We start from the raw sequence: 56,762 nt of genomic DNA, 5'->3' as shown, positions 1-56,762 counted from the left end.
CGACGCGCTCATCGAGAGCGGGGCCCGGGACCTCGTCATCGTCAACAACAACGCCGGTAACGGTGACTTCGGGCTCGCGGCCCTCATCCGCGAGGGCCGTGTGCGCAAGGTCGTCTGCTCGTTCCCCCGCCAGAGCGACTCGTGGCACTTCGACGAGAAGTACCGGGCGGGCGAGATCGAGCTCGAGCTCGTCGCCCAGGGCAACCTCGCCGAGCGGATCCGCGCGGCCGGGGCGGGAATCGGCGGGTTCTTCACGCCGACGGGCTACGGCACGCTCCTGGCCGAGGGCAAGGAGGTCCGCGAGATCGACGGACGCCACTACGTGCTCGAGCTGCCGCTGCGCGCCGACGTCGCCCTCGTCAAGGCGCACGTCGCCGACGAGGCCGGCAACCTCACCTACCGCAAGACCGCCCGGAACTTCGGCCCGATCATGGCGGCAGCGGCGACGACGACGGTGGTCCAGGTGGCCGAGGTCGTGCCCGTCGGCGGCCTCGACCCCGAGAACGTCGTCACCCCGGCGATCTACGTCGACCGGGTCGTGCGAGTGACCGGAGAAGGACGGTGACCACCGGCGCAGGAACGGCCGACACGCGGCAGCCGGCACACGGCACCCCGCTCGACAAGGACGGCATCGCCGCGAAGGTGGCCGCGGACATCCCCGACGGCGCGTTCGTCAACCTCGGGATCGGGCTGCCGACCACCGTCTCCAACCACCTCGACCCCGCGGCGGGGATCACCCTCCACACCGAGAACGGGATGCTGGGGATGGGTCCCGAGGCGCAGGGCGACGAGGTCGACCCCGACCTCATCAACGCCGGCAAGATCCCCGTCACCGAGCTGCCGGGGGCGTCCTACTTCCACCACGCCGACTCGTTCGCGATGATGCGCGGCGGCCACCTCGACATCTGCGTGCTCGGCGCCTACCAGGTCTCGGCGACCGGAGACCTCGCGAACTGGCACACGGGACGGCCCGAGGACATCCCCGCCGTCGGGGGCGCCATGGACCTCGCGCTCGGCGCGAAGGAGACGTTCGTCATGATGACGCTCCTCGCTCGCGACGGCACGCCGAAGCTGGTGCCGGAGTGCACCTTCCCGCTCACCGGCGTGGCCTGCGTCTCGCGGGTCTACACCGACCTCGCGACGTTCGTCCTCACCACGGTGGGGGTCGAGGTGCGCGAGCTGTTCGGGATCTCGTTCACCGACCTCCAAGAACTGCTCGACGTCCCCCTGGTCGACGGCAGGCCCGTCCGGGCATGAGTCGACCGCCGCACCGGAGGGGATGCGGCGGCCGGGTTCAGGGGGTCAGCGAAGGATGCTGTCGTTGCCGACGATCCTGCTCCACCAGCGACCGAGGCCGAGCTTGTCACCGGAGAAGGTGTAGGCGAGGACGATGAGTCCCAGCGCCTCGATCCAGTGGCTGTCGAAGATCGGGTTGGTGAAGCCCTCGCCGTCGCGGCCGATGGGGAACTCCGCGAAGTACATGAGGGCCATGAGCAGGGTGCCACCCCAGGCGGCGATCTTCATGCCCGCTCCTGCGAGGAACGCGACGCCGATGCCGAGCAGGCCGAACATGAACAGCCAGTCCCAGACACCGCCGGCGAAGTTGGCGAAGAAGTCACCGAAGGGACCTTCGACGACCGCCGGGTTCTTCGTGAGGAAGCCCGTGGTCGGGGATCCGCCGTCGATCCAGGCGTTCTCGGCCGGCGTGCCGTAGCCGAGGCCGAAGAGCTTGTCGAGGAAGGGCCAGAGGAAGGTGAAGCCCAGTACGTAGCGCAGGGCGACGAGCGCCCAGCGGGCGACCGGGTTGCGGACCACGTCCTCCATGTGGGTGATGCCGTCGGCATCGTGCGAGTGCGTGCGGGTCGTGTCGATGCCCCGGACCGCCTCGGTGTGCTTGGTGGTTGCCATGGTGTCTACCTCCAAATTGGTAGGTGGTCGGGGGGACGTTCCCTCCGGTACCTACGACGTTAGGTGCACTGCGAGAGATGCGGATGGGACCTATGTCCTGACTTGCGAGGGCACCTCGGTGACCTGCATCACCGCCCTCGCGACCGGTCAGGCCACGCGCGAACCGAGCCGCTCGCGGGCGCTGCGACCGCGGCGCTCGAGCGGCACCGTCCCGACGACCCCGCCGAGGCCGATCCCCTCGGCGCCGCCGTAGATCGTCTCCACCTCGCCCGCGCGGACGGCATACGTCTCGTGCCAGATGCCGACGGCTCCGGGACTCTTCCGAACCGCCTGGTTGAAGGCCCGCCAGGCCGGGAGGTGGGCGTGATCGGTTGCGCTGGCGTAGGCGTAGAGCTGCTCGGTCGAGCGCCACCACTGGACGACGAGCGGCCCTCTCGCGCCGGCATACTGACGCGCCCCGAGGAAGCCGAGGTCCTCCGCCTTACCCCGGGCGGCGGCGGCCTTGTTGCGCTCCAGCTCGGCCAGCATCCTCGGCATCGCGGTGAAGACCGGCATCCACAGGTCGGGTCGGTGGAGCCTGCGGAAGGTCATGCCGATGTGGAAGACGACGAGGTCGCCGTCGTAGGTGTGGGTGGTGCGGGTGTACGGCGCGGACATGTCGCTCCTCTGGGATAGTGAAACTATCTGATACTCGACCAGTTTGGGGAGCGCTACTATCCAATGTCAAGGGATTCCCGTGACGAACCGAGATCCAGGAGGTATGCCGTGCGGCTGGCCGAGCTGTCCGACGCCACCGGTGTCGCCGTCGCGACGTTGAAGTACTACCAGCGCGAGGGGCTGCTGCACCCGGGTCGGGCGCTGTCCCGGACGCAGGCGGACTACGACGTGACGCACGTCGACCGGGTGCGCCTCGTCCGGGCGCTCACCGAGGTCGGGGGGATGTCCCTCGCGCGCGTCAAGCGGGTGGTCGACGTCCTCACCTCCCCGGGCGAGGACCGGCTGCACGTGCTCGAGGCCGCGCAGCGGACCCTCGCCGGGGACGGGACCGGGGGCCCTGCGTGCGACGACGTCGTCGTTCCGCGAGGTCGGGTCCACGAGTGGATGGACCGGCGCGGATGGGAGGTCGACCCCGCGGACCCGTTCATCGAGGACCTCGAGCGCGCCTGGGCCGCCTGCGACTCCGTCGGCATCGGGCTGGACGAGGAGCGGTTGGACCGCTACGCCGACCACATGGAGGGAGTGGCGGAGGTCGACGTGCGGTCGGTGCCCAGCGAGCCGGAGGCCGCCGTGCGCCACGTCGTCCTCGGCACCGTCCTCGTCGACCCGGTCCTCGTGGCCCTGCGCCGGCTCGCGCAGCAGCACGTCTCCCGCACGATCGAGCACACCCGCGCCTGACCTTTCCCCGCGCCCGGAGCCTGACCCGTCCCCGCGCCCGGAGCCTGACCCGACCCCCGGTCCGCCAAGCGCCCCACCCCCGACTCATTGCGCACACCGCCCAGCCCAGCCCAGCCCGGCAGCGGGCCGGGCCTGTTCCTCATGCGCAATAAGTCGGGGCAGGGTGAGCCGGTCTCCTCGGTCCGCCAAGCGCCCCAACCCCGACTTATTGCGCACACCGCCCAGGCCCGATTGATCGCGCACCACGGCCAGCCCAGCCCGGCGGCGGGGGATCAGGACCCAGTTCCTCTGCGCAACACGTCGAGAGGAGGGAAGGCCGGATCTGTTCCTGTGGGGCAATCAGTCGGGGGGAGAAGAGACGGTCACTCGTTGTCGCCGCCGGTCTCCGCGACCCGGGTCGCGTTCGGGCCACCCTCGGCGGCCCCGGTCTCGCCCGCGTCGGACCAGACCCAGTCCCGCACCTCCGGGAGGTCCTCACCGTGGGTGATGGCATAGGCCCGCGCCTCGAAGCGCTTGTCCTGCATGCGTTGCCGCAGCCCTGCCGCGCGTGACCCGAGGCTCGGCACGCGGTCGATGACGTCGATGACGAGGTGGTAGCGGTCGAGGTCGTTGAGCATCACCATGTCGAAGGGGGTCGTCGTCGTCCCCTCCTCCTTGTAGCCGCGCACGTGGAGGTTCTCGTGCCCGGTGCGGCGGTAGGTCAGGCGGTGGATGAGCCAGGGGTAGCCGTGGTAGGCGAAGATCACCGGCTTGTCCGGCGTGAAGATGGTGTCGAAGTCGCGGCTGCTCAGCCCGTGCGGGTGCTCGAACTCGTCCTGCAGGCGCATGAGGTCGACGACGTTGACGACACGCACGCGCAGCTCGGGAAGGTTCTCCCGCAACAGGTGCACGGCGGCCATGACCTCGACGGTGGGGACGTCGCCGGCACAGGCGAGGACGACGTCACACTCCGCCGACGCGCCCTCGGTGCCGGCCCACTCCCAGATGCCGAGGCCGCGAGTGCAGTGCATGATCGCCTCGTCCATCGGGAGCCACGTCGGCCCGGGCTGCTTGCCGGCGACGACGACGTTGACGTACTGGTCCGAGCGCAGCAGGTGGTCCCACGTCGACAGCAGGGTGTTGGCGTCCGGCGGCAGGTACACCCGGATGATGTCGGCCTTCTTGTTGACGACGTGGTCGATGAAGCCGGGGTCCTGGTGGCTGAAGCCGTTGTGGTCCTGGCGCCACACGTGCGAGCTGAGGAGGTAGTTGAGCGAAGCGATCGGGCTGCGCCACTCGATGTGGTTGGTGACCTTGAGCCACTTGGCGTGCTGGTTGAACATCGAGTCGACGAGGTGGATGAACGCCTCGTAGCTGCTCATCATCCCGTGCCGCCCGGTGAGCAGGTAGCCCTCGAGCCAGCCCTGGCACTGGTGCTCGCTGAGCATCTCGAGGACCTTGCCCACCCGGGCCATGGGCTCGCCCTCGTCCAACGGCTCGTATGCCGCGTTCCACTGCTTCGGGGTGACGTCGAAGACCCCGCCCAGCCGGTTCGACGCGGTCTCGTCGGGCCCGAAGATGCGGAAGTTGTCGGGGTTGGCGCGCATCACCTCGGCGAGCCAGTTGCCGAGGACGCGGGTGGCCTCGGCCATGGTGCCGCCGGGCACGTCGACCGGCACCGCGAAGTCACGGAAGTCGGGCAGCCGGAGTGGACGCTTGAGGAGTCCGCCGTTGGCATGGCGGTTCGCCCCCATCCGCAGCTCACCCTCGGGAGCCAGCGACGCGATGTCCTCGTCGAGCCGGCCGTCCTCGTCGAAGAGCTCGTGGGCGGCATACGACTGGAGCCAGTCCTCGAGGTTCTGCAGGTGCTCGTCGGTGTCGCGGGCGCTCGCGAGCGGCACCTGGTGGCTGCGCCAGTGCCCCTCGGTCACCTTGCCGTCGATGGTCTTGGGACCGGTCCAGCCCTTGGGGTGCTCGAAGACGATCATCGGCCAGCGGGGCCGCTCGACCTCGTCGGCGCCGACGCGCGCCGCCTCGGCCTTGATCGCGGCGATGTGGTCCATGACCTCGTCGAGCAGCTCGGCGAAGCGGCGGTGGTAGGCCTCGGGCGCCTCGTCGTCGAACCCGGCCTTGAAGAAGTACGGCGTGTGGCCGTAGCCGACCATGAGCGACTCGAGCTCGTCGTGGCTGATCCGGGCGAGGACGGTCGGGTTGGCGATCTTGTAGCCGTTGAGGTGGAGGACCGGCAGCACCACACCGTCGGTGGCGGGGTTGGCGAACTTGTTGGCGTGCCAGCTCGTCGCGAGCGGGCCGGTCTCGGCCTCGCCGTCGCCGACGACGGCGAAGACGAGGAGGCCGGGGTTGTCCAGCGCCGCCCCGTACGCGTGCGAGAGGGCGTAGCCGAGCTCGCCACCCTCGTGGATGGAGCCGGGGGTCTCCGGGGCGACGTGCGAGGGGATGCCGCCGGGGAAGCTGAACTGCTTGAACAGCCGCTTGATGCCGGGCTCGTCCGGCGTGATGTCGTGGTAGGTCTCGCTGTACGTGCCCTCGAGGTAGGTGTTGGCCACCAGCCCCGGGCCGCCGTGGCCCGGCCCGGTGATGTAGATCGTCGGCTGCTTGCGCTCGTCGATGACCCGGTTGAGGTGGGCGTAGAGGAAGTTGAGGCCGGGCGTCGTGCCCCAGTGGCCGAGCAGGCGCGGTTTGACGTGGTCCCGGTGCAGCGGCTCGCGCAGCAGCGGGTTGTCCAGCAGGTAGATCTGGCCCACGGAGAGGTAGTTCGCCGCCCGCCACCAGCGGTGGATGCGGTCGACGGTGGCGGCGTCGAGCTCGCCGGCGCCGCTGTCCTCCCGTGCCCGCCAGAGGGGGGTGGGGTCGGGCCTGGAGCTCATCCTGCGGGTCCTCTCGTGGGGCGGACACACCTGCCGTGCCCACGATAGTGAGGAGCCCTCCTCCCCGGTGTGGCTTCGCCGCGGTCGGGTGGCTGAGAGAGTTGGGCCATGAGGTCCTGGTGCGCGGTCTACGTCGATGTCGGCTACCTCCTCGCGTCAGCGGCGACCAGGGTCACGGGCTCCTCCCTGCGCAGCAGCGTCGAGGTCGACTACCCGGGTCTCGTCGCCGCGCTCGTGTCGCAGGTCGAGGCCGACTCCGGGCTGCCCGTGCTGCGCGTCAACTGGTACGACTCGGGCGCCCGCCCCGGCGGCCAGCCCGACCACCACCAGGACCAGATCGGTCTGCTGCCTCAGGTCAAGCTGCGTCTCGGCAGGTTGTCGTATGCCGGCGAGCAGAAGGGCGTGGACGTGCGCCTCGGCCTCGACCTCGCCCTCCAGGGCCGGTCGCGTGTCGCCGACGTCGTCTACCTCGTCTCCGGCGACGACGACCTCACCGAGGCGGTCGAGGAGGCGCAGGGCGCCGGCGTCCAGGTGAAGCTGCTCTCGGTCCCCGGCGTCAACGGCCTCTCCCACGCGGTGTCCAAGCACCTGCGCCGCGCAGCCGACAGCGAGCTGCTCGTCGACACCGAGACGATCGACACGTGCGTGCGCTCGCGGGCCCTGCCTCCCGGGCTGGTGCCGACGACGGGCGACGGCGAGGAGGACGTCGAGGCGCCGGAGGTCGCGTCGAGCGAGGTCGACCCCGACGTCGACCTCGACCTCGACCTCGACGAGACGGTGGTCGATGTCGTTGCGCGAGAACCGGTTCCGGTGACGGACGCGAGCGAGGCATCGAGCGAGCCGGTCCCGGGGAGCGAGCCGGCCGACTCACCGCCGCAGTCGCCGTCCCCGTCCCTCTTGGGGCAGAGGCGGGCGACGGAGCTCGTGCTCCCGCCACCGCCGGGCTGGTCGGCGAGCGCGGGTGGCGAGGTCGGCGTGGCGCTCTTCGACGCGGTCGCGTATGCCGTCGTGTCGTCCTGGTGCCGCACCGCGACGCCCGCGTCGCTCGCCGACCTGCGGGCCTCGCAGCCGGCCATCCCCGGGGAGCTCGACCGCGCGCTGCTTCTCGACCTGGCGAGCCGGTCCGGCGGCGACGACATCGACGACGCCGGCCGGCACCAGGTGAGGGAGCGCTTCTGGCACCACGTCGGGCGGATCCGCCTGTCGTGAAGGTCAATGTCCTCGCGGCCGGGTCGCGAGGGGACGTGCAGCCGATGGTCGCGCTCGGTGCCGGGCTGGCCCGCGCCGGGCACGCGGTGACGATCTGTGCCGGAGACGACTTCGAGGACCTGGTGACCGATCACGGGCTCGAGTTCGTCCCGGCCGGGCTGCGGATCGAGGAGCTCATCGGCTCCGAGCTCGGCGTCGCGTGGCTGGGGCACTCGAGCAGCAACCCGTTCCTCGAGCTGCGTGCGCTCAAGCGGTTCGTGCGCCTCAGCGTCGAGGAGTATGCCGGCGCCTTCCTCCCGCTCGCCGGCTCGGCCGACCTCTGGCTCAGCGGGCTGCTGACGCTCCACGCCGCGGACGCCCTCGCCTCGGTCGGGGGTGGGCGCCACGTCGTGGCCGAGTTCGCCCCGATGCGGCCGACCCGCCTCGGCGCGTCGGGACTGCAGCCGGTGCTGCCCGGGCGGTCCTCGTGGCTCAACCACGTCGCCGGACGGTCGCTGCTCGAGGTGGTGGGTTCGGTGTTCTCACCACCGGGTGACGAGGTGCGGGCCGAGCTGGGGCTGGCGCCGACCGGCCGCCGCGGCGTCCTCGACGCGATCCGGCGGACGCCGGGGCTGCTCGCCGCCTCGCCGCTCGTCGTTCCTCCGGCGCCGGACTGGCGCGGCAACCCCGAGGTGACCGGCTACTGGTTCCTCGACGACGAGGTGACGGCGGTCGCGGACCCGGAGCTGACGGCATACGTCGAGGGAGGTTCGCGTCCCGCGTACGTCGGGTTCGGGTCGATGTCGACGCGCGACGCGGACCGGATCAGCCGACTGGTCGCGGACGCCGCACGCGCCGCCCGGGTCCGGGTCGTCCTCCACCGCGGGTCCGCGGGGCTGGAGTCGCTCGACGACGAGTGGGTGCGCGACGTCGGGCACGTGCCGCACGGGTGGCTGCTCCCGCGGATGGCGGGCGTCGTCCACCACGGCGGGGCGGGCACGACCGGTGCGGCGGTGCGGGCGGGCGTGCCGCAGGCGGTGGTGGCGCACATCGGCGACCAGCCGTACTGGGGGCGACGGGTGTGGGAGCTCGGGGTGGCCGCCCGGCCGATCCGGCGGCACGAGCTGTCGCTCGGGTGGCTGACGGAGGTGCTGCGTGGCTTCGCGCGGGGTGAGTGCGCGCCGCGGGCGGCGGCGGTCGGTGCGCAGGTGCGCAGCGAGGACGGTGTCGGGCGGGCGGTCTCCCTCCTCACGGCGGGGGTTCGGTAGTCGACCGGCGGGGAGGGGCGCGGTTTGGAGGCGGGTGGGTGCGTGCGGCACACTGGTCCAGTTCCCAGCGCAAGTGGCGGAACGGCAGACGCGCTGCGTTCAGGTCGCAGTGTCCGAAAGGGCGTGGGGGTTCAAATCCCCCCTTGCGCACAACATCCCGATGTCCCCGGACATCAGCACCACCCCGAACCCATCACGGGTTCGGGGTGGTCTGCGTTGTGGGCCAGGCGCGCGTTCAGCAGCCCGACGATCCGTCGACCGTGGCGAACAGGCTCGTCATGGCCGACATCGCGTCGGGGCTGGGCCGGTAGTACACCCAGACCCCGCGCTTCTCCCGGTCGAGCAGGCCCGACTCGTGCAGGACCTTGAGGTGGTGGCTGATCGTCGGTTGCGACAGGTCGAACGCCGGCGTGAGGTCGCAGACGCAGGCCTCGCCCTCCGGGTGGGACAGCACCATCGACATCAGGCGCAGGCGGACCGGGTCGACGAGAGCCTTGAGCAGCCCGGACACCTGCTCGGCCTGATCCGTGGTCAACGCCTCCCGCGCGAGGGGGGCGTAGCACGCCAGGGCCTGTCGGAGGGGCGGGTCGTCGGCGCGGTCACAGAAATAGACACCCATCTATATTGACAGATGCCGATGTCTGGGGCCAAAGTGAAGAGACATAGACACACCTCGATCTCTCCAGGAGGAACCACCATGTCTCGTGTGCAACTGGCTCTTCGGGTCGCCGACCTCGACGCCTCGATCGAGTTCTACTCCCGGCTGTTCGACACCACCCCCGCCAAGCGGCGCCCCGGCTACGCCAACTTCGCGATCGCCGAGCCGCCGCTCAAGCTCGTCCTGCTCGAGGGCCAGCCCGGGGAGGACACCCGGATGGACCACCTCGGTGTCGAGGTCGAGTCCACCGACCGCGTCACCTCGGCGACCACCCGGCTGGCCGATGCCGGGCTCGCCACCCGCGTCGAGGACAACACCACCTGCTGCTACGCCGTCCAGGACAAGGTCTGGGTGACCGGGCCCGGCAGCGAGCCCTGGGAGGTCTACACCGTCACCGGTGACGCCCGTCCCGACCTCGAGGGGAAGACCAGCCTCGACCTGTCCGACGTGGCCGGCGACGGGACGTGCTGCGCCACCGACTCCACGACCGACACCACCACCGACACCACCCCCGTTGACGACGTCGCGGTCGCCGAGAAGCAGACCGCTGCCGCCTGCTGCTGAAGGAGACGACACCATGCACCCCTACGTGACCGGCCTGATGGCCCAGGCCCACCGCGACGACCTGCTCGCGGATGCCGCCCGCCACTCCCTTCTCGCTCAGGTGCTGGCGGCCCGGCCCCAGCGCGCTGGCCTCCTCGCGCGGTTGGGCGAGACCGTGGGACGGCTCACCCGGCCCGTTCCCGCGCCGGAACCAAGCGCCGCCTGCTGCCCGGCCTGACCCGCTCTCACGTGCGGGAGCCGAGGAGCGCGGTGATCTCGTCGACGGCCTCCCGGGCCGTGCGACCGACCCCGATGAGGGTGGCGGAGCCGGGGCCGGTCCAGTCGCCGTAGCCGACGAGGTGCAACCGCGGTTCGACGAGGGACCTCGTCCCGGCGGTCGGGATGCGACCGTCCGGGCCGCGCAGCCCGAGTGGGGCGAGGTGACCGAGGTCCGGGCGGAAGCCGGTGCACCACACGATGGCGTCCGCGGGCTGGTGCGTGCCGTCGGCCCAGGCCACCCCCTCCGGCGTCAGCCGGTCGAACATCGGTGAGGCGTGGAGGACGCCCCGGTCGCGCGCCTCGCGGACCGACGGGACCATGACGACGTCGCCGAGGCCCCGCACGCCACCGGGGTCCGCGAGGCCGGTGTCCAGCGCCTTGCGCCGTGCGGTGGCCACGGCGAAGAGGGCGCGACCGTCGACGTCGTCCGGCAGGAACACCGGAGGCCGCTGCGTGACCCAGGTCGTCTCGGCCACCGACGAGACCTCGGCGAGGAGCTGGGCCCCGGTGTTGCCGCCGCCGACGATGACGACGCGCAGCCCAGCGAACCGGCCCGGGTCGGCGTAGCCCGCGCTGTGGAGCTGGAGCCCCCTGAAGCTCTCCATGCCCGGGTAGTGCGGGACGAACGGGCGACCCCAGGTGCCGGTGGCGCTGACCACGGCCCGGGCCTCGTACACACCCTCGCTGCTCTCCACGGCCAGCCGGTCGGCGCCAGGCCCGGTTCCGCGCACGGCCGTCACCCGGACGGGACGGTGCACCGGAAGGTCGTACCGCTGCTCGTACCGAGTCAGGTAGTCGACGACGTGCGCGGCGGGAGGCATCCCGGACTGTCCGGTCATCGGCATCCGCCAGCCGGGCAGCGACGAGAACTCCGCAGGCGAGAAGAGGGTGAGGGAGGGCCACGTGTGGCGCCAGGCGCCTCCGGGTGCTGCGCCGGCGTCGAGGACCACGAAGCCGGTCTCGGGTTCGAGCCCGGCCCGCCGCAGGTAGTAGCCCGTCGCCAGGGCGGACTGTCCGCCGCCGACGACGACCACGTCGACCCGGCGCGCCGACGACGTCGTGGACGTGGGCACCGTCGGCTCCACAGCGCCGCTCCTGGACGTCGACATCTCAGCGGTGGCGGCGCCGCTGGGACCGGACGGCCCACCCGGCGGCTCCCCCGACACCGATGAGGAGAGATCCGATCCCGACGGCCCACCAGGTCTGCGGGTCATGCCGCCGCTGGCTCCAGTACTCGACGTCCCGTTGAGCGACGACGTGCTCCACGGCGCCGGTCGCGTCGTTCGTGACGAGGATCTGCAGCGGCCTCGCGTAGCCGGTCGCGTCGGTCGACGCCTGCCACCCCACGGGCCAGTCGCGGTCCTCGGGCAGCGCGTCCGCGTCCGCGAGCGCGTCCAGCTCGCGCCACTGGTCCATCTCGGACGTCAGCACGCGCACCCGGTCGACCACGGACGAGCCGGCACCCGTGCCCGACACGTGCACCTCCACGGCCAGCGCGTCGACCGTACCCCCGCGGTTCGCCACGTCGCCGGCGATGTCCGGGCCGAGGGTGTCTCCGGGCACGAACCAGAAGCCCAGGATCGACAGCGCGGTCCAGAAGACCAGCCAAGCGGCTGCCCCCGCGCCCGCGCCGCGGACCCACGACCCGGTTCGAGCCGCACGAGACTGGACCGACGTGGTGGTCATGGGGCCATGGTGGCAGGAGTACCCGGATCGCACGCCCACCACGGTCACCTAGGGTGGCTGGCATGGCGGCATCGGCGGCAGAGGCGACCTCGACCCCGGTCGAGCGACGTCATGCGCCGTCCCACGTGCCCTCCGGTGCAGCGCTGCTCGCGCTGGTCGCGAGTGAAGAGGCCCGTGGCATCACCGGCCTCGACGTCCTGCGCCGCAGCGTCGACCGCGCCCCGCCCGCGCACGCCTGACCCCTTCGGCTGACGGCCCCGCACCGGCGCACTGGTGCCCCGGCGCGCCCCCGGCGGCCCAGCCCGGTCGCCCCGCCCGCCCGGACCCAGGTCCGTCGAGCGAGCCCCTGGCGTCATGCGCCGCACCCCTCTTCTCTCTCCTCTCTCTCCTCGCAAAGGTTCCTCTCATGTCACAGCGCGTCGCCGTGGTCGGTGCCGGGATGGTGGGTCTGTCCACTGCCTGGTTCCTCCAACAGCTCGGCCTCCACGTCACCGTCTACGACCGCGAGCACGTCGCGGCCGGCTCCTCGTGGGGGAACGCCGGCTGGCTCACGCCCGCCCTCACGGCGCCCCTGCCCGAACCGTCGGTGCTCGGCTACGGGATGAAGGCCGTGCTCAGCCCGTCCTCGCCGGTCTACGTCCCGTTCCCTCCGTCTCCGCGACTGGTGCAGTTCCTCGCCCGGTTCGCCCGGAACAGCACCCACGGTCGGTGGGTGAAGGGGATGCGGGCCTACGCGCCGATGAACCACCTCGCGCTCGGCGCGTTCGACGAGCTCACCCACGGAGGTGTGGACACCCAGACCCACCTCGCCGACCCGTTCCTCGCCTGCTTCCGCACTCCCGAGGAGAGGGCCGCGCTGCTCGCGGAGCTCGAGCAGCTCATGGCCGCCGGCCAGGACGTCAAGTACGACCTCCTCACCGGGCAGGAGGTGCGCAGCGAGGAGCCGTCGCTCTCTCCCGAGATCGGTGCGGCCGTCCGGCTGCACGGCCAGCGCTACCTCAACCCGCCGGCATTCCTCGAGGCGCTATCTGCCGCCGTGCGTGACCGCGGTGGGGACATCGTCCAGGCCACCACCGTGACCGAGGTCGAGGAGCTCGGCGACGGGGTTCGGGTCCGGACGCGGACCGACACCACCACCGGGGCCGTGAAGGCCACGGACCGATTCGACGACGTGGTCCTGGCGCACGGCGCGTGGCTGGGTGGGCTGGCCCGGCCCTTCGGGGTCCGGCAGGCGGTGCAGGCCGGACGCGGGTACTCCTTCAGCGTCGAGTGCGACAGCGTCCCGGCGGGTCCGGTCTACTTCCCCGCCCAGCGCGTGGCGTGCACCCCCCTCGACACGCCGGCCGGGCCCCGGCTGCGGGTCGCCGGGATGATGGAGTTCCGTTCTCCCGACGCCGCCCTGGACCGCCGCCGCATCGACGCGATCGTCGACGCCACTCGTCCCCTGCTCGTCGGTGCCGACCTGGACCGTCGCGAGGACGAGTGGGTCGGTTCGCGACCCTGCACGGCGGACGGGCTGCCCCTCATCGGCGCCACGAAGGCTCCTCACGTCTTCGTCGCCGGCGGCCACGGGATGTGGGGCATCGCCCTGGGCCCGCTCACGGGGAAGCTGCTCGCAGACCGCATCGCCACCGGCATCACGCCTGCCGAGCTGCTGCCCTTCGACCCGCTGCGCTGACGGGCGTGAGGACGACGTCGGGCGGCCTCGGGCGACGGGCTTGACGCAGGGCAGTAGCGTGACGCGCAGGATTCCCCTCCACGACGGGACGCATCATGGACATCGCACTGTGGGTCGTCGCAGGACTTCTGACCCTCGTGTTCCTCGGGGCGGGTGTCGCCAAGATCATGCTGCCGAAGGACGCGCTGTACGAGAAGCAGATGACGTACGTCGAGGACTTCTCCGGCGGCCAGATGAAGGGCATCGGCGTGCTCGAGCTGCTGGGGGCGCTCGGTCTGGTCCTCCCGGCGTTCGTCGACGGCTCGGAGTGGCTCGTCCCGACCGCCGCGACCGGGCTGTTCCTCCTCATGGTGGGTGCGGTGCTGACGCACGTCCGTCGCAAGGAGACGTTCGTGCCGCCGCTCGTGCTGGCCGTGCTCGCGGCGTTGGTCGCCATCGGTCGCTTTTGGGTGTCCCCGCTGTGACGCCACGTGGATGACCTGACGCCGGTGAGGCTGCGTGACGGCACCGAGGCGTTCGTGGTGCCGCTGCTCCCGGCCAACCGGGAAGCCCTCCGGGAGGAGTACGAGCACCTCTCCGCGGAGACCCGGTACGACCGGTTCCTGTCCGCAGTCCCGACCCTGACCGACACCATGCTCGACCACCTGGTCCGTGACGTGGACGGCGTCGACCACGTCGCCCTGGTGCTGCTCGTCATCACGCCGGACGGGACAGAGCGGCCCGTCGGGCTGGCGCGGATCATCCGCTACCGCAACGACCCGAGCGTGGCGGACGTCGCGGTCACGGTGGTGGACGACTGGCACGGCCGGGGCGTGGCCACGGCCCTGCTGGAGGTCCTCATGCGTCACCGACCGCCCGGTGTCGAGCGGATCGTCACGCTCGTCAATGCCAGCAACCGTGCCTCGCTCGCCATGCTGCGTCGGCTCGGTGACGCCGCGGTCAGCCAGCCGGAGGCGGGGGTGCAGGTCGTCACGGTCACGCTCCACGGTGCGGCCGACCGTGCGTCGCCCGGTCGTGTCGATGCGAGCACGCTTGCGCTCGAGGACAGTCCCCTGCGGCGACACGACCCACCCGGCCCTCCTCCGTCGCCGCTCGCGGGTGACCTCGACAGGCCGGGAGCCTCACAGCGCTGAGGTGGGTGGGTCGACATCTGGGCCTCTCCTCATGGCGTCCCGCAGCCCATCCGGCCCTTAGGCTCGATCAGTGAGCTCAGGAGGGAGATCGTCGGTGAGCGATCCGGAGGCCCTTCTCGCGGGGCGGTACCGCCTCGTCAAGGTGATCGCGACCGGGGGAATGGGAGTGGTCTGGGAGGCGTGGGACGAGCGTCTCGAGCGGGCCGTGGCCATCAAGCAGCTGCACGCCCTTCCGGGTGTCCCTGAGGCCGAGGCGGAGCTGGCGAAGGACCGCGCCATGCGCGAGGCGCGCATCACCGCCCGGCTGCACCATCCCCATGCCGTGCCGGTGTTCGACGCGGTCGAGCACGACGGGCAGCCGTGCCTGGTCATGCAGCTGGTCCCCTCGACCCCGCTCTCCGCGGTGCTCCGTGACAGCGGACCCCTGCCGCTGGGCCGGGTGGCCAGGATCGGCGGCGAGGTCGCCTCCGCGCTGACTGCGGCCCACCAGCTCGGGATCGTCCACCGTGACGTCAAGCCGGGCAACATCCTCATCACCGCCGACGGCAAGGCCCACATCAGCGACTTCGGCATCTCCCACGCCATGGGCGACGCCACCCTCACTCGTACCGGGATGATCCACGGCACGCCCGCCTACCTGGCACCGGAGGTGGCCCGAGGCGAGGACGCCTCGTTCCCCGCCGACGTCTTCTCGCTGGGCTCGACGTTGTATGCCGCCCTCGAGGGCTCGCCGCCCTTCGGCTCGGAGGGCAACTCCATCGCGCTGCTCCACAAGGTGGCTGCGGCCCAGGTGTCCCCACCGTCCCGAGCCGGTGAGCTGACCCTCTTCCTGCTCGACATGCTGTCCTCGGAGCCCGAGGCGCGCCCTACCATGGAGGAGGTGACCCTCCGGCTCGCCGACCTCGACGCCGATGCTGTCGCTCCGGTGGTCGTTCCGGAGGATCAGCTGTCGTCCACCGCAGTCCTGCCGGCGGCGGTGGTTCCGGCGCAGGCCGAGTCGGAGCTGGACCGTCTGTGGGACCCGCAGGACGACGAGGAGCGCGCCCACCCCGATCAGCCCGCGCCCGACGTTGGTCCGTCGACGGAACGCCGCCGACGTCGCTCACCGTGGCTCCTGCTCGGGGGCGCGGCGATCGTGGCCGCGCTCGTGTGGGTGATGGTGAGCGCCCTCATCGACGACGCGGGCCGTGACACCGTCGAGGCGGACAGCACCAGCACGGGCCAGAGCACTCCCACTGACCAGCCGACCACCTCCGAGCCGGTGTCCCCGACCACGGCTGCTCCCACGACCGCCGCGCCGACGACGGCTGCGCCCACCCCCACACCGGCCCCGACGACGCAGTCCCCCGCAGCCCCAGCCTCCCCGGCCACGACGTCACGACTCTCGTCGGCGATCACCGACTACTACGCCCTGCTCCCCGGTGACACGGCGGGCGCGTGGCCGTTGTTGACGGCCGCCTACCAGACCCGGACCGCCGGCGGCCGGAGGTCCTACGAGGCCTTCTGGAGCGAGATCAGGGACGTGACCGTCAGCGGAGTCGAGGCCACGGCTCCGGACCGGGTCGTTGCCACCCTGACCTACACGCGCGACAACGGCCGCGTCGACGTGGAACGCACGAGCTTCCGACTGGTCGACGAAGGCGGGCGCCTGAAGATCGCGTCGTCAGAGGTGCTGAGCAGCCGACGACGCTGACCGTCGTCGCTTCAGCGGTGATGGCCCGTGCCATCCGGGTGCCCGATCCCGGTCCTCGCAAACGCGCGACATGGCACGCGTTTGCGAGGACCGGAACGGACCGGGCTCGGCTGAAGCAGTGGGCTCAGGCCTCGGGGAGGGCGGCGAAGGCCCTCTTGGCGTCGTTGTACCAGCCCAGCGACTTCTTGGGGTGCCGCCAGCGGCTCTTCATCGCGTCGCGAGCCTCCTGGTGGGTGGCGTCCCCGGCAGCCTCCGCCTCCTTGAGGTGCTGGTCCTGGGCGTTGATGACGTCGTCGGCGCTGTCTCCGTGGTGCTCAAGGTCGCAGGGCCCTCCGAGGTCACGGCAGGTCATGGTCTTCATGGGTGTCTCCTTCTCGATGGTCTTGATGGCCTTCTGGGGTGTTGACGATCGGCTCGGGGGATGTGTGACCGGATCGGGCGGCGGAGCGCCCACCAGTGGCGGGCTCCCCGCCGGCACGGCGGACGACACGGGAGAGCACGTCAGGCGCGGCGCGGAAGGTGATGGCGCGCACGAGGCCGTCCACGACGGTGAAGTCGAAGATGACCCTGGCCGCGCCACGCTGGAACCAGGCGGTGCCGGGCCGGTCGCCGAGGAAGACCGGGAGCGCGGCCTGGGCGCTGCCGTTGAAGAACGTCGCCACCTCGTGCGCGCCGTCGATCTGCCGCGGTGTGCCCATGAGGACCGCGGCGTCGTCCGCGGTCACCTCGGCATCGGGCGCGAGCAGGCGCAGCAACCGGTCGAAGTCGCCGTTCTTCGCCGCGGCCATGAACGCGTCGACCACCTCCCAGTCGGCCAGGTGGTCCTCGGGTCGCGGCTGCGCGACCTTGGCGCGCGCCCGCGAGGCCAGCTTGCGCGCGGCCGCCGGGGTCGTGTCGAGGACCGCCGCGATGGTCGAGAACTCGAAGCCGAAGCTGTCGTGGAGGACGAATGCGACCCGCTCTCGCGGACCGAGCCGGTCGAGCACGACCTGCAGGGCAAGGCCGACCGTGTCGGCGAGGGCGACGTCGTCGGCCGGGTCGGTGACCGTCTCGCTCAGCTCGACGTCGGCCACGGGCACGGGGGTGCGCGAGCGCAGCCGGTCGAGGCAGAGTCGGGTGGTGACGGTCGTCAGCCACGCCGGCAGGCTCTCGATCTCGGTGTCCGTCCGGTGCAGCCGCAGCCACGCCTGCTGCACGACGTCCTCCGCCTCGGCGTGGTCGTCGAGGACGCGGCTCGCGATCGCCACGAGCCGTGGTCGTTCGAGCAGGAACGCTTCCGTCTGGTCCACGGCGTCCACCCTTCCACGGTGATCGGTCACCCCACTGACGCGCGAACGGGACCAGGTGTGACGGCGAACCGCGAAACGCTCACGCACCCTGGGCCGGGGGCTCCACACTTGGCGGGTGATCGGCGGGGAGTTCGCCACCGTGCTGGCCCGTGCCCGCGAGGGTGACGAGGCCGCCTTCGCGATGTTGTGGCGTGACCTCAACCCCGCACTCGTCCGCTACCTGGTCGTGACCCGTGAGCCCGCCGACGACGTGGCGACCGAGACGTGGCTGTCAGTGGTCAAGGGCCTGCATGCGTTCCGGAGAGACGAGATCTGTTGGCGCGCCTGGGTCTTCACGACCGCTCGACGTCGGGCCGTGGACCAGGGTCGACGTCGCGCCCGTCTCGCGGTCCTGGTCGCCACCCGGCCTTGCCGAGCCGCTCGCGCTGTTCCGTGCCACCGCCGCGTCCGTCCTGGTGACGACGCCCAGCCCCCTGACGAGGAGAATCCCTGTGCTCAGCCCACTCATGAGTGCCCGGGCCGGGGCGGCCGTCGCCGGCATCGCCATCGGACTGGGCGGCACCGCCGTGGTCGCCTGGTCGGCCACCCGCCCGCCGGCCGCGCCGTCGACGATCACTCCGGCCACGCCCTCCACCAGCCCGAGTCCGACTCCCAAACCGTCGGACCGCGGCGTCGGCCCTGACGCCAACGGTCCGGCCAAGTTCGGACTGTGCCGGGCCTGGTCCAACCACCACAAGCACGACGACGGCGTCGAACGGGCGAAGGGCTCCGTGGCCATGCGCAACCTCGCGGCCGCCGCCGGCGGCGAGGACAAGGTCGAGGCCTTCTGCGCCGCGGTGCCCCACCCGGGCAACGGACCCAAACCCGGCAAGTCCGACGACGCCACCGAGGACGGCAAGGCCGGCTCGTCGGGCAAGGACAAGCCCCCGCAGGCCGGCCCCAAGGACAAAACCGCGCCGCCGCGCGGTCCCAAGCCCAAGACCAAGCCCTCGGCGTCGGCCACGCCCCGCCCGACCCCGTCCGCCTCGCCCAGCAGCACGCCCATGCTGTCCCCGACCCCTCTGACCCCGACCCTGACCCCGAGCCCCAGCCCCACCTGACGAGCCCAGGAAGCCGATCGTCCGGAACCCGTCCTACGGTGCTTCCATGAGTGGACCACCGACACCCGGCTTCCCGGAGCCACCGCCCGTGGGTGACGAGGTCGTCACCCTGCTGGGGTCGCTCGAGCGGCAGCGCGCCACCTTCCACTGGAAGTGCGCCGACCTCACCGCCGAGCAGCTGAGGCAGCGGCTCCCCTCGTCCGAGCTCTCCCTGGCCAGGCTTCTCAAGCACCTCGCCTGGATGGAGGACCTGAACTTCACCCGGGACCTGGCTCACCACGAGGTGCCGGCGCCGTGGGCGGACATCGACGCCGAGACGCGCTCGGAGTGGGCGTTCGAGTCCGCCGACCTCGACCCGGCCGACACGCTCTATGCGCTGTGGGACTCGGCCACGGACAGGTCGCGGCGCGCGGTCCGCGCCGCGCTCGGCCCGAGCGGCCTCGCAGCCACCTACCCTGACGGCGACGGCCACGAGGTCACGCTGCGGCGACTGCTCGTCGACATGATCGAGGAGTACGGCCGGCACACCGGCCACGCCGACCTCCTCCGTGAAGCGATCGACGGTCGCGTCGGTGAGGACCCACCCGGCCGGCCGATGGCCTTCACCCTGGACTGACCGGCATACCTCCTCGGCCGGGGAGAGAGCGTGACCGCCGGCCGACGAGCGGTCAGGCGGGGTCGGGCTCGTACTCCTCGTCGGGGTCGCCCACCACGTCCTGCGCCTGGTCGAAGCGGTCGGCCTCGTCCGCGTCCCGGCTCTCGGGGGCCGGCCACTCCTCGTCGACGATGACCCTCGGGTCGGCCGGCTGCTCCTGCTCGACGCGGTCGACCTCCGGGACGACGCGGTCGAGTGGGGTGTCGTCAGTTCGAGCCATGCGTGGGCCTCCCTCTCTTGCGCAGCCGAGCGTTCTCCGCCTCCAGGTACAGGACCATGGCGATGCCCGCGAGGTTGAGCCCTGCCCCGAGCAGGTCCCCGATGCGGCGCAGCCGGTCGAGGTCGTTCGCGCTGTAGCGGCGGGTGCCGCCGTTGCTTCGTTGGGGCGTGAGCAGGCCTCTGGCCTCGTAGAGCCGGAGGTTCTGCACCCCCATGCCGACGAGGTCGGCGGCCACGGAGATGCCGTAGACGCCGCGGTCGCCGTCAGGAGCGCGGGTGGTCATCGTGCGCCGATCCTTCCGAGATGACTTTCGCTCTGCCACTTGCACCACTATGCCGGTGGTGCTAGAAAAAATCTATAGCGGTTGCCACAGGTTCAAGGCCGGTGGCACCCGCTCGTCCACAGGAAGAAAACGCCACGGAGGTGACCACGATGCTCATGCGAACCGACCCGTTCCGTGAACTGGACCGACTGACCCAGCAGCTCCTCGCTCCGCAGGGCAGGCTCGCCCAGCTCGCGGCGATGCCGATGGACGCGTGGCGCGACGGCGACAGCTTCCACGTCGAGTTCGACCTGCCCGGAGTGGACCTGGACTCGATCGACATCGATGCCGAGAGCAATGTCGTCACCATCAGGGCCGAGCGTCCGAACCGGGCTAGCGACGCGGAGCTTCTCGCGGCCGAGCGTCCGCGTGGGGTCTTCAGCCGCCAGCTCGTCCTCGGGGAGAGCCTCGACACCGAGCGCATCGAGGCGGCCTACGACAACGGTGTCCTCACGCTGACCATCCCGATTGTCGAGCAGGCCAAGCCGCGCAAGATCGAGATCAGCAGCAGCAATGAGGGTCAGAAGTCCATCAGCTCGTGACCCGCACCGCCCCTCGCCGGGCGGACACCCGAGACCCCTCGTCTGGGTCGCGTTCGTGCCACGCGCCCGACGCCGCCTGCGCGGCGCCCGCGCCTTGACGGCGTACCCGTTCGCGGCCCAGGCGAGGCCTCCCTCGGGTCCGGTGTGGCCATCGGGGGCGGACCGCGGCAGGAAGGAACGTCCGGCGCATCGTGACCAGCGATGAAGGCGACCTCTACCGCGCTCTGGGTCTGACGCCTCAGGCGACCCCGGCGCAGGTCCGGCGTGCCTACCGCTCCCTCATGCGCCAGAACCACCCCGACACCCGGGCGCCGGGGGACGCGGCCTCCGACGCGACGCTCCAACGCGCCATCGCCGCATACGCGATCCTCGGGGACCCGGACCTCCGATCCGGCTACGACGAGCGCATCACCCGCCGGAAGCCCGTCAGTCCCGCCCACGTCCGCCGTGAGCGAGGGTTCACGCCGAGTGATCCGCAGACGTCCCCGATCCGAGCCGGCCCGGTGCGCTGGCACCGGAGGGGGTGAGGACGTCGCGAGTCGGCACCTCCCCTCCCTGTCGCAGCCGGGAGAACCGACGTGCGGCGACCCCGCCGACGACGGCGATCATCGCCACGAGCAGACCTTGGTATGCCGTGTGCGCGCCGGTTCTCGCGGGGTCGGCGTAGCCGCCGTCGAAGAACCCCGACGCGATGCAGACCGGCGCGACGATCGTGAGCAGCGCGCTCGCGGCGAGGGCGGGCCGGCGACGTCGCCCGGACGCGACAGCGGCGGCAACGAGCTGGGCGAGCATCATCGGGAGGGGGATCGACAGACGGCCGGTGGGTCCCATGGCGTCGAGGACCGTGTCGGCGAGGCCGCCGGCGACGGAGACGAACGCTCCACCCAGCGACACCGCGGCGAGCACCGCGACGGCGAGGAGGACGCGGCGGTCCGGGGCGGTCGGCGTGGGGGCGAGGGTCATGGCGGTCCTTTCGAGTGCTGAGGCGAGTGCGCGGGTCCGGGTCTGCCCGGGGCGATGTCGCCTCGGCCAGAATGCTCGCGGCTGCTTGGGCCCGGCTTGCGTGCGTCGTGAGCGACCTCGGGCGGGCCGGCGCCGGCCCCGACCATCTGGGGAATCCCCGACCCCCGGTCGTCGCGGTCAGTAACGTGACGGCCGTGTCGGTGCAGGTCAGCGTCCTCGGGACGACCGCGCTCGACGGGCTCGACGGACCCGTCGCCATCGCGGCGCGCAAGCGTCGTGCGCTCCTCGCGGCCCTGGCGCTGGACCTCGGCACGGTCGTCTCCGCGGACCGCCTCGTCGACCTCATGTGGGGCGACGAGGCGCCGCCCGGAGCGTTCGGCACCCTGCACTCGTACGTCTCGGGCCTGCGACGGCTGCTCGAGCCCGGGTTGGAGCCGCGCGCCAGGCCGACGATCCTGCTCACCTCGGATGCCGGCTACCGGCTCGCCCTCCCCCGGGGCGCCGTGGACGCGACCGTGTTCGTCGACGGGGTCCGCGCCCGGCACCGCGTCCTCGACCCGCTCGCCTCGCAGCTCACGACGGGGCCGGACGACCGCTGGCCCGGGCGTGACGAGGTCGAGGAGCAGGTCGACGGGCTCGAACAGGCGCTGCGCGCGTGGCGGGGCACCCCGTACGTCGACCTCACCGACCACCCCGACGTCCTCGCCGAGCGGACGGCCCTCGAAGGGTTGCGCACGACCGCCAGCGACGACCTCGCCCTCGGGCTCCTCGCGCTCGGGGAGCACGCCACGGTCCTGGCCCTGACCGAGCAGGCCACCACCCGGGACCCGCTCCGCGAGCGTGGCTGGTCGCTGCACGCCCTCGCGCTGGCTCGGGCGGGGCGCCAGGCCGAGGCGCTCGCCGCGATCCGACGGCTGCGGGGACTCCTCGACGACGAGCTCGGGCTGGACCCCGGCCAGGAGGTCCGGGAGCTCGAGTCCGCCGTTCTCCGGCAGGACGAGGCCGTGCTCACCGGCTGGCTGCCGCCGTCGCGTCCCGTGGTGGAGGAGGCGCCGCCGGTCCCGTCGCTGCCCACGCCGACGTCGGCGCAGCCCTTGGTGTCACGTGCCGGCTCGACGGAGCCCGACGAGTGGCCACTCGTCGGTCGACAGCGGGAGCGCGACGCCATCAGCCACCTGCTCACCGCTGCCTCCCGAGGTCGGCCTGGTGCCCTCCGGGTCGTCGGAGAGGCCGGAGCAGGGAAGTCGCGACTCCTCGACTGGGCGGTCGCCGAGGCGACGAGCCGGGGCATGACCGCAGCGGCCGGCACCTGCTCGGCGGACGACGGGGCCCCGCCCCTGTGGCCCTGGCGACAGCTCCTCGCCTGGCTCGACGTCCCCACGCCGCCAGAGCTCTCCCACGAGGACGGCGCCGACGGAGCCGCCGCCGAGCGGGCCTTCGCCACCCACGACGCCATCGCCCGCGCCCTGCGGGAGGCCGCCGAGGACGGCGGGCTGCTCGTCGTCCTCGACGACCTCCACTGGGCCGACACCCCGACCCTGCGCTGCCTGGCGCACGTCGTCGCCGGCCTGCAGCCCGGGGACCACGTGGCCGTCGTCGCGACCCGCCGGCCGGTCGCCCCGGCCGGCGCTGACCTCGCCGAGCTCGACGCGGTCCTGGCGCGGCACGGAGCGCGCACGCTCGAGCTGGAGGGCCTGGCGGCCAGCGAGGCCCACGACCTCGTCACGTCGGTCCTCGGTGAGGAGATCGACGCCTCCGCGGTGGAGGAGTGGCGCGACCGGACCGACGGCAACCCCTTCTTCCTCGTCGAGCTCGCCCGGCTCGCGGGGCACGACGGACGGGTCAACGGTGAGGTCCCGGCCAGCGTCCAGGCCGTCGTGCGGCACCGCCTCGGTGACCTGTCCGAAGCAGTGCGCGAGCTGCTGCTCCTCGCCGCGGCGCTGGGTCGTCGCCACCCTCCGCTGCTGCTCGCCCGCGTCGCGGACCTCGATCCCGACGCCCTGCTCGACCGGCTCGAGCCCGCGCAGGAGGCCGGGATCATCCACAGCCGCAACGGGATCCTCGCCTTCGACCACGCCCTGACCCGGGACGCGGTCCTCGCGATGACCACTCCGAACCGCGTCGCGAGGGCGCACGCGCGCATCGCCCGCACGCTGGCGGCGTCGCCTCCCGCAGCCAGCCCCGCCGAACGGGCCTTCGACCTCGCTCACCACTGGCTCGCCGCCGGCCCTCTGTATGCCGCGAGCGCCTGGCCCGCTGCCGCCGCGGCGGCCGCTCTGGCCGCCGACGACTTCGCGAACGTCGAGGCGGCCGACCTCGTCCAGGCTGCGCTCGACGCCCACGCGCTCGACCCGTCCGGGACGGCCGTCGAGCGCTACGACCTCCTCCTGCAGTTCAACGAGGCAGCTGCGCGTGCCGGGATGTGGCGTGAAGCCGTGACCGCCGTCAGCGCCGCCGTGGCCGTCGCCCGCTCGCTCGACGACCCCGGGCGGGTGGCCACAGCAGTCGCGGCCCTCACGCGCTACTCCGTCTGGACCCCGATGGAGTACGGCGTCGTCGACCAGGAGCTCATCGAGGACCTCCGGGCCACGCTCGCCCGGCTCAACCCCCACGACTCCGCCGAGCGCTGCACGGTGATGCTGGCGCTCGCCGCCCAGCTCTACTACGTGCCCGGGTCCGACGCCGAGGTCGAGGCCCTCGTCGACGAGGGCATGGCCCTCGCCCGAAGGCTCGCGGAGCCGAGCGTGCTCGCCTGGGCCGCGCGGACGGCATACATCGCACTGTGGCGGTCGCGGTCGCTCGACCGGAGGCGCGCCCTCTCGGTCGAGGAGGTCGAGGCCGCCCGCGCCAGTGGTGACCCGGCTGCCGAGGCGGTGGCGCTCACGGGGATGGCCGGCGCTGCCCTCGAGGCCGGTGACCGGTTGACCTGGGAGAGTGCGAGCCGCGGGGCGCTCGACATCGCCCGGAGGCGGCGGCTGTCATACGTCGAGTTCGCCCTCAGGTTCGTCGAGCTCGGCCTCGCCATCCTGAGGGGAGGCGACGGATCGGCGGAGGCGGCAGCGCTCCTCACGATGACGGGGGTGCGGATGTCCATCCCCGCCACCGACTACATCGAGCTCGGCATCGCCTACGCCCTGTCCGGGTGGGACCCCGTCGCCGCTCGGCCCCTGGTCGACGGGGTCCTCGCCGTCGACCCCGACGCGGAGGACGTCATCACGCGCACGCCGATCCTCCAGCTGCTCGCCGTCGTGGGGGACCGCCGGCAGCTGGAGCGGCTGTTGCCGAACGCGCCGCTGCCCGCGGAGGACTGGAGCCAGTCGCTCGACCTCGCCATCCTCGCCTTCGCGACGGCCACGGCAGGTGACGCCGACCTGTCGCGCCGGCTGGCCGACGCCTTGGCACCGCTCGCCGGCCGCATGGCCGTCGCCGGCATCGCGAGCGTCCAGGGGCCGATCGACTGCTTCCTCGCGATGGCCCTCGCCCTTGCCGGGGACCGAGCGGCGGCGGTCGCCGCGGCCGACCGAGGTGAGGCGATGGCCCACGAGTGGGGCTTCACGGCATACCTCGAGCGATTTGCAGGACACCGCCGTCAGTTCGGCTTCTAGCGTCGCCGGCGTCCTACGCCAGGGGGGCGAAGCCGAGGTCGACGAGGACCCGCGCGATCTCGTCGTTCCCCTTCTGGGACGGGTGGGTGTAGTCGCCGGCGAGCAGGTCGCCACTGGGCTTCTCACCGGTCGGGCCGTTGAACGCGTGGTAGATGTCGGCGCAGCTGAACTGGTTGGCCTTGGCCGAGTCGCAGATCATCGCGCTCCACGCGTCGTGGATCAGGACTGTGCGCTTCGCCTGGTCGGGGGTGAGGCCGAGGGTGCTCGAGCCGACCCAGTCGTTGTACTTGTTGAGGGCGATGAGGATCGTGGGCTTGCCGGCGCGCTGCGCCGCGACCTTGGCGAACAGCTCGTCGTAGCGGGGGCGCGAGGCAGCGGCCGACGTCGTGGCGCACGCCTGGTCGACCTTCGACCAGTCGCTCAGGGCGCCGGTGGCCGGGTCGATCGAGGAGCCACAGGGCGTGTCCGCGCCGAGCTCGATGCTGTTGTGGGCGATCCCCACGATGATCGCGTCGGCCGCGGCCAGGTCCGTGGAGAGGGAGTCAAGGTTGTCCAGGAGCCGCGGAAGCGTGAGCCCGGTGTGGTCGGAGAGGTTGTTCGGCTGGACCGTGCGCCCGGTCGCCTTGGCCAGCGCGTCGCCGTACTGGTAGACGAACGCCGTGCAGTTGGGGCAGTCGTCCTTGCTGTTGAAGGGGATCGAGTCGCCGATGGCCACGAGGGACAGCGGAGGCGCTGAAGGGCTCGTCGTCGCGCTCGACGCCGGCGGCGACGGGGACGGGCTCGTGGCAGCATCCCCGTCCGCACCGCAGCCACCCAGGAGTGCCGCCACGCCGACCGCCACGATGCAGGCAGTCCGTCTCATCGCCGTGCCCTCCCTCTCGAGCTCGCCCGGCTCCGGCCCGACCGAGCGTGGACCGTCCGGTCATGTGGATTCCGCCTCCGACCGCGGGTCGGCGTCCCTACTATCGAGGTGTCGGGACGCCCTCGCCTAGGACGAATGCGACGTGTCTGCCGACGCACTGACGGGTGAGGAGGGTCGATGGGCACCCTCCAGTCCGCCGTGCCGTGCCGAGCACTCCGCGATCTCGTCCGTGCCTACGCCCAGCGCACCACCGGCACGGCCGAGGCCCCGGTGGTGCAGCGGGTGCCGGCCTCGCTCGAGGTGGTCCTCGGGTTCGAGTTCGGTTCGCTGTTCACCGTCGACTACCGCGACGGGAGCAGCGAGCCCGCCCACCGCATCGCCCTCGTGGGGTCGCACTGCTCCCCGAACGCGACTCTGACCCTGGGCGCCGGTGTCGAGTCCTTCGCGATCTTCCTCCAGCCCACGGCGCTCCAGCGGCTGCTCGGCATCCCCACGCACCACGTGGCCGACCGTTCCTACTCGGCGGCGGACGTGCTGGGCCCCACGGTCGACGACCTCTGGTCCGTCCTCGCCGACGCCACGAGCTTCGAGCAGCGCGTCCGGCTGTGCGAGACCTACTTTTTGCGCATGCTCCACGCAGCCGAACCCTCGACGATCGCCCACGTCGCGATGGACACGTTCCGTGGTCACGGTCGCCTGCCCGTGGCGGAGATGGCGGGGCTGGCCTCGCTCAGCGTCCGTCAGTTCGAGCGGCAGTTCGAGCGGGAGCTCGGTATGCCGCCCAAGCGCTTCGCGCGCATCGCCCGGTTCCAGTTCGCCCTCGACGCCAAGCTCGTCAACCCGGGCCGGTCGTGGCTCGACGTCGCCCACGGCGCCGGCTACTACGACCAGATGCACCTGGTGCGCGACTTCCACAGCCTCAGCGGGGCGAGCCCCACCCAGCTCGTCACCGAGCTGGGAGATACCCGCCCGCCGGCGCTCGCCGGGTCGGAGGCCTTTGACTGATGGCTGTCACACCGGGTGTCGCTGTGCCCCGGCCAGTCCGGCGTGACGGAAGGCCCGCTGCTCGCGACGCGCGTACGAGCGGCGCGCCACGGCATACAGGAGCTTGAAGGGCGGACCGCTGAAGGCGAAGAAGCGCTCGAGAGCCTCGGGCGGCAAGCCGTCGACGACCCAGCCAATGATGAAGGGCGTGTCGCGCAGGCGGTAGCCCTTCTGGATCTCGCGTTCGACGCCGGCGAACTCGTCCTCGGTCATGACGCGCTGGACCAGCGGGAGGACGACGGTCTCCTCGTGCTCGAGGTGGGCGCCGAGCACCTCCCGCAGGCCGGCGAGCCGGATCTCGATCGCGTGCCGGTGGTCGTCGCACGGGTGGTCCGCCATGGCGCTCCAGGCGCTGGCGAGAGTGGTGAGCGCCGGGTCGATCTCGGCGTGCTCGTCACTCATCGCCGCGACCTCCGCGCGGTCGGCGTCGGTCCCGCGAGCGGTGGCGGCGGCGTCGAGGACGGGCCAGTAGACCGTGTCCTCGGCGTGGTGGTGCTCGTGGAGGACGTGGCAGAACCGGCCCCAGCGGGTGGCGAGCGCGGCCCAGGTGTCCGGATCGCCGAGCGGTGTCGTGGTCGCGGCTGCGGCGAACCGCGCGAGGTCGCGGCGGAAGGCGTGGTGCATGACGTACATGCCGGTGTGGTCGTGCGGGCCCTCGGCGACGTGCGTCTGGCCGGGGAGGTCGAGCTGCCTCATCGCAGTGCCCCTTCCGGCTGCGAAGCGGCCGGTATGCCGTCCGCTCCCGTTGCGCCCTGCGGCCGCGGCGCGAGTCCGTGCTCGTCGACGACGCGGCGGACGAACTCGGTGAAGTCGGTCGGCGGGCGGCCGAGCAGTCGCGTCGTGGCGTCGAGCTCGGACTTCTTGGTCTTGACGGCGAAGCCACGCAGGGCCCTGAACGACGACTTCCAGTCCTCGAGGCGGTAGCCGGTGAGGTGGGCGGTGAGGGCGGCGTCGATCGCATCGTCGTCGTCGCCGGCGTAGGTGACGGGGACGCCGAGGGCCTGCGACCAGGTGCGGGCGCACTCGGCTCCGGTGACCGATCGCGGTCCGCAGACGGGATAGGCGCCGGCGGGGATGCTCGGGTCGAGCAGGACGTTGGCGACGATGTCACCGAGGTCCTTGAGGTCGACGCGGTTCAGGCCCTTCGGGTGGGTCGGGAGGACGAACTGGCCTCCGCGGATGACGTCGAGGAGGGCCTCGTCGCACTGCATGAAGTTGCCGACGCCGAGGACGACCGGGCGCGTGTTGGAGGTCTCGACCATGTGGCCGATCGAGATCTTGCCGCGGTAGCGCGGGAGCAGCCGGCCGTAGACGGTGCGCATCGCCCACTTGGCGAGCCGGTTGGAGGCGTCGATGTGGATGCCGGAGAAGACGAGTCGGGCGCCTTCGGCCTCGACGGCGTCGAGCACGGTGCGGGTCAGCTCGACCTCATCGGCCTCGTGCGGGGAGATGTGGAAGACGGTGTCGACGCCCCGCATCGCTTTGCGCAGGGAAGCCGGGTCGCGAAGGTCGCCTCGGTGGACCTCGACGTGGTCCGTCAGGCGGAGACGGCCCGGGTCACGGACGAGGACTCGCGGGGTGACGCCGCGCTCGTTGAGCGAGCGCACGACCTCCCGACCCGTGAGGCCGGTCGAGCCGAGGACAAGGATGGTCGGGACGGACATGGCGTGCCTTTCGTGGACGGGAGTGTTGCTGCCCACGAGGCTGGCGGGACGGTCTTGAGCGCCGCTTGCTCCTCACTGGACTCACCCGCACGCGATCGCCACCGTGCCTGGGCAATGGACGCACCTGGAGTGCCGCTTAGTCTGGCGGGGTGCCTGACGGCGCTCTCTTTCCTGACCTCCAACCTGCTCACGCCCCCCCGCCCACAGCCAGGCCGGAGGGCTTGCCGGACTGGCAACTGAAGTCACTGCGCAAGCTGCTCGACGATCTGGGGCTCGTCACCATGAGCGAGCGGCAGTCCGTCGTCGAGGAGTTGGCGGGTCGGTCGGTGTCCTCACTTCGCGACTTGACGTTCGCCGAAGCAAATCAGGTCTTGGATGCACTGGTGGCGCGGAAGAAGTCGGGAGAGGTAGCCGCCAGCGCGTGGGACCGTCGGGACGGCGACACCTGGATCGATCGACTGTAGAAGAGCCCCAGCGGAGATGCCCTGAAACCTGCTGGAGGGTGGTTTCCCGTCAGAACCTGATCTGAACCGACTTGTATCGAGAGAAACGAAGCTCGTAACCGAACTCCGACCCCTCGGGCGTGAGGGCACTGCCTCCAGAGGTGGCGATGTCCCACACCCAAGGCATGACGTAGCGCGTCGAGTCGTCCGCGGGCAGCGTCCCGATGGCTGCGCGTGCCGCCTCTCGCAGCGACACGAGCTGCTCCGGACTACCTGCGCCGATGCCACGCTGTCGTCCGTCTTGAGCAGTGGCGCGCGCCAGTTCGAGGAGCGGCTCATCGGTGGCAGTCACAGCGTCGACGTGATCGGGCGCGGAAGTGACGTCGTCGACACCCACCGTGTGAAGGAAGGCATCCCGTTGCTCCATGGGGCGCAACCCGGAAAGGTTGCCGACGACCTCCTGCACGGCGTCGGCGTATGCGCGCACTTCCGGCCGACTGTCCTCGCCCCACACGGTCTTGACCAGAGGCAGCACGTCGCCCCACTGCACGTGGCTGTACCGCTGACCGTCGGCGACTTCGGGGGCAGGCTTGGTCAGCGGCCCGGTGATATAGGTGAGGTCCACGCTTCGGTCTGGGTGCGCGGCCGCCGCGAGGCGCAGGTAGTACGGCAGCTGGGTTGAACGGTGACTGCCGGGCTCGGTCTTGAGCTCGATGATCCAGATTCGGTCGGCCCACAGCACGCCCCAGTCGGGCCAGCCGTTCTCCGCGGACTCCTCCAGTTTGGGCAGGAGGTACTCGTCCACGAAGGCGTCCGGCGTGGGCGCAGATTCTTCCAGCGGCTCATGACCGTGCGCCAGACCGTCGAGCAGCCGGAGGAAGCGCATGCCCTGATCGCTGGGGCGGGTCTGGGTGTTCCACCGCGGTGCGTCACCGTCAACGATGAGCGTGGTCATGAGGCGCTGGAGGAACTCCTCACGGCCGAGCTTGAGCCGCCGCCACAGGTCCTCTGGTCGCTCCCACATGGCTCTCAGGCTAGGGCGGACCACCGACGTCCACCGGCGAACGGTCGTGGAGCGAAGTCAAGCCCGCGTCGGCACATCGGCACCGGGGCGACGAGTGACGCTCACGACGTTGCGTCGTCGGATGATCCGGACCGCCGCCAACGTGCCTTGTCGGCCAGGCCACCGGTGACCTTGCCGCCGACGGAGCGAGCCCGACCCAACGACTCGGAACCGAGTCGCTTGGCGACGCCCACGCCACCGGCGCCGGTCTCGAGAGCCTTGTCACGCACCTCGCTCGCGGCAGCCGCCCAGCGACGTGCTTCGTGTGACGGCTTCTCGCCGGTGATGCCGAGCGTGGCGTTGAGTTCGACGACCGAGCTCAGGACGTGGTTGCTGGACGTGATGACGGCCGGCGACTGAAAAGGGTTGAAGAGGACGCGAGTATTCGCTCTCGTGGCGGCGTCCTGCATCCGGCCGACGAGCCGTTCGGTCGTGCTCGCGATGACGGCAAGTCGCTGGACGCGAGCGGCCTCCAGTCCGGCGCGGTGCCCCTCTAGCTCTGCCGGTGAGGCATCGAGGACCCTGTCGAGCTCGAGCACCGCGACGGCGTCCTGCAGCTGGAAGGTGCGGGCGATCACGGCGAGCCACTCGCGCGTCTTCGCGTCGACCTCCGCCGCCGCCTTCATCACGTCGGCGATGCTGCCCTGCTGCTCCATCTTCTCGGCAAGGTGGTCGAGCTGTCGGAGCGCGTATGCCTGGGTCTCCGCGATCGTCGTCGGTGCCGTCTGGATCTTCGACCAGGTGACTTCGTCCACGCGTCCGCGGTTGTCCCGCAGCGTCATCGACTCGTCGATGACGAGCCCGACTCCGATCATGCGAGACAGCACTTGGTCGGTCTGGGCACGCAGGACGTCGTCGACCTTGGCCTCGATGCGCTCCAGGTAGTCGGTCACCTCCTCCATCGCCTGCTGCATGGCCACCTGAGCCATGATTCCCGCGACTCCCGCGAGGGCGGCGGGGTTACGGCCGACCGAGCCCTTGGAGAACTCGAGGATGCCCTTGACCTTCCCCTTCTCTGTGAGGACAGCCCGCACGGAGTCGGTGCTGCTGCCCCTCATCAACTGGCTGTGCCTGAGCTTCTTGGCGGAGTCCTCGGTGAGCTTGACCCACCGGCCCGAGTTGGCGGCCATCTCCGAGCTGGCCTGGGCGACGCCTGCACTGGCTGCCAAGACCTTATGGATCCGCGGCAGTCCGAGTTCACGCGCCTCGAGTCCCTGTTCTTGCAGAAACAGGTCCACGGCGCCCTGCTCGCCGATGATGGCCACCCCATGGCTGTCCGCAACAAGCTCGATCTCGTTCTCCACAACAGACTCCTCGTGATAGCCCACCCCGACGCGGCGACGCTACATGCCGTATGCCGTCACGGAACCCAGTGTGCTGAATCGCCTCAGGCGTGGCGCGGACTCACGACTACGTTTCGACGTCTGCGGTCTGGGTCAGAGAGGCAGGTGCACGACGTATGGGACGTCGCCTCGACTCAACGCGTCCAGGAGGCGTGGATCGACGTCGGTCTCGTTGCTCAGGAACAGATGCCATTCGACGGTGTATCCGTCCCGTGCCAGTTGTGTGTCGCGGTCTATCTGGCTCTGGATTGTGGCGGAGAAGTGCTGCGGACCGTAGCGGGCGAGTCGAAGCTCCGAGTGGCCCGCGAGGGGACGCGGGAAGCAGTTCGAACAGGCATCGACCAGACGTCCGGGACTGCCAACCGGTCCGGTTCGGACGTACACCGGGTAGTCCGCCACGGCAGCCGACCCGGCCCGCTCGCGCACCTGCGTCCTGAGGACAGCCCCGGCCTCGGCCGCTGAGGCCGGGTCGGTGGAGGGCTTGCGACTGTCTGAAGCCTTCGCTCGCACGACGCCTGCCGCTCTGTTGAGCGCGCGGGCGAGCTTCGCCAGGTTCGCGCCCTTCTTGGCAAGCGCCACGATGTCCGCGTCGCTCAGCTCGTAGACGTGAAGCTGTGCCACGGTTCCGGTGCCCAAGCCGAAAGCGATGAGTCGCGCACGAACTGTCATGGGGATCTTGTCCCACTGGGCGATGGCGGTGAGCGCGGTGCGGACGTGGCCCGGATATCGCTTCGCGAACGTGCTGACGTAGCCCGCGGCCTTGGCGGTGTCGCCGACATAGGGCAGGAGCCCCGAGCTGGTCGCCAAGGCAGACGCCCACTCGCGCTGCCGGAGATCGATGGCGATGTCCCGGAGGTCGGCGGCCGCACCGGCGACCCATCCCACGACAGGCAGGCCCGAGGCAGCGCTCACGCTCATCGCACCCAGGAGTTGAGCGACACTGTCGATGCCTCTGTTGTCACCCCACGTCACGCCTTCTTGGAACTCGCGGATCCACGACTCACGGTCGACCCGTTCCTTGACCACGACAGGGCTGTCCCCACCGGAGACGTCGTCACCATCCCGGCGCCCATCGCCGTCGGTGTCGGCGACATTGGCGTCGGAGCCCCAATCGCGCTCCCCTTGATCTGACAGCCCGTCGTCATCGGAGTCGACGTCGAAGGCACTGCTCCCGTCGCTCAGTTCCACGGCGTCATCCAGTCCGTCGTCGTCACTGTCGATGCGGTCCGGGAGAGAGAGTGCTCTGTAGGTAGGTCCGTCGCAAGACCACACGGCCTTGATCGCGCCCATGAACCCCGAAGGTCTGGAGGACTCGACGACTTCGTCGCCGTCGTGGATCCCGTCACCGTCGGTGTCTGCCGTGTGTGCGCTCGTCCGCCAGATCTCGCCGTTGGTCGAGCGCAGGCTGGCGCGCTCCGCACAGTCAGACAGTCCGTCGCCGTCACTGTCCCCGCCGGTACCCGCGAACAGGCCCACCCCACTGAGGAGGCCGGCGACCACCACAGCCGCGGCGATGCGGCGCGTGTCTCGCCGACCACGACCGGTCACGGCTACCCCCGAGTCCCCGCCCGCGAGAGCGGAATGCATTGCGACGTCAACCGCGCGCCTCGATCAGGATACGACGGATCGAAGAGGTGCCAAGGGCGATCCCTTGGAAGCATCTGCGGTCGACCGCTCGACGGAGTGGTCCTACACGGAGTAGCGGTACGCGATCGGAGTCAGTCGATCTACGAGGAGATCGAAAGGCTGGATGACACGCAGTGAGCCACCCGACGCCGTTGCTGGTGACGCGCTGCGATCGAGAACCACGCCCGTCACTATGGCCAGCATGTTGTTGGGATGGACCGACCGATGCAGATCGACCTCGTTCTTCGTCAGGAGGATCTCCTCCCCGCCGCCGGTGGTGCCCTTGACCTCGACGTAGAGGCGCTCGTCCGTGCCTCGGCGTGCGTCGAGGTCATAGGACTGCGTCGCCCCGACGTCAGTCACGCTCCACGTCCCACCGTCGCGACTCTCCAAGTAGGCCGTGGCCACATCCACGGCACGTCGCTCCACAGCTCGCCTCTCGTCCGCAGACAGTCCGTAGCCCTGCCCACCACGGCGGCGTCCGGCGACCTTCTCCACCGCTTCGACGACTGCCTGGACCTCCGGAGATGACGACTCGCCGTTCAGCACATCGGCGACTGGCCGAGCGTCAGGTTCGGGCTTGGTATCAATGACGGTGAATCCCAATTCATGAAGCTTCGCGACGGCGCCATCGACCCCGCCGCTGAATCTTCCACGCGGCAGAGGTGCAGAAACTCCGGGTTGGTGAGCGAGTGCAGCTCCGACGATGGCCTTTGAGTCGTACTCACGACCTGAGTGCACCAAGACGTAACGAACGGCCTCCCCGAAGCCGTACTTCTCGAGGAACGCCTTGCGCCCCATGTCGTTGTGCTCCCGCATAGCGTCGATGACCGCTTGGCGATCGGTCAGAGCACTAAGGCCGCGGGGCTTTGGAGAAAGGTCCTCAAGTCTCAACGCCATGGGCTCTGGAAAATGCGTGTCAATACGACCCTGCGAGGTCGGCGTGGCTGGCGAAGCCGACGTCACTCCCAGTCGCTGTTCAAGCCACGGCACTCCTCTGTCAGGGATCCGGGTCACCGGATTGAGGCGTCCTGGCGCACCCGTGGCGTTCCGCACCTCTCCCCAGTCCAGACGAACGTCGGGAAGGTCCTCGAAGTCTGTGAGATGGATCCGGAAGTGGTAGTCCCCTCGACGTGTGTCGTTCTCCGACCATGCGTGGGGAGTGTTTGACGGCAGAGGCACCTTGTTGCTCGTGAGTCGCGCTCGACCCACCACCCGGCCGGGTGTTCCGGTGACCCAGAAATACGCAGTGTCGCCGACTCCTATGCCTTGCCAGTTCTTCTGCAGGTCCCAGAAACCGTTGCGCTTGGCGAAGCCCCAATGTTGAGGAACATTGCGGTCGATCAGAATGATGAATGTGGACATGCTCGGCCTCTTGGATGAGGCGGGGAGGCATGTCCTACGTGGAAGCCCGTCGATCCGCGGTGATGGGTATGCGGTCAATCAACCCCTGACTCAGGTCAGGGAAGCGATATGTCGCAGGGTTTCGTCGTCTGGTGAGTAGATGCCGACGCCTTGCATCCCTCGCGTGAGCAGCACCTTGTAGACGTTGCGCACGAGCCGGTCGAAGTCTGCATCGGGCACTTGGGTCAGGCTGCGCAGCGAAGGATCCTTGTTGGCGCCGCGGATGATGCGCCAAGCGCTGGAGCGCCACACGAGGTCCGGTCCGATGATCACGCCGGCGAAGTCGTACTCGAAGCCCTGTGCCGTGTAGATGCAGCCGACCTGACCGAAGCCAGCCGGGTCCGTCGCCCAGAGGGGCGCCGGCGGTGCCCCTCCGAGCGATCGGTCACCCTTGAGGTTCCACGGTCGCGCCCAGTCACCGATCTGGACGTCCTGCACCAAGGAGCCATCGACCCGAGGGTCACTCCATGGCCAGCAGTATCCCGCCGAGAGTCGTGCCCCAAAACCGCCGTCCCGCTTGGATGCCAGCCAGGACTCGAGCTCATCAGGACTCTCCATCACCTCGACCTGGAACCGGTCGTCGCCAGCCCACCGGTGTGCCTCAGAGCCCCCCAGCCCCAACAGCCCTTGCACCCAGTTGACGTACTCGAGGGACCCTCCACATCGGAACTGGTCGTCGAGATCGACCTGCATGACATCGATTCCATGCGTGGCCGCCGCGGCGCGGATGTCCGCCACTGTGCCCATCTCCCCCGGGCGCACCACTTGGTACTGGTCGAGCAAGAACACCGGAGTCCGCGCGACGGACAGGAGCTCGTCGATCTGCGCACGCCCGGTCCGCATGTCTGCGCGCGTGTATCGGTTGACGGACGTCTCTCGGATGCGGTGCGCCTCGTCGAGGATGACGCAGTCCAAGGAGTTCGGCTCCATGGACATGAACGAGTTGAAGTACAGGAAGGCCTTGCGCACTCGCGGGTTCCGCGCCGCCGCCACCTTGCGAAGCGTCTGGGTGAACGACTGGGACCCGGTTGCATGGATCACCGTGCGTCCTTGTCGGCTCAGCTCTCCCATGAGCGAGAGCGCGATGACGCTCTTGCCGCTGCCCGGGCCACCCGAGATCACAACGGCCGTCTTCGTGTTGGACTGCGACGCGCGGCGAACAGAGTGAAGGACGTAGTTGTAGGCGTCCTTCTGCTCGTCGAGAAGTGTGAACATCTCCCGGCGCTGCACCTCGTCAGCGGCCACGGCCATGAGCTGCCGTGACGGCCGAATGGCGCTTCCCAACAGTTCGTCGGCGGCCGCGGAGCCACTCTCCGGTGCAAAGACCTCCCGGAGGTACTCCTTCAGCTCCGCACGCCTCTGTCCGGTGAACATGCGTCCTGCCCTCGACCCCGAGGTGGCGAGGAGGTCGGCCACCCCGTGATCGGTCGCATTGTGCAGGTAGGCGATCCCGCGCACGGCGCGTTCGGCCTCGGCGATCGATGCGGTGAAGTCCCCGAGGTACTCCACGTATCCGCTGACCTGAGCCGCGGGGTGCGTGACCGGACGACTCCCGTATCCGCCCACGCGAACCAAGTCGTCGTTGTCCTCAAAGCGTTCAGCATCCGTCCACTGCTTGAGTTCGACGACCACGTATGCCGGCTCGCCAGTCCTGCGGTCAACTCCAGCCAGGACGACGTCAGCACGCTTGCTCGTGAGCGGCAGCTGGAACTCGATGAGCATCTCGACTCCGCCGAGACCCGCGTCCTGGAGGTCAGCGGCGAGCACGGGCAGGCTGCGGCTCCACGAACGCCGCTCCCCCGGCGACGGGTCTCGTCCTGTCGAGTGCTTCATCTGCTCGGCCAGCCGCTCCTCGAGGTGGAGTTCGAGAGCCGAGAAGCCGCCCGCTGAACAGCGCAGCAGCGACGACACAACAGACTCCCAGGCAGCACGACATAAGCGTGCGGGGGAGCATGTCCACAGTGAGAAGCTCGTCGATCCGCGTTGACGGCAGCGACTCTAACCGCCCGCCCGAGAGCACGCTCGGGCAATGGCAACGGTCGGCGCGTTGCTGCAGGATTCGACGCATGCCTACTGAGCCATATGCCGTGGAGGACCTCAAAGCAGACCTTCGCAATTTTCGAGACGAGCGCGACTGGTCCAAGTTCCATGACCCCAAGTCCCTGATCCTGGCTTTGGTCGGTGAGGTGGGTGAGCTGGCGGAGCTGTTCCAGTGGATCCCATCCGACGAGGCGAGCAGGGAGTTCTCCTCAGGCAGGCGACAGGAGCGCGCAGCTGAGGAGATGGCGGACATTCTCATCTACCTCGTTCACCTTGCGGACGTTCTTGAGATCGATCTCTTGGCAGCAGCGAGAACCAAGCTCTCTGCCGCGGAGGACCGCTTTCCCGCAAACGCCCACTACGGCGCTGCACCGCGCAAGTCCTGACCACCGCAACGGTGCGGACGCGCAGGGTGCGGAGGGGGTCGCCTGAATGCGCTGCAACTTTGGATTTCCGTGAACCGCTCCCCTCGCCCGAGCTCGACAAATAGTCTCGGCGACGGTGTGCAGGTTCGCTCGGCGAGTCTGCGGAACTGATCAAAGGGGATCTGGACATGTCGACACTTGCGTGGCTCGACACCGACGAGTCCCAGCAAAGACTGATGAACGAGCTTCTTGAGGCCTTCAAGGACCAGTCGTCCGTCGACGAGCTGGGGATCGGCGTCATCCGCGACGCGATCGCGAACGCCCTGTTCCCCGGCACCTCCGTTCTGCAGACACGTGTCCGATACATGCTGTTCGTCGGTTGGCTGTTGCGAGACGTCGCACGACGCGGACTGCCGGCAGATCGTGCGGCGAGCAGGTTGCGGGCCTCAGAGGTGAACCTGATCGAGAGCCTGATCACAGGGGGTGAGACGACGGGCGTGATCGGCCGCGAGGCACGTGCACGGTTGAAGCGGATGCCCAGCGCGGCCTACTGGGCGGGCTTGGGCACGTGGGGGCTGCGGACCTGGAACGTCACCCTGAGTGGTCACTTGCGCGCTGTCAGCGGACACCGGGACGTGACCGGCGATCACGCGGAGGAGGACGCCGCGAGAAGCGAGAGCCGGGGGCTCGACCCCGCCCTGCCCCCGATGCCGGAGGATCTTCTGACATCGGCGACCTTCGATCTGACCGAGGGTGAGGCCAACTATCTCCGTGATCGCATCGCGGCGTCTTGCCCCGGCACACTGTTGGCTTGGCTGGCGCTTGAGGGCCGGCCTGCCGACGCCGGCAGGAACGTCTGGCACCACCCTCAGTTTGCCGAGTTCCCCGACCAGCATCGGAACCTCGTCGAGCACGGCAGGAGCTTCGCCCACGTCATTCAGGGCGCGCCGCTGCTGTACAACCTCATGCTTGCCCAGAAGCTCGAGGACGATGACTCCGTAGAGACGTACGAATCCATACTCAACGCGTGGCGGGACGGCCTCGCGACGGAGGGCACCCTCAGGACCTGGAACACCACAGAGTTCTGGATCCGAATCCGCACCCTCAACCCGCGCCTGCCCATGGCGACTCAGGCCTTCATCATGGAATGGCTCGCTGTAGCAGGGAGCCGCGGTCTCGCATCCAACGGCCAAGCCAGACGACTGATCGCCACCCGGGAGCGGCGACTCAAGGGGTCTCGTGCGCGTTTGGACAATCCCAAGGCGCTCGACGCGTGGACCGGAGCCTCAGGACTGGTGGAGCTTGACTACCGATGGTTCGTGGCCGGTCGCCACCTCAACGACATCTATGCCGGAGCGGGGGTGCACTGATGCTGGGCCCTGACGTGCGTCATCTGCTGACGGACGCCCTGAAGCCGCCTGCAGGCACGGCCCTGGACGTGGCCGTCGCGACGACCTACTCGCTGGATCTCAACAGCCTCCTTCTCGCCCCTCTGATGCTGGCGGCGCACGATGCGGCGAACGTCGACGGCACACACACCCCGGACCCGATCGCACTGCTCGAGTCGGTGAAGCGGTACGCAGACCGAACGACGGTGTTCTGTCAGGCGGGAGCGATCCACGTTCCCTCGTCGTACCAGCGTTTGGTGGCCTTTGCGGAGGGGATGGCGGTCGAGGTCACGGCTCCTGCTCCTGGGCGCCTGTTCCATCCCAAGATCTGGATCCTGCGATTCATGGACGAGTCGGGCACATTCCGGCACCGCTTCCTGTGCCTGAGCCGCAACCTCACCACCGATCGCTCATGGGACACGGTGTTGCGGCTCGACGAGATGACGACTGCATCGGGTGCGTCACCCGATGCAGCGCCGCTCGCAGATTTCTTGAAGGACCTTCCTCGGCTGACCACGAGGCCCCTCGCGAAAGCGCGGCGAGATGATGTCGCGTCGCTGGCGAGATCGGTCCGCAAGGCTGATTTCGCTCTACCCTCCGGATTCGGCGCCGCCGAGTTCTGGCCATTGGGGACCGCATCCGGAAGGGGTTGGCCGTTCCCTGACAAGGCCAGCAGGTTCGCCGCAATCACGCCGTTCCTGGACGCGGGGTTCCTGGCGTCGATGCCAGCCTCGCGGCAAACAGGCCGCATCGTGTCCAGGCCCGAGACCTTCGGACGAGTGGGTAGTGCTGCCATCCCCACAACGTTCACCACGTGGACCCTCCAGCGGGCGGCCGAGACGACCGAGCCTGAAGGGGCAGCTGACCCGGCGGACCGGGCGCCACGGGAAGCTTCCGGAACCGCCGAGTCCCAGACTCGCTCGGCGTTTGACGTGACGACGGGTCTGCACGCCAAGACATTTGTGTGGGAGAGGGCGGAAGGGGCATCGGTGTTGACCGGCTCCGCCAACGGCACCATGGCGGCGTTTCAGGGCAACGTCGAGTTCGATGTTCTGCTGACCGGACCTACCTCGAAGTGCGGCTGGGGCGCGTTGTTCGGCGACGACTCCTCCGAGGGCGTCGGTTTCTCACAGGTGATCGAGCCCTATGAGATCCCTGTTGAGGAGGGGATCGAAGACGCATCCTTCGCGGCTGAACTCGCTCTCGAGACCTTCCACGCGGAGTTGGCAGCCTCGGGCATCCAGCTGTCAGCACTCGAGGAGAAGGGGCGTGGGTGGACCCTGAGCGCCTCGGTCCCGACCCTTCAGGCGCCGACGGACAGCTCGACGACAATCCGGCCGCTGGGGCGAGTGGGCGGAGCGCTCCCGCTGAGCGCCGCTCTCGTGTGGCGCGGCATGGCAGAGCAGAACATCTCCCCGTTCATGGTTCTCGACTCGCTGATGTCAACGCAGGATGGGAAGGTTCGCAAGACGTGCGTCGTCAAGGCGGAGCTGGTCGGCGATCCTGTGGGCCGACTGAAGCTCATCCTGAGAGATCTCCTTGCCAGCGAGAGGGAAATCCTGCGGTACCTCGCGCTCCTGCTGGGTGATCCAGCGTTCGACGCCATGGTGGCTGGCTTTGGGCAGGATGAGGGCGGCGACCGCGAGAAGAAGAATCAGGCGGGCCATCCAGCAGTCGATACCTCCGAAGATCTCGTTGTCTTCGAACCGCTGGCTCGCGCGGTGGCCCGGCGTGATGACTCGCTCAGCAGGGTCGATTCACTCCTGCGTGAGCTCGAGGATGTCGATGGGAAGGTGCCCCACCTCTCTGCAGAGTTCATGAAACTGTGGGCGACCGCGTGGACGGCGGCAGAGGAGCTGAGACCATGAGCAACCCTCGTCCCGACATGGAAGTGGAGCTCCGCAACCTCAAGGACTTCCAGCGACGGACCGTCGACTACGTCCATGACCGCCTGTACGGGGAGGACGCGGTCGAGCGCTTCCTCGTCGCAGATGAGGTCGGCCTCGGCAAGACCTTGGTGGCGCGCGGCGTGATCGCCAAGACCATCGACCACCTGTGGGACACGATCGATCGCATCGATGTCGTCTACATCTGCTCCAACAACGCCATCGCGGCCCAGAACCTCAACAAGCTTCGCATCGGCTCGCACGAACAGGTCGAGCATGCTGACCGCTTGACGATGTTGCCGCGCGCTCTGGCGTCCCTGGAGTCGCGCAAGGTCAACTTCATCTCCTTCACCCCCGGAACGTCCTTCAATCTCAAGGGGGCCGGCGGAGGCCGGCTGCATGAACGAGTCCTTCTCTACGCCATGCTCAAGCAAGGTCTCAACGATCCAGCCTTGCGCTCGAGGCGTTGGCTCCGCTTCTTTCGCGGTGGAGCCAAGCTCGACAACTTCGCCCGGGCACTCAAGGAGTTCGAGAGGGACGAGCTACGGGGCATACCCCATGAGATGGTCGCCTCGCTTGCTCGTGACGTTCGCGCCACCAGGCTGAAGAGCGGGGAGTTGCTGCTCGATGCGCTCTATGAATGCGCTGAGGGTTTCAATCGGCTGAGGAGCGGGCAGCGACCCCCGGAGCACGTGAGTCGTCGGAGGTATCAGCTGATCGGTCAGCTCCGGCATCTCCTGGCAGCAGCCGCCGTCGAGAAGCTCGAGCCGGACCTGGTGATTCTCGATGAGTTCCAGCGCTTTAAGTCGCTCATGGACGAGGAGAACGAGGCCGCGGAGCTGGCTCATGCGCTCTTCAACCGTCCGGGAACGAAGGTGCTGCTCCTGTCGGCCACCCCGTTCAAGATGTACACACTGCCTGACGAGGTCGAGGGCGACGATCACTACCAAGACTTCTCGGACACCGTGCGGTTCTTGGCCGGACCTGACCGAGCCGCGGCGGTTGCCGTGGCGTCCCAACGACTGCGCGTCTCTCTGTATGCCGGCGACCTGCCTTCCGCCCGGGAGGCGCGGGACCTGGCTCAGGGCGAGCTGCGCCGGGTCATGGCCCGAACGGAAAGGCTGGCCTCAACGCCTGACCGTGACGGCATGATCCGCGTGGTGGAACTTCCGGGAGTTGAGGTCCTGCCGCAGGACTTCAAGAGATACGCATCGGACAACGCCGTGGCAAAACTTCTGAAGGCATCCGATGTTCTTGAGTACTGGCGCAGTGCACCTCACCTGTTCGAGTTCATGGACGACTACAAGATCAAGAAGAACCTCGAGCTGGAGGCAGAGGGTCCGAACCGTGAACTGGCCAGAGCCTTGGAGGTGGCGGGCGGGCGGCTGAGCTGGAGTGACCTCGTCAGCTACGCGCCGCTCGACCCAGGAAACGCGAAGATGCGCGGCTTGGTCTGTGACGTGTTGGATCGCGGCGCTTGGAAACTGGCATGGATCCCACCATCTCTCCCCTACTACGAGCTCTCTGGCGCCTACGCAGAACCCGAGCTGCGCTCGTTCACCAAACGGCTGGTGTTCTCCTCATGGACCGTGGTCCCGAAGGCCATCGCGTCAACGGTGAGCTATGAAGCCGAGCGGGGGACTGCTGAAGGTTTGGTTGACACCTGATCTGTGGGGACGAGAGATCCCCGATGGAAGGATGTCGACATGCCAGCTGCTCACCCGAAAGAGTTTCGTGATGACGTCGTCGCGGTCGCGCGCCGAGGCGATGCGTCGATCGCGCAAGTGGCCAAGGACTTCGGAATCTCCGAGTCCTGCCTTCGGAATTGGCTCCACCGCGCGGACGTCGAGGACGGCCACCGTCCCGGCGTGACCCGAGCCGAGTCCGAGGAAGTCAGGGACCTGCGTCGGCGCAACCGGCTGCTGGAGCAGGAGAACGAGGTCCTGCGTCGGGCCGCGGCGTACCTCTCCCAGGCGAACCTGAGGCTGGGTCAGTCCCCAAAATGACGTTCCCGCTGGTCCTGGACCTTGCCGCCGACGGTGTCCCCGTCGCGGTGACCTGCGGGCTGCTCGGGTTCTCCCGGCAGGCCTTCTACGCGTGGAAGGCACACCCGGTCAGTGAGCGGGACCTGGTCGACGCGTACGCCACCCATGCCGCGCTCGAGGTCCACGCCGACGACCCGGGGTTCGGGTACCGGTTCATCGCCGACGAGCTCACCGACGCCGGCCACACCGTATCCGAGCGGCGGGTGTGGCGCCTGTGCTCGCAGGCGGGGATCGTGTCCGCGCACTCCCGCAAGCGGGGCCGGGCCAAGAAACCCGGGCCGCCGGTGCACGACGACCTCGTCGAACGCGACTTCACCGCACCCGCACCGAACCGGTTGTGGCTGACCGACATCACCGAGCACCCCACCGCCGAAGGGAAGCTGTACCTGTGCGCGGTCAAGGACGTCTGGTCCCGCCGCATCGTCGGGTACTCGATCGACTCGCGGATGACTTCGCACCTGGCTGTCGACGCCCTCGAGATGGCGATCGCTCGACGCGGCCCGGACCAGGTCACCGGATGCGTGGTCCACGCGGACCGAGGCAGCCAGTTCCGCTCACGACCCTACGTCGCCGCGTTGCACCGCCACGGCCTGCTCGGGTCGATGGGACGCGTCGCCTCCTCGGCCGACAACGCCGCGATGGAGTCCTTCTTCGCCCTGCTCCAGAAGAACGTCCTCAACGCCCGCCGCTGGGACACCCGCGACCAGCTCCGGCTGGCCATCGTCAGCTGGACCGAACGGACCTACCACCGCCGGCGGCGGCAACGCGCCCTCGGCAAACTCACCCCGATCGAGTTTGAGACCATCAACCGTGCCGCGCACGCGGCCTGAAACACCACACCGGAAGTGACAACCAGATCGTCAGCAGTCCCCGGAGACTTGTTGGCAGCTCGACTGGATCGGCCTATGGCGAGCGAGCGTATGACGCCACCCGACAGACAGCACTTCTGACGTTCCAGCGCAGTGCCGGACGACTCACGGGTATGCCGGTTCTTGGGATGCTCTATCCATCCTTGGCTCTCGCGGAGGTTGGGGATCCGATTCGCATCGCTCGCGAGTCGCGTTTGACATATCCCATGGCTGCGGACGAGCTACGGCGCCACGTCGAGCGTGACGTCAAGGCGCGGCTTGCCAGTCTGCCGCCGGGGGGCGATGAGGGGCGGGTGGACGACCGCTGGTACTGGGCGGCACCGATCCTTCTCGACCGGCTGACGGAACCTGAGCTGAGCCTGTTGGACTTCTGGTTCGGATACGCCGGCGGTCCGGACGATGACGGGTCGAACAGCCGCTTCGTCGACCATGTCGAGGTCGCTGACGCATTGCAGCCGGAGGACCTGGGTCGGCGACCTGACGACCTTGTCGACGTGCTCACGCTGATGGCGGTCGGTGGTCCGGGGGTGGTGGCGCTGAGGACTCTCGGCAGAACCCTCGGCGCCGACTGGCGGGTGCCGAAGATATGGCAGGAGGGCGCAGCGACCATCGCCTGGTCGCTCAGGACGTTGTTCAACCGGCCTGAGGTCATGGCGCTTGTCCGCCGCGAGTCCACGGAGGAGGAGCCCTACTGGCGCGCCGTCCTTCGGCACGCGGTCGGTGGGGGGCTCCAGTCGGTGCTCGATGAGTTCGCGCACGTGCTGCTGGAGTCCTTGGGTGTGCTCGAGCGTCCGCTCCAGGATCAGATCGACGAGATCTGCTATCGAATGGACGAGGCGCTCTCCCTGCGGTCCGTCAACAGTGGACTGCACCTCTTCAGCACGACGCGGACGCACGTGAAGATCGACCGCACGCACAACCTGAGGAACCACTTCGCCGTCCGATTCGGTCGCGGAACGACCGAGGATCAGAAGAGCGTGATGCGAGAGCAGCAGGTGCAGGCGGCGTACAACTCGCCGTTCTGGCCGTTCGTTCTTGCCTCCACCTCGGTGGGTCAAGAAGGTCTGGATTTCCACCAATACAGCCACGCCGTTGTTCACTGGAACCTGCCTGGGAACCCGGTTGACCTCGAGCAGCGCGAGGGACGGGTCCACCGCTACAAGGGGCATGCAGTCCGAAAGAACGTCGCGACCAAGTACGGAGGACACCACGACGTGGCCGCGTCAGACAATCCTTGGGCGACGGTGTTCGACCTCGCGGCCGCTGACCGACCGGAGGGAGAGTCGATGATCTATCCCTACTGGGTCTGTCCGGGGGACAGCGCAATCGAGCGGTATGTCCCGGCGATGCCGTTGAGCAAGGAGACCCATGCCCTACGCCGTCTGATGCGGACTGTTGGCGCGTATCGCATGGTGATCGGTCAGCCCCGGCAGGAAGATCTCCTCAAGCACCTCGGCCACCTCGACGTCGATCCATCGCAGCTTCTGATCGACCTCTCACCGGCAAAGAATTCCCATGCCTGATCAGGTCGTTCTTATGGTCGTCGCCATCGTGGTCCTCGTCGCGGTGCTCGCAATGTTTGCGAAGCTGCTGTTGAGACGCCACGGAACTCCTCCGTCGGCACAAGTGGTGGGTCAGCGAGCGGAGCAGCAGACTCCACCAATGGGAGACCACGCCCCCACGGAGGTGGGATTCGTGGAGACCGACCGACCCGGCGAGTTTGTCCTCTTTGGTTCCGACAAGGCGCTTGGACCGGTGGGGCATCCAGTGGCCAAGCAACTGGTTCGACACGTCACAGGGGCGTCCAAGATCCTCCAGGGCGCCAAGACTGCAGCCGAGCTCTCGGGACGAGTGGTTGTGGTCGATCCGAAGACGGCCGAGGCCATCCGCCAGGGCACCGTCATGATCGACAAGGCGGGCAAAATGGTTGCCGCCGGCATGAAGGGCAACAAGATCGCCCATCTTGCACGCATTCAGCCTCTGGGCAAGGTGACGACTACGGCACTGGTTTCGGGTCCCGCAGCACTCACCGCGATCGCAATGCAGGCGCAGATGGCGTCCATTGAGCGACAGCTGCACGACATCGCCGAGGGAGTGACCGAGTTGCTCGCGCGGGAAGACCGAAAGTCTCAGGCGACGTTGGAAGCCAATGTCAGGGCAGTGTTCGAGGCCTGGTCCTTGGCCCATGCGACAGGCGAGCTTACGGACGGTATCTGGGAGCCCATGAGTGGTCGAGATCCTGAGTTCGGTGCAGCCCTGATAGAGGCCAAGTTGGCTCTCACTGCGGAGGCGAAAAAACTCAAGGACCTGTCGCGGAAATCGGCCATCAAGACCCGGGAGACAGAACTCGGGGTGCGGGCACATGAAATCCATGTTGCGATTCGTAAGTACGAGGTAGCACTCATGACGGTCGTGCGGTATCACGAGCTTCGGGCCTGGCGCTTAGCGATGACCAACGACAACGGGGCCCTGGCGTTCCGGGCCCAGGCTGAGCGGTTCCTCGATGAGGAACGACAGTTCGCTGGTCTGCACGACCAGATTCTTGAGGCGCTTGATCGGATGGCTGACGCGGGCTTCTTCCAGAGCAACCTCCACTGGCGTAGCCACCCGCGTTTGGTTGATCACGTGACTTGGCTGAGGACGGTGAATGCAGACAACAGATGGGGGTTGGCTCGCCTAGCGAGCGCTACGACCCACGAGGCCGTGCCTCATGCAGCCCTACCGCCGGGCGAGGAACTCACTCCGGGATGAGCTCAGACAGCCCCGGGATGATGTCGTTGAGATCGATGATCTCTACGTCCCCGGCGTGATGCCGACGAAACTCGCTGATCGGGATCTCGAGACTTCCGTATCGTTCCTCGAACTTCTGGCTCAGTGCCGCGGAACCTCGGGTGAGCCCCCACCGTGCAGGACTCACTGTCTTGTCGAGGAAGGCTCCCGGCGCGGCGCCGACGACGTAGAGCTGCTTGCGACGGCCGCTCTCGTCGAGCGCGAGGTGCACGAGGTCGGCGAAAGCACCACGCTTGCGCATGGCGTCAGCACCGCGCCAGACAGACACCTTGTACTCCGCAACTCGATGGCTCGTCTCGAGGTCGAAGGGCCTCGTGGGGTCGTTGCCCGCAGCCAGAGAAGGACGGTTGGTGATCGTTTCCCCCGGACCGAGGATGTGCGGCAGGGACAGCGTGATGACGGCCGCGTGGATGACGTCGTTGAGGCGACCAAGGCTTGACCGAACAGCGAGCGCAGACGCCAGCAGCTCGGTCTTGACGTCTGCATCGTCGGCAATCTGGATGACGTCGTCCACGCTCTTGGAGACGAGATCGGCCTCAAGAGTGGCGATCCGAGCCGTGAGCGGCTTGCCATCCATGAAGTCCGCCAGCCCTTCGACGGCTGCATGAAGGCGCTCGCGGAGCTCGGCCGCATCCGAGGACTCCGACTCGACCTCGACAGACGCGTCAATAGCTCGTCCATCCGAAACGCGAGGCGCACGCCTCGGCGCGTTCCTCCATTCGCTCGTGTCGAAGCCCAGACGCCGGAGCACTCTCAACGCCTGGTGGGCCGTGTAGGACGCCCTCTGCAGGCCACTGATGACTTCGAGAGCCTGCTTGGGCGGCCACCGTCGTCCGTCCAGCTCCACCCAGTGCACGTGAAGGTCTTCAGCCGGGTGCCCGGACAGCCGCGAGCGGGCCACGTCGGGCTCGATGTCCAGGTGATGTCCCGAGACGACGAAGTGCATGGTGACTTTCCTCCAGTGTCGGCCCCGGCTGCGGCGACACATTGCCTGACCAGCGCACAAACCGTTTGCGGGGGCTATAGATTGACCTCTACGGCGACCGTATCCGGGTATGCCGTCCGCGTCAGATGGTTCGGAGGGGTCCAGCAGTGTCGGGAGGGTCGGACGACCGCTGGGTGGAGGTGACGCCCTCCCAGTTCACGCACGAGTCCGAGGGTCTCGCGCTCATCCGCGCGATCATGCCCGACGAGTCTCCCTACCGCGCCTGGTCGAACTTCGAGTTCCGCGACAACCACGGCAAGTGGCACGAAGTCGACCTTCTGCTGCTGGGCCGGGGCCAGTTCCACCTCATCGAGCTCAAGTACTACTCGGGCATCCTCCGCGGCGACGACCACCGCTGGCTGCGTGCTGGCCGTCGCGCCGAGGACTCACCGCTCAAGCTGGCCCGGCGCAAGGCGCAGTACTTCGCCACCAAGCTCAAGGACGAGCTCCGGGCCTGGGCTGCAGAGACCGGAGCCCAGATCCCCGACGAGCGGGACGTCATCCCGTTCGTGCAGGAGTCCGTGTTCTTGTACCACGACCGGTTCCGCTGCGATCTGAGCGAGGCCAGCGCGCGAGGCCTCTACGGTCTCGATGGTCACGAGGACAGCAGCAACCTTCCGCCCATCTCTGAGCTCGTCCTTCAGCCCCCGCATCGCCGCGCCATCGGGACCAACCAAGAGCTCATCCTCGCCAAGCTTCTCAAGCGCATCGGCCTGGTCCAGCGACGTGAGCGGACCGCTGGCTCTTGGGTGATCCAGGACCAAGCGCTCGCCGAGGGAAACGGCTGGCAGGACTGGCTGGCCTCCCACCAGGTCGCCCATCAGGAGCGGGCGCGCATCCGCTTTCAGGTCACCCCCACGGGCGCACCGGACAGCGAGCGCGAGCGGATCCGCAAGGTCGCCGAGCACGAGTACCGGATCATGTCGCGCCTCCAGCACGACGGACTGCTCGCGCCGCGAGACTTCGTGGAGTCCGACCTCGGCGTCGGCCTCGTCTACGACTACGACGACTCATGGCAGCCGCTTGACCTCTGGGTCGCCGCCCAGACGAACGGCGTCCCCCTCGACACCCAGCTGTCGATCCTGCGTCAGGTCGGCGAGGCGGTGCAGTACGCCCACCGCAACAAGGTCGTCCACCGCGAGCTGAGGCCGCGCGCCATCTGGGTTCGTGACCTTCCCGGCACGGACGGCGACGTCAAGGTCAAGGTCGGCGACTGGCAGGGCTCTGGCGTCATCGACGCGGCCAACCTCACCCGCAACGTGGGCACGGGTGTGACGTCGCTGATGCGCGCGCGGGCCGGCGACCCCCGCGGCGTCGCCGCTGCCAGCGCCGAGGGCGACCGCTGGCTGAACGAGGCCTTCATCGCACCGGAGGGGGCGTGGAACGCGGCGGCTGACCGCGTGCGCCTCGATGTCTTCGGCCTCGGTGCCCTGACGTTCTACCTCGTGGCGGGCAAGCCGGCGGCTGACACCACACAGGCGCTGGGGACTCGGCTGCGCGAGCAGTCCGGGCTCGACCTCAGCGTCGACGTCCCCCAGGTCACCCCTGCACTCCGCACCCTCGTGCTCAAGGCCACCAACCCGGCGCCGGCGCAGCGCACCGGCGACGTCGGCGCGTTCCTCCACGGCCTGGGCGACGTCGAGCGCCAGACCGCCGATGCCGATGTCAGCGATGAGGACCCTCTCGACGCCACACCAGGAGCGCTCCTCGGCGGCAGGTTCCGGCTCGAGCGACGTCTGGGCCAGGGGTCGACCGCCGTGGGTTTGCTCGTCACCGACCTGCAGGCCGGCACCACCGCCGCTCCGGCGCAGGCCGAGCGCGTCCTCAAGGTGGCGCTGCATGACGACGCCGCCTCTCGTCTCGCCGACGAGGCGGAGGTCCTTCGCAGCCTCGACCACCCTCGTCTCGTTCGGCTCGTCGACGGCCCCGTCACCGTGGGCGGCCGCGCCGCCCTACTCCTCGAGAGTGCTGGCACCGAGACGCTCGCCGAGGCGTTGCGAGGCCGAGACCGGCTCTCCATCGACCTGCTCCAGCGCTACGGCACGGACCTCCTCGACGCCCTCGTCGCCCTCGACAAGGGCGGCATCGACCACCGCGACATCAAGCCGTCGAACCTCGGCGTCAGGGAGAACCGCGGCGACCGCACGAAGCACCTCGTCCTCTTCGACTTCTCCCTCACCAAGGCGGCAGCATCCGCGACGAGCGCAGGCACGCCTCCCTATCTCGACCCCTTCCTAACCGGCCGCCGCGACCGGTGGGACTCCGCTGCTGAGCGGTATGCCGCAGCCGTCGTCCTCTACGAGATGGCCTCGGGCCGCACGCCGGTCTACGGCGAAGATCCCGACGCGAACCCGGCGGCGGTCTCCGACGAGGCGCTCATCCCGGCCGATGCCTTCGACCCGAACCTCTCTGCCCATCTGGTCGAGTTCTTCGCGACGGCGCTCGCTCGAGACTCGGCTGCGAGGCATCACACGGCCGAGGAGATGCGCACCGCCTGGCTGTCGATCTTCGCGACGGACGCGACGACCGAGCCGGACGAGTCCGCGGACCGGCTGGCGGCTGCGGCGACCCTCGCGACGCCACTGCGGGAATCCGGACTCACGGCCCGTGCGCTGTCGGCGCTGGAGCCGTATGCCGTCGCCACCGTGCAAGACCTCCTCACCGTCGACCCCGTTCGGCTCTCACGACTGCAGGGTGTCGCCAACTCGACCCGGCTGCAGATCAGCGCTCGCATCAAGCAGTGGCGCGCCCGACTGGGTGACGTCGCGGCACCCAAGCAACGCAGCGATCAGGATCGGCTCACGGTGGAGGACGCGGCAGAGATGCTGCTGCGTGTGGCCAGCGAGCGTGGCCGGTCCAAGAACCGCGCCGGCGTCGTCCGTCTCATCCTCGGTGTGGGGACGGACCTCGACGCCTTTGCCACCCAGGCGCAGCTCGCGGCCAACCTTCCGGACCGTGTCACCGCAGCCCGTGTGAGCACTCTCGTCGGGACGCTGCAAGAGGCGTGGGCAGCAGAACCCGAGTCGCGGGACCTGCTCGAACAGCTCGCGCAGTCGGTGAACCAGCGCCTCGTCGACCTCGGCGGGGTGGCCACCGTGACAGAGCTGACCGACGCCATCCACCAGACGTTGGCACCTGCGGCGCGCGACGGCCGTGACGAGCGGCTGCTCCAAGGTCTTCTGCGTCTCGCCGTCGACCGGTTGCGAGCGCTCGACCGGGCCGAGGCTGCGACCCAAGGCATCGCGTGGCGCCGCCGGGGCTCGACGGTTGTCGCGCTGGCACACGATCCCGCGCTGCTCGATGTCGCGGAGTCGCTGGGGCGCGACGCGGACCAGCTGGTCTCCCGGGTGGGCACGACTGACGCGATCGTGCCGCCGACGCGCGCCGGCCAGCAGCTGAGCCAGACGCTCACCGGCTCCGCGGATGTCGTCCCGGCGAACCTGCGCGACGCCGCGCGTCTCGTTCGGCTCGCGGCTGGAATGAGCACGTCGGCCGCGGCGTCCGGAGCCAACGAGCTCTACCACCAGGACCTCGGCCAGGGGTCGGCTCTCACTCATGCCTTCGAGGGTTACGGAGGTCAGCAGGCACTCACGCCCAAGGAGCTGCGCGAGCGGGTCGAGGCACGGTTCCCCACCCTTGCACGCCTCCCCGAGCGGCCCCGTCTCGACGAGCTGGTGGCGCAGGCGCAGCTGGGCCTCGTCTTCGACGACAGTCAGGGCGTCTATCGCAGTCAGCAGGGCCGCGGGGACACGACCGGACTGCAGTCGCGGATGCCCACGACGATGGCTCGTGGCACACGACCCGTAGAACCCACCGGTGTTGTCGGGCATCGTCTCGACCAGTCGGTCCAGAGCCGGTCCTTCCTCGCGTTGGGCGTACCAGCCATCCGCACCTCCCGTCTGGTCGCGGCGTTGGAGAGCCGGTATGCCGCACAGGTCGTCGATCTGACCGGTGTGCTCATCGACGGGCTGCGGACCAACGCGGAGCAGGCGGGCATCTCGTGGGAGCTCGTTCGTGCGGCCGACGCCGAGCCGACGGGCAGCAGCGCCGGGCGTGGTCTGCGGGAATTGGTCCGCCGATCGTGGGACCAGGTCGCGGTCGCCGTCGACGAGGCCTTGACCACCGGGGGCGACAGCCCGGTCGTCATTGTCGAGGCATCGCCTCTGGCGCGCTACGACAACATGCAGCTCCTGGCTCGGTGGACCGACCTGGGAAGCTCGCGCTCTCGACCCGTGTGGCTCGTGGTGCCGCAGTTGGCCGCGAACCACGGAGCAACGCTCGACGGGCGGCCGGTGCCACTCGCGAGCCCGGGGCAGTACGTGGCGCTGGACGCCGAAGATGTGGACGAGCTCGGTCCGGTGTACGCCGTGGCCGCTGCACAGGAGGAGAACTAAGTGGCGGTGGCGTCCGGTCTGACCGGTGACCTGAAGAAGGTTGTGCTCGAGCTCGAGGATGATCTGCGCGAGCGTGTCCAAGGTGACCCCGACGTGCTCGGGCGGTGGCAGCAGGAGCACCACCAGGCGGTGTCACGCGAGCGCACCGCCATGTCGTGGCAGGCCTGGCGCGACGACCGGGTGACCCAGGCCGCGGTGGCTTGGGTCCTGACCACCGTCTTCATCCGGTTCTGTGAGGACAACCGGCTGCTGCGACCTGTGTGGATCGCCGGCCCGGCCGAGCGTCGACAGGAGGCGCTCGACGCCGAGCTCGAGTACTTCCGGGCACATCCCGAGCACACGGATCGCGAGTGGCTGCTTCAGGGCATCGAACACCTCGGCTCGGTCAGGGCGACGAGGGAGCTTGTTGAGTCGCACTCGCCGCTGTGGTCGGTGTCGCCCTCAGGACCGGCGGCCAAGAAGCTCGTGTCGTTGTGGCGCGCCAAGGCCGAGGACGGCGGGCTTGTCCACGACTTCAGCGAGCCCGAGCTGTCGACGCGATTCCTTGGTGACCTCTACCAAGACCTCTCCGACTACGCGAAGAAGACCTTCGCACTGCTGCAGACGCCGGAGTTCGTCGAGGAGTTCATCCTCGACCAGACGATGGAGCCCGCACTCGCAGAGCGCCCGCTCGAAGGGTTCCGGCTGATTGATCCGACGTGTGGGTCAGGGCACTTCCTTCTCGGAGCGTTCGCGCGCCTCAACGACCGGTGGGCGGTCCAAGCGCCGGGGCTCGATGTGCAGGCACGCGTGCAGAAATCACTCGACGGAATCCACGGTGTCGACCTCAACCCGTTCGCGGTCGCCATCGCCAAGTTCCGGCTCATCGTGGCGGCCCTCGGGGCCTGTGGCCTCACGAGCCTCGAGGACGCACCTGGCTTCACCCTTCACCTCGCGGCCGGTGACTCGCTCCTCCACGGCGGGCACCAGCTCTCGATGCCGTTCGACAGCTTCGACGCCGATTCGGAGATCAGCGGGTTCGCCTACGGCAGCGAGGACTTAGCACGCCTGCGCAACATCCTTGAGCCGGGCCGCTACGACGTCGTCGTGGGCAACCCGCCCTACATCAGCGTCCAGGACCCGACGCTCAAAGCGTCGTACAAGTCGCTCTACTCCACCTGTCATGGGAAATGGACGCTCTCGGTGCCGTTCATAGAGCGGTTCTTCCAGTTGGCCAAGCGTTATTCGGGAGATCGCCCGGCAGGTTGGATGGGCCAGATCAACTCGAACGGTTTCATGAAGCGGGAGTTCGGAACCAAGCTCGTAGAGCAGTTTCTCCCTCGCCAGGATTTGCAGTTGATTGTTGACACGTCCGGCGCATACATCCCCGGTCACGGCACACCCACCGCCATCATTGTCGGACGCAACCAGGCCCCGGTAGGGACCGCGGTGAAAGCCGTTCTGGGTGTCAGGGGCGAGCCTGGCCAGCCTTCGGATCCAGCCAAGGGGCTCGTGTGGTCTTCCATTGCTGAACACGTACTGAAGGCCAACTTCGAAAATCAGTTCATCACCATCACGGCTCTACCGCGTACGGCACTCCAGGCCCACCCCTGGTCCTTGACTGGAGGTGGAGCGCCTGAGCTTCTTGCGGCCATAGACGAAGGACGCGACAAGCCGCTGTCAGCCCTGATCACCGACGCTGGGATCATGTCCGTGACCGGCCAGGACGACTTCTATATGTCTGCGCCCATCGGTGGCCGCGTTCATGAGTGGCCTACACGCTTGTTGGTGGAGGGCGACGCGATCCGTGAGTGGCAAGTCACGGGATCCACGAACGCAGGGTGGCCTTACGACGAGGATCTCAGCGTTCTACCCGTCGAGGGCCTAGGAACCTTCGGTCGGGCCCTGCGCACCTACAAGTGCTCTCTGGACCGACGTAAACGATTCGGCACCCCCATGGTCCAACGCGGGCTGACCTGGTGGGAGTGGCAGGAGCTCTACACCGCGAAGATGCATACCCCCCTGTCCATCGTCTTTGCGTTTGTGGCGACGCATAACCACTTTGTGCTGGATCGGGGTGGGAAGGTCTTCAACCGTTCGGCGCCAGTGATCAAGTTGCCGAAGGAGGCGACGGAGGACGACCACCTCGCGCTGCTCGGTGTCCTGAACTCGTCGACCGCCTGCTTTTGGCTCAAGCAGAACAGTCACAACAAGGGTGGCCCAGGAGGCGGCTCGTCCAAGGACGAAAAGTGGCGTGACTTCTACGAATTCACCGGAACTACGCTCCGTGATTTTCCCTTCCCGAAGGAGCAGCCCACGCGGCGCGCCCGATTGATGGATCGAATCGCGTCCGATCTACGTTCCGAGTTGGGCTTAGCGACACGAGCCGAGTGTGTTCCCACCGCCGGCGTGTTGAGCAACGCGCAGTCGTCGGTTGAGAAATTGCGTGGCGAAATGGTCGCGATGCAGGAGGAGCTGGACTGGGAGGTGTACCGCCATTACGGTCTGGTTGACGAGAACTTTGAGTATGCCGGGACCCCGCCGATGCTCAAGGTTGGGGAGCGCGCCTTCGAAATAGTGCTCGCGCGTCAACAGGACTCCGGCGAGGTCGTGACTCGTTGGTTCTCCGATTTCGGCGAGCGACGAAGCACCGACATCCCGACTCATTGGCCAGTGGACTATCGACGGCTTGTGCAACGGCGGATCGACGCCATCTTGGCCGACAAACATCTCGCTCTGCTCGAATCTCCGAACTGCAAGCGCACTTGGGACCGCGCCCCTTGGGACAAGCAGGTCGAACGTGCGCTGCGTACTTGGCTTCTCGACCGGCTGGAGGACAGGCAGTACTGGTTCGACGCGCAGGGACGTCCTGCGCCGACCTCAGTGGCTCAACTCGCCGATCGCGTGAGTCGGGACCCTGACCTCGTCTCGGTGCTCGAGCTGTGGTCCGGCAAGAAGGACCAGTCCGTCGCGGCCCTGCTCACTGCGCTCCTCGCCGATGAGAGTGTGCCGTTCCTCGCGGCATACCGACTCAAGGACTCCGGCATGCGCAAGCGCGAGGCGTGGGAACACACGTGGGACCTGCAGCGGAAGGAGGACGCAGGCGAGACCGTCGGCGACATCCCTGTGCCGCCGAAGTACACGAGCGCGGACTTCCGCAAGCCTTCGTGGTGGCAACACCGAGGCAAGCTCGACGTGCCCAAGGAGCGGTTCATCCTGTTCCCCGACGCAGGTCGCGAGACCGACCCGACTCCGGTGCTCGGCTGGGCAGGATGGGACCACGCACAGCAGGCACTCGCGCTCGCCACACTCATCGGTGCGCGCGAGTCCGAGGGCTGGGCCGACGAACGACTCGTCCCCCTCGTCGCGGGCCTTGCCGAGCTGCAGCCGTGGGTGACCCAATGGCATGACGAGGTCGACACGAACTACGGGGTGAACCTCGCGGAGTTCACCGCCGAGCACCTGCGCGACAAGGCTGCACAGCTGGGTGTCACTCTCGACGAGCTTCACGCGTGGCGCCCCGCCCCATCAGCGCGCGGTCGCCGAGCGAAGGCCTGACCATGACCGATCGATCAACGACAGAACGAGGCTGACGTGAGCACCCTGCTGCGGGACCTCATCGACATCCCCGAGCACGCCCGTGCCGAGGACTACGTGCTGCGCCTCACCGACTCCGTCGGTCACGACGCGGCAGCCCGGACCATGGACGAGTACGTCGTGACCGACGCACTCGTCCAAGCCTTCGACGACGCCCTCGGCATCGTGGGCGAGTCCGTGGGGTCTGGGGTCAGCCGTGGCGCCTTCCTCACCGGCTCGTTCGGTTCGGGCAAGTCACACTTCATGGCGGTCCTGCATGCCCTGCTCCGCAAGGAGCCCGCGGCTCGCGCCAAGCAGAAGCTCCAGCCCGTCATCGACAAGCACGACGCACAGCTCAGTGCGAAGTCGATCCTGCCGCTGGCATTCCACCTGCTCGGTGCACGCAGCATGGAGGAGGCGCTCTTCAACGGGTACCTCCGCCAGATCCAGGAGCTCCACCCCGACGCCCCCCTGCCGGCGATCCACAAGTCGGACAGGCTCCTCGACGACGGCGACGCGCTGCGGAGTCGTCTCGGCGACGACGAGTTCTTCAACGGACTCAACAAGAGCGACCGGGGTGCCGGGAGCACTGACCCGTGGGCCAGCCTGACATCGGGCAGCTCATGGGACGAGAGCACCTATGCCCAAGCGCGAGCCGCCTCGCCCACGTCGGAGGAGCGCCAGCGGCTGGCAACTGCGCTCGTCGAGACGTACTTCTCGTCCTACACACAGCAGGCGGAGTTCGTCGACATCGACACCGGGCTCGCCAACATCGCCAGCCACGCGAAGGCGCTCGGCTACGACGCGGTCGTGCTCTTCCTCGACGAGCTCGTCCTCTGGCTGGCGTTCGCGGTGCAGGAGCGCGACTTCTTCCGACGCGAGTCGCAGAAGCTCACCAAGCTCGTCGAGTCGTCGGTCGGCCACCGTGCGATCCCCCTGATCTCGTTCGTCGCCCGACAGATGGACCTGCGGCGCTGGTTCGCCGACTCGGGTGCGAGCGGCGCCGAGCAGGAGGCGTTGGATCGGGCGTTCCGTCATCAAGAGGGTCGCTTCGCCACCATCGCACTGGGCGATGACAACCTGCCCTACGTCGCGAACCAGCGGCTGCTGCGACCCGTCACAGAAGCTGCGGCCTCCACGATGGAGGACGCCTTCGGGCACATCGACCGGCGACCGGCGGTCTGGGACGTCCTCCTCGACGGGGTCAACACCGACGAGCGTCATCGGGGTGCGGACGAGCAGGCGTTCCGCCTGACCTACCCGTTCTCGCCGGCGCTGGTCTCGACCCTGCGGTCGCTGGCCAGCGTGATGCAGCGTGAACGCACTGCGCTCAAGGTCATGCAGGCGATGCTCGTCGACCGGCGTGACACGCTCACCGTGGACGACGTGCTGCCGGTCGGCGACGCCTTCGACTACATCGTGCAGGGCGCGTCAGGTCAGGCCCTCGACCCTCAGGCCGCCGCCCTCTTCAAGTCAGCCCACAAGCTCTACACCGAGAAGCTGCGACCCCTCCTCATGGGCGTGCACCACGTCGACGAGCGTCAGGTGCGTGACGCCTCGGAGTCGCTCCCCCCCGCATACCTCGCGGACGACCGACTCGCGAAGACACTCCTCCTCTCGGCCGTGGCACCCAAGGTGCCGGCTCTCATGTCACTGACCGGCGCACGGCTCGCGTCTCTCAACCATGGCTCCGTCGTCTCACCGCTTCCTGGCAACGAGGCGACCGTGGTGCTTTCCAAGGTCCGCACCTGGGCTCGCGACATCCCCGAGATCCACCTCGACGGGCAGGACAACAACCCGACGATCCGCGTGCAGCTCTCTGACGTCGACCACGAGTCGATCGTCGAGCGCGCCAAGGGCGAGGACAACGAGGGCCGGCGGCGCGAGCTCATCAAGACCCTCGTCAGCGAGAGTCTGGGTGTCGAGCTCGGCACACAGGACATCCAAGGCGCATACACGCACGACGTCGTCTGGCGTGGGTCCAAGCGACGGGTGGACGTGCTC

General features: G+C 69.0%; 48 protein-coding genes, 1 tRNA gene and 2 pseudogenes (2 of these 51 running past the window's edge). 31 read left to right on the top strand and 20 right to left on the bottom strand.

Annotation, left to right across the window (positions count from 1 at the left end; genetic code table 11):
• Both AC3EU2_RS07295 and AC3EU2_RS07290 read left to right on the top strand, forming a co-directional pair.
• Positions 1-565, top strand: partial view of a 3-oxoacid CoA-transferase subunit A gene (locus AC3EU2_RS07295; protein WP_488179048.1) — the 3' portion only. Its footprint begins 107 nt before the window's first position; the window shows 565 of its 672 coding nt (coding positions 108-672); its start codon lies off the left edge, out of view; the stop codon is at positions 563-565.
• Positions 562-1,257 (top strand): 3-oxoacid CoA-transferase subunit B, encoded by a 696-nt coding sequence (locus tag AC3EU2_RS07290; RefSeq protein WP_488179047.1) that lies wholly within the window; start codon positions 562-564, stop codon positions 1,255-1,257. The genes AC3EU2_RS07295 and AC3EU2_RS07290 overlap by 4 nt, the downstream gene beginning before the upstream one ends.
• Before the next feature lie 45 nt (positions 1,258-1,302).
• Here the strand turns inward: AC3EU2_RS07290 and AC3EU2_RS07285 are convergent, their stop codons facing one another.
• Together AC3EU2_RS07285 and AC3EU2_RS07280 are read right to left on the bottom strand one after the other, a co-directional pair.
• The gene (locus AC3EU2_RS07285; RefSeq protein ID WP_488179046.1) at positions 1,303-1,908 is read right to left on the bottom strand and encodes a DoxX family protein; all 606 of its coding nucleotides are present in this window, start codon (positions 1,906-1,908) and stop codon (positions 1,303-1,305) included.
• Between the two features lie 147 nt (positions 1,909-2,055).
• The gene (locus AC3EU2_RS07280; protein ID WP_488179045.1) at positions 2,056-2,565 is read right to left on the bottom strand and encodes a DUF4188 domain-containing protein; all 510 of its coding nucleotides are present in this window, start codon (positions 2,563-2,565) and stop codon (positions 2,056-2,058) included.
• A 108-nt stretch (positions 2,566-2,673) separates the two neighbouring features.
• On the opposite strand from AC3EU2_RS07280, the gene AC3EU2_RS07275 reads away from it, so the two are divergent.
• Positions 2,674-3,303, top strand: coding sequence for a MerR family transcriptional regulator (locus tag AC3EU2_RS07275; protein ID WP_488179044.1), 630 nt, complete (start codon positions 2,674-2,676; stop codon positions 3,301-3,303).
• A gap of 362 nt (positions 3,304-3,665) precedes the next feature.
• Here the strand turns inward: AC3EU2_RS07275 and AC3EU2_RS07270 are convergent, their stop codons facing one another.
• Positions 3,666-6,170 carry a phosphoketolase family protein gene (locus AC3EU2_RS07270; RefSeq protein ID WP_488179043.1) on the bottom strand — a complete coding sequence of 835 codons (2,505 nt, stop codon included), beginning with the start codon at positions 6,168-6,170 and terminating at the stop codon, positions 3,666-3,668.
• Between the two features lie 108 nt (positions 6,171-6,278).
• Here AC3EU2_RS07270 and AC3EU2_RS07265 point away from each other — a divergent pair, with 108 nt between their 5' ends.
• The 3 genes from AC3EU2_RS07265 (at position 6,279) to AC3EU2_RS07255 (ending at position 8,776) form a co-directional block, all read left to right on the top strand.
• Complete coding sequence (locus AC3EU2_RS07265; RefSeq protein WP_488179042.1) at positions 6,279-7,379, top strand: NYN domain-containing protein; 1,101 nt, start codon at positions 6,279-6,281, stop codon at positions 7,377-7,379.
• Complete coding sequence (locus AC3EU2_RS07260) at positions 7,376-8,626, top strand: glycosyltransferase (protein WP_488179041.1); 1,251 nt, start codon at positions 7,376-7,378, stop codon at positions 8,624-8,626. The genes AC3EU2_RS07265 and AC3EU2_RS07260 overlap by 4 nt, the downstream gene beginning before the upstream one ends.
• A 67-nt stretch (positions 8,627-8,693) precedes the next feature.
• Positions 8,694-8,776 (top strand) — tRNA-Leu (locus AC3EU2_RS07255).
• A gap of 85 nt (positions 8,777-8,861) precedes the next feature.
• Here AC3EU2_RS07255 and AC3EU2_RS07250 read toward each other — a convergent pair.
• Positions 8,862-9,245 (bottom strand): ArsR/SmtB family transcription factor, encoded by a 384-nt coding sequence (locus AC3EU2_RS07250; RefSeq protein WP_488179040.1) that lies wholly within the window; start codon positions 9,243-9,245, stop codon positions 8,862-8,864.
• A 78-nt stretch (positions 9,246-9,323) separates the two neighbouring features.
• On the opposite strand from AC3EU2_RS07250, the gene AC3EU2_RS07245 reads away from it, so the two are divergent.
• The gene (locus tag AC3EU2_RS07245; protein ID WP_488179039.1) at positions 9,324-9,848 is read left to right on the top strand and encodes an ArsI/CadI family heavy metal resistance metalloenzyme; all 525 of its coding nucleotides are present in this window, start codon (positions 9,324-9,326) and stop codon (positions 9,846-9,848) included.
• 13 nt (positions 9,849-9,861) lie between these two features.
• The gene (locus AC3EU2_RS07240; protein ID WP_488179038.1) at positions 9,862-10,065 is read left to right on the top strand and encodes a hypothetical protein; all 204 of its coding nucleotides are present in this window, start codon (positions 9,862-9,864) and stop codon (positions 10,063-10,065) included.
• 7 nt (positions 10,066-10,072) lie between these two features.
• On the opposite strand, the gene AC3EU2_RS07235 is transcribed toward AC3EU2_RS07240, so the two are convergent.
• Both AC3EU2_RS07235 and AC3EU2_RS07230 read right to left on the bottom strand, forming a co-directional pair.
• The gene (locus tag AC3EU2_RS07235) at positions 10,073-11,179 is read right to left on the bottom strand and encodes an ArsO family NAD(P)H-dependent flavin-containing monooxygenase (protein WP_488179037.1); all 1,107 of its coding nucleotides are present in this window, start codon (positions 11,177-11,179) and stop codon (positions 10,073-10,075) included.
• Positions 11,180-11,216: 37 nt separating this feature from the next.
• Complete coding sequence (locus tag AC3EU2_RS07230) at positions 11,217-11,792, bottom strand: hypothetical protein (RefSeq protein ID WP_488179036.1); 576 nt, start codon at positions 11,790-11,792, stop codon at positions 11,217-11,219.
• A 62-nt stretch (positions 11,793-11,854) separates the two neighbouring features.
• On the opposite strand from AC3EU2_RS07230, the gene AC3EU2_RS07225 reads away from it, so the two are divergent.
• The 5 genes from AC3EU2_RS07225 to AC3EU2_RS07205 all read left to right on the top strand — a co-directional run bounded on the left by AC3EU2_RS07225 (position 11,855) and on the right by AC3EU2_RS07205 (position 16,296).
• Entirely contained in the window at positions 11,855-12,031 is a 177-nt protein-coding gene (locus AC3EU2_RS07225) for a hypothetical protein (RefSeq protein WP_488179035.1), read from the top strand.
• Between the two features lie 167 nt (positions 12,032-12,198).
• Complete coding sequence (locus tag AC3EU2_RS07220; protein WP_488179034.1) at positions 12,199-13,470, top strand: NAD(P)/FAD-dependent oxidoreductase; 1,272 nt, start codon at positions 12,199-12,201, stop codon at positions 13,468-13,470.
• 95 nt (positions 13,471-13,565) lie between these two features.
• Positions 13,566-13,934 (top strand): DoxX family protein, encoded by a 369-nt coding sequence (locus AC3EU2_RS07215; RefSeq protein ID WP_488179033.1) that lies wholly within the window; start codon positions 13,566-13,568, stop codon positions 13,932-13,934.
• 24 nt (positions 13,935-13,958) lie between these two features.
• Positions 13,959-14,603: an N-acetyltransferase family protein gene (locus AC3EU2_RS07210; protein ID WP_488179032.1), complete on the top strand. Its 645-nt coding sequence runs from the start codon at positions 13,959-13,961 to the stop codon at positions 14,601-14,603.
• 94 nt (positions 14,604-14,697) lie between these two features.
• Positions 14,698-16,296: a serine/threonine-protein kinase gene (locus AC3EU2_RS07205; protein ID WP_488179031.1), complete on the top strand. Its 1,599-nt coding sequence runs from the start codon at positions 14,698-14,700 to the stop codon at positions 16,294-16,296.
• A 124-nt stretch (positions 16,297-16,420) separates the two neighbouring features.
• Here the strand turns inward: AC3EU2_RS07205 and AC3EU2_RS07200 are convergent, their stop codons facing one another.
• Both AC3EU2_RS07200 and AC3EU2_RS07195 read right to left on the bottom strand, forming a co-directional pair.
• The gene (locus tag AC3EU2_RS07200; RefSeq protein ID WP_488179030.1) at positions 16,421-16,657 is read right to left on the bottom strand and encodes a DUF1059 domain-containing protein; all 237 of its coding nucleotides are present in this window, start codon (positions 16,655-16,657) and stop codon (positions 16,421-16,423) included.
• Positions 16,635-17,585 (bottom strand): sigma-70 family RNA polymerase sigma factor, encoded by a 951-nt coding sequence (locus AC3EU2_RS07195; RefSeq protein WP_488179029.1) that lies wholly within the window; start codon positions 17,583-17,585, stop codon positions 16,635-16,637. Before AC3EU2_RS07195 ends, AC3EU2_RS07200 begins: the two co-directional genes overlap by 23 nt.
• 181 nt (positions 17,586-17,766) lie before the next feature.
• Between AC3EU2_RS07195 and AC3EU2_RS07190 the strand changes: the two are divergent.
• The 3 genes and pseudogenes from AC3EU2_RS07190 to AC3EU2_RS07180 all read left to right on the top strand — a co-directional run.
• Positions 17,767-17,955 (top strand): annotated as a pseudogene (locus AC3EU2_RS07190) (sigma factor); the annotation flags it as partial.
• A 121-nt stretch (positions 17,956-18,076) separates the two neighbouring features.
• On the top strand, positions 18,077-18,685 hold the full coding sequence (locus AC3EU2_RS07185; RefSeq protein ID WP_488179526.1) for a hypothetical protein: 609 nt from the start codon (positions 18,077-18,079) through the stop codon (positions 18,683-18,685).
• A 46-nt stretch (positions 18,686-18,731) separates the two neighbouring features.
• Positions 18,732-19,301, top strand: coding sequence for a mycothiol transferase (locus tag AC3EU2_RS07180; protein WP_488179028.1), 570 nt, complete (start codon positions 18,732-18,734; stop codon positions 19,299-19,301).
• A gap of 52 nt (positions 19,302-19,353) precedes the next feature.
• On the opposite strand, the gene AC3EU2_RS07175 is transcribed toward AC3EU2_RS07180, so the two are convergent.
• Both AC3EU2_RS07175 and AC3EU2_RS07170 read right to left on the bottom strand, forming a co-directional pair.
• Positions 19,354-19,560, bottom strand: a complete 207-nt coding sequence (locus AC3EU2_RS07175; protein WP_488179027.1) for a hypothetical protein — start codon at positions 19,558-19,560, stop codon at positions 19,354-19,356.
• A complete protein-coding gene (locus tag AC3EU2_RS07170; RefSeq protein WP_488179026.1) occupies positions 19,547-19,843 on the bottom strand; it encodes a MerR family transcriptional regulator in 297 nt (98 codons plus the stop codon). The genes AC3EU2_RS07175 and AC3EU2_RS07170 overlap by 14 nt, the downstream gene beginning before the upstream one ends.
• Before the next feature lie 149 nt (positions 19,844-19,992).
• Here AC3EU2_RS07170 and AC3EU2_RS07165 point away from each other — a divergent pair, with 149 nt between their 5' ends.
• Together AC3EU2_RS07165 and AC3EU2_RS07160 are read left to right on the top strand one after the other, a co-directional pair.
• Positions 19,993-20,424 carry an Hsp20/alpha crystallin family protein gene (locus AC3EU2_RS07165; RefSeq protein ID WP_488179025.1) on the top strand — a complete coding sequence of 144 codons (432 nt, stop codon included), beginning with the start codon at positions 19,993-19,995 and terminating at the stop codon, positions 20,422-20,424.
• Between the two features lie 191 nt (positions 20,425-20,615).
• Positions 20,616-20,951, top strand: a complete 336-nt coding sequence (locus AC3EU2_RS07160) for a J domain-containing protein (RefSeq protein ID WP_488179024.1) — start codon at positions 20,616-20,618, stop codon at positions 20,949-20,951.
• Here the strand turns inward: AC3EU2_RS07160 and AC3EU2_RS07155 are convergent.
• Positions 20,884-21,387, bottom strand: coding sequence for a hypothetical protein (locus AC3EU2_RS07155; protein WP_488179023.1), 504 nt, complete (start codon positions 21,385-21,387; stop codon positions 20,884-20,886). The two genes, AC3EU2_RS07160 and AC3EU2_RS07155, sit on opposite strands and share 68 nt — an antisense overlap.
• A 194-nt stretch (positions 21,388-21,581) precedes the next feature.
• Between AC3EU2_RS07155 and AC3EU2_RS07150 the strand changes: the two genes are divergently transcribed.
• The gene (locus AC3EU2_RS07150) at positions 21,582-24,992 is read left to right on the top strand and encodes an ATP-binding protein (RefSeq protein WP_488179022.1); all 3,411 of its coding nucleotides are present in this window, start codon (positions 21,582-21,584) and stop codon (positions 24,990-24,992) included.
• Positions 24,993-25,005: 13 nt separating this feature from the next.
• Here the strand turns inward: AC3EU2_RS07150 and AC3EU2_RS07145 are convergent, their stop codons facing one another.
• Positions 25,006-25,854, bottom strand: a complete 849-nt coding sequence (locus AC3EU2_RS07145) for an SGNH/GDSL hydrolase family protein (RefSeq protein WP_488179021.1) — start codon at positions 25,852-25,854, stop codon at positions 25,006-25,008.
• Between the two features lie 177 nt (positions 25,855-26,031).
• Between AC3EU2_RS07145 and AC3EU2_RS07140 the strand changes: the two genes are divergently transcribed.
• Positions 26,032-26,859, top strand: coding sequence for a helix-turn-helix domain-containing protein (locus AC3EU2_RS07140; protein WP_488179020.1), 828 nt, complete (start codon positions 26,032-26,034; stop codon positions 26,857-26,859).
• A gap of 6 nt (positions 26,860-26,865) precedes the next feature.
• On the opposite strand, the gene AC3EU2_RS07135 is transcribed toward AC3EU2_RS07140, so the two are convergent.
• Both AC3EU2_RS07135 and AC3EU2_RS07130 read right to left on the bottom strand, forming a co-directional pair.
• Positions 26,866-27,594, bottom strand: a complete 729-nt coding sequence (locus AC3EU2_RS07135; RefSeq protein ID WP_488179019.1) for a hemerythrin domain-containing protein — start codon at positions 27,592-27,594, stop codon at positions 26,866-26,868.
• Complete coding sequence (locus AC3EU2_RS07130; protein ID WP_488179018.1) at positions 27,591-28,562, bottom strand: SDR family oxidoreductase; 972 nt, start codon at positions 28,560-28,562, stop codon at positions 27,591-27,593. Before AC3EU2_RS07130 ends, AC3EU2_RS07135 begins: the two co-directional genes overlap by 4 nt.
• A 149-nt stretch (positions 28,563-28,711) precedes the next feature.
• On the opposite strand from AC3EU2_RS07130, the gene AC3EU2_RS07125 reads away from it, so the two are divergent.
• Entirely contained in the window at positions 28,712-29,026 is a 315-nt protein-coding gene (locus AC3EU2_RS07125; RefSeq protein ID WP_488179017.1) for a hypothetical protein, read from the top strand.
• Between the two features lie 49 nt (positions 29,027-29,075).
• Here AC3EU2_RS07125 and AC3EU2_RS07120 read toward each other — a convergent pair whose 3' ends face one another.
• The 5 genes from AC3EU2_RS07120 to AC3EU2_RS07100 all read right to left on the bottom strand — a co-directional run bounded on the left by AC3EU2_RS07120 (position 29,076) and on the right by AC3EU2_RS07100 (position 36,352).
• Positions 29,076-30,029, bottom strand: a complete 954-nt coding sequence (locus tag AC3EU2_RS07120) for a hypothetical protein (RefSeq protein WP_488179016.1) — start codon at positions 30,027-30,029, stop codon at positions 29,076-29,078.
• A 101-nt stretch (positions 30,030-30,130) separates the two neighbouring features.
• The gene (locus AC3EU2_RS07115; protein ID WP_488179015.1) at positions 30,131-31,372 is read right to left on the bottom strand and encodes a hypothetical protein; all 1,242 of its coding nucleotides are present in this window, start codon (positions 31,370-31,372) and stop codon (positions 30,131-30,133) included.
• 132 nt (positions 31,373-31,504) lie between these two features.
• A complete protein-coding gene (locus AC3EU2_RS07110) occupies positions 31,505-32,959 on the bottom strand; it encodes a hypothetical protein (RefSeq protein ID WP_488179014.1) in 1,455 nt (484 codons plus the stop codon).
• Positions 32,960-33,100: 141 nt separating this feature from the next.
• Entirely contained in the window at positions 33,101-34,402 is a 1,302-nt protein-coding gene (locus tag AC3EU2_RS07105; protein WP_488179013.1) for a protein NO VEIN domain-containing protein, read from the bottom strand.
• 90 nt (positions 34,403-34,492) lie between these two features.
• Positions 34,493-36,352 (bottom strand): DNA/RNA helicase domain-containing protein, encoded by a 1,860-nt coding sequence (locus AC3EU2_RS07100; protein ID WP_488179012.1) that lies wholly within the window; start codon positions 36,350-36,352, stop codon positions 34,493-34,495.
• Positions 36,353-36,507: 155 nt separating this feature from the next.
• Between AC3EU2_RS07100 and AC3EU2_RS07095 the strand changes: the two genes are divergently transcribed.
• The 7 genes and pseudogenes from AC3EU2_RS07095 to AC3EU2_RS07065 all read left to right on the top strand — a co-directional run bounded on the left by AC3EU2_RS07095 (position 36,508) and on the right by AC3EU2_RS07065 (position 45,785).
• Positions 36,508-36,867 carry a nucleotide pyrophosphohydrolase gene (locus AC3EU2_RS07095; protein ID WP_488179011.1) on the top strand — a complete coding sequence of 120 codons (360 nt, stop codon included), beginning with the start codon at positions 36,508-36,510 and terminating at the stop codon, positions 36,865-36,867.
• A gap of 167 nt (positions 36,868-37,034) precedes the next feature.
• The gene (locus tag AC3EU2_RS07090) at positions 37,035-38,216 is read left to right on the top strand and encodes a DUF6361 family protein (protein WP_488179010.1); all 1,182 of its coding nucleotides are present in this window, start codon (positions 37,035-37,037) and stop codon (positions 38,214-38,216) included.
• Positions 38,216-40,102, top strand: coding sequence for a phospholipase D-like domain-containing protein (locus AC3EU2_RS07085; RefSeq protein ID WP_488179009.1), 1,887 nt, complete (start codon positions 38,216-38,218; stop codon positions 40,100-40,102). Before AC3EU2_RS07090 ends, AC3EU2_RS07085 begins: the two co-directional genes overlap by 1 nt.
• Positions 40,099-41,787 carry a DEAD/DEAH box helicase family protein gene (locus AC3EU2_RS07080; protein ID WP_488179008.1) on the top strand — a complete coding sequence of 563 codons (1,689 nt, stop codon included), beginning with the start codon at positions 40,099-40,101 and terminating at the stop codon, positions 41,785-41,787. Before AC3EU2_RS07085 ends, AC3EU2_RS07080 begins: the two co-directional genes overlap by 4 nt.
• Before the next feature lie 39 nt (positions 41,788-41,826).
• Positions 41,827-42,995 (top strand): annotated as a pseudogene (locus AC3EU2_RS07075) (IS3 family transposase).
• Between the two features lie 245 nt (positions 42,996-43,240).
• A complete protein-coding gene (locus AC3EU2_RS07070) occupies positions 43,241-44,557 on the top strand; it encodes a C-terminal helicase domain-containing protein (RefSeq protein ID WP_488179007.1) in 1,317 nt (438 codons plus the stop codon).
• The gene (locus AC3EU2_RS07065) at positions 44,550-45,785 is read left to right on the top strand and encodes a hypothetical protein (RefSeq protein ID WP_488179006.1); all 1,236 of its coding nucleotides are present in this window, start codon (positions 44,550-44,552) and stop codon (positions 45,783-45,785) included. Before AC3EU2_RS07070 ends, AC3EU2_RS07065 begins: the two co-directional genes overlap by 8 nt.
• On the opposite strand, the gene AC3EU2_RS07060 is transcribed toward AC3EU2_RS07065, so the two are convergent.
• A complete protein-coding gene (locus tag AC3EU2_RS07060; RefSeq protein WP_488179005.1) occupies positions 45,772-46,770 on the bottom strand; it encodes a hypothetical protein in 999 nt (332 codons plus the stop codon). The genes AC3EU2_RS07065 and AC3EU2_RS07060 overlap by 14 nt on opposite strands.
• 146 nt (positions 46,771-46,916) lie before the next feature.
• On the opposite strand from AC3EU2_RS07060, the gene pglW reads away from it, so the two are divergent.
• The 3 genes in view from pglW to AC3EU2_RS07045 are tightly spaced (at most 36 nt apart) and all read left to right on the top strand, a layout consistent with a single transcriptional unit that may run on beyond the window.
• Positions 46,917-51,203: a BREX system serine/threonine kinase PglW gene (gene pglW / locus AC3EU2_RS07055; RefSeq protein ID WP_488179004.1), complete on the top strand. Its 4,287-nt coding sequence runs from the start codon at positions 46,917-46,919 to the stop codon at positions 51,201-51,203.
• Entirely contained in the window at positions 51,204-54,740 is a 3,537-nt protein-coding gene (gene pglX, locus AC3EU2_RS07050; protein WP_488179003.1) for a BREX-2 system adenine-specific DNA-methyltransferase PglX, read from the top strand.
• A 36-nt stretch (positions 54,741-54,776) separates the two neighbouring features.
• Positions 54,777-56,762, top strand: the 5' portion of a protein-coding gene (locus AC3EU2_RS07045; protein ID WP_488179002.1) for a DUF6079 family protein. The gene runs 1,752 nt beyond the window's last position; the window shows 1,986 of its 3,738 coding nt (coding positions 1-1,986); its start codon is at positions 54,777-54,779; its stop codon lies off the right edge, out of view.

It is taken from the genome of Knoellia sp. B-D-2, assembly GCF_057714695.1.
This window is presented reverse-complemented; position numbering and strand designations above follow the sequence as displayed.

Bases quoted from the DNA above. Each gene is read 5' to 3' on its own strand.
- AC3EU2_RS07285 (WP_488179046.1), bottom strand. From the start codon at position 1,908: ATGGCAACCACCAAGCACACCGAGGCGGTCCGGGGCATCGACACGACC.
- AC3EU2_RS07280 (WP_488179045.1), bottom strand. From the start codon at position 2,565: ATGTCCGCGCCGTACACCCGCACCACCCACACCTACGACGGCGACCTC.
- AC3EU2_RS07270 (WP_488179043.1), bottom strand. From the start codon at position 6,170: ATGAGCTCCAGGCCCGACCCCACCCCCCTCTGGCGGGCACGGGAGGAC.
- AC3EU2_RS07265 (WP_488179042.1), top strand. From the start codon at position 6,279: ATGAGGTCCTGGTGCGCGGTCTACGTCGATGTCGGCTACCTCCTCGCG.
- AC3EU2_RS07250 (WP_488179040.1), bottom strand. From the start codon at position 9,245: ATGGGTGTCTATTTCTGTGACCGCGCCGACGACCCGCCCCTCCGACAG.
- AC3EU2_RS07245 (WP_488179039.1), top strand. From the start codon at position 9,324: ATGTCTCGTGTGCAACTGGCTCTTCGGGTCGCCGACCTCGACGCCTCG.
- AC3EU2_RS07240 (WP_488179038.1), top strand. From the start codon at position 9,862: ATGCACCCCTACGTGACCGGCCTGATGGCCCAGGCCCACCGCGACGAC.
- AC3EU2_RS07230 (WP_488179036.1), bottom strand. From the start codon at position 11,792: ATGACCACCACGTCGGTCCAGTCTCGTGCGGCTCGAACCGGGTCGTGG.
- AC3EU2_RS07225 (WP_488179035.1), top strand. From the start codon at position 11,855: ATGGCGGCATCGGCGGCAGAGGCGACCTCGACCCCGGTCGAGCGACGT.
- AC3EU2_RS07220 (WP_488179034.1), top strand. From the start codon at position 12,199: ATGTCACAGCGCGTCGCCGTGGTCGGTGCCGGGATGGTGGGTCTGTCC.
- AC3EU2_RS07215 (WP_488179033.1), top strand. From the start codon at position 13,566: ATGGACATCGCACTGTGGGTCGTCGCAGGACTTCTGACCCTCGTGTTC.
- AC3EU2_RS07200 (WP_488179030.1), bottom strand. From the start codon at position 16,657: ATGAAGACCATGACCTGCCGTGACCTCGGAGGGCCCTGCGACCTTGAG.
- AC3EU2_RS07180 (WP_488179028.1), top strand. From the start codon at position 18,732: ATGAGTGGACCACCGACACCCGGCTTCCCGGAGCCACCGCCCGTGGGT.
- AC3EU2_RS07175 (WP_488179027.1), bottom strand. From the start codon at position 19,560: ATGGCTCGAACTGACGACACCCCACTCGACCGCGTCGTCCCGGAGGTC.
- AC3EU2_RS07170 (WP_488179026.1), bottom strand. From the start codon at position 19,843: ATGACCACCCGCGCTCCTGACGGCGACCGCGGCGTCTACGGCATCTCC.
- AC3EU2_RS07165 (WP_488179025.1), top strand. From the start codon at position 19,993: ATGCTCATGCGAACCGACCCGTTCCGTGAACTGGACCGACTGACCCAG.
- AC3EU2_RS07155 (WP_488179023.1), bottom strand. From the start codon at position 21,387: ATGACCCTCGCCCCCACGCCGACCGCCCCGGACCGCCGCGTCCTCCTC.
- AC3EU2_RS07145 (WP_488179021.1), bottom strand. From the start codon at position 25,854: ATGAGACGGACTGCCTGCATCGTGGCGGTCGGCGTGGCGGCACTCCTG.
- AC3EU2_RS07140 (WP_488179020.1), top strand. From the start codon at position 26,032: ATGGGCACCCTCCAGTCCGCCGTGCCGTGCCGAGCACTCCGCGATCTC.
- AC3EU2_RS07135 (WP_488179019.1), bottom strand. From the start codon at position 27,594: ATGAGGCAGCTCGACCTCCCCGGCCAGACGCACGTCGCCGAGGGCCCG.
- AC3EU2_RS07130 (WP_488179018.1), bottom strand. From the start codon at position 28,562: ATGTCCGTCCCGACCATCCTTGTCCTCGGCTCGACCGGCCTCACGGGT.
- AC3EU2_RS07120 (WP_488179016.1), bottom strand. From the start codon at position 30,029: ATGTGGGAGCGACCAGAGGACCTGTGGCGGCGGCTCAAGCTCGGCCGT.
- AC3EU2_RS07105 (WP_488179013.1), bottom strand. From the start codon at position 34,402: ATGTCCACATTCATCATTCTGATCGACCGCAATGTTCCTCAACATTGG.
- AC3EU2_RS07095 (WP_488179011.1), top strand. From the start codon at position 36,508: ATGCCTACTGAGCCATATGCCGTGGAGGACCTCAAAGCAGACCTTCGC.
- AC3EU2_RS07090 (WP_488179010.1), top strand. From the start codon at position 37,035: ATGTCGACACTTGCGTGGCTCGACACCGACGAGTCCCAGCAAAGACTG.
- AC3EU2_RS07085 (WP_488179009.1), top strand. From the start codon at position 38,216: ATGCTGGGCCCTGACGTGCGTCATCTGCTGACGGACGCCCTGAAGCCG.
- AC3EU2_RS07080 (WP_488179008.1), top strand. From the start codon at position 40,099: ATGAGCAACCCTCGTCCCGACATGGAAGTGGAGCTCCGCAACCTCAAG.
- AC3EU2_RS07070 (WP_488179007.1), top strand. From the start codon at position 43,241: ATGGCTGCGGACGAGCTACGGCGCCACGTCGAGCGTGACGTCAAGGCG.
- AC3EU2_RS07065 (WP_488179006.1), top strand. From the start codon at position 44,550: ATGCCTGATCAGGTCGTTCTTATGGTCGTCGCCATCGTGGTCCTCGTC.
- AC3EU2_RS07060 (WP_488179005.1), bottom strand. From the start codon at position 46,770: ATGCACTTCGTCGTCTCGGGACATCACCTGGACATCGAGCCCGACGTG.